Below are 55906 nucleotides of genomic sequence, written 5' to 3'. Positions count from 1 at the left end.
CGTTCTGGCAGAATCAGCGGATCGTCGTCACGCCGCATATCGGCGGCGTAACCCAGGAGGCGAACGTTCGCGTCGGCGTCGATGCCGTCGAGGGCATTCTTGCGATCGTGGAAGGTCGTGAGCTTGGCCGCGAGAGGATCGTGAACCATCGCGCGCTGGCAAAGACACCTGCCTGAAAAAGACAATCAAGATCATCGAGGAGAATACGTTGACTATAGGATTTAGGGTTCGCAACAGGGACAGGATCGTCGAACAGGAATGGATCGACAAGTTCAGGGAGCTTCCCGTCGCCAACATCAGCGATAGCATGCACCGCATGTACGCGGGCGGCGCTCAGCTTCGCCCGATGCACCGCCACGGCAAACTTGTCGGCCGCGCACTGACCGTCAAAGCGCCTCCGGGCGACAACCTTATGCTCCACAAGGCGATGGACATGGCCGTGGACGGCGACGTCATCGTCATGGATGCCGGCGGCGACGTGACCCACGCCCTGATGGGGGAGATGATGCTCGACTACGCTCATCGCCGCGGTGTTGTGGGCTTCGTTCTCAACGGTGCGATCCGCGATGCGGATGCGTTTCTCGAAATGAACGTCCCCTCCTACGCGGTCGGCGTGACCCACCGTGGCCCCTACAAGAACGGCCCAGGCGAAATCAATACGCCCATTGCCATTGGAGGAATGGTTGTGATGCCGGGCGACCTGATCGTAGGCGACGCGGACGGGGTCGTCGTTGTTCCGATCGACGATGTGGCGGAGGTTTACGAACGGACGGTTGCCAAGCACGCCGCCGAGCAAAAGCAGATCGAGAATATCAAAGCTGGCACGCACAAGCCGACTTGGTTCAACGACGCCCTCGTCAAGGCCGGATGTGAGCTACCGCCGACTAACTGAACGAAGCTGGCCGATGTTCCGGAGGGGAAACGTCGGCCGGTCACCGAGACCTTGGACGGTACCGTCCAAATACAAACTATCCTGGGAGGATAAGATGAAGCATTTGATTAGAAATACCGCACTGGCAACGACGCTGCTTCTCGCCATAGGCGTAGCCCACGCTGACTGGCCAACGGATCGCCCGATCGAATTTATCGTGGCGTTTGCTCCGGGCGGCGGCACTGATGTGATGAACCGTACGCTTGCTCCTTATGTGGAAAAGGAACTGGACGCGAAGATAACCGTCCTAAACCGTCCAGGTGCGTCCGGTGAAATCGCCTATACTGCGATGACCCAGGCTCGCCCCGATGGCTACACCGTTTCCTCGCTAAACACGCCTGGCTATCTGACGATGCAAATGGATCGCAAGGTGCGGTTCGACCCGAAAAAGCTCTGCCTCGTCGCGCGCATTGTCGAAGATCCCGGTTCGTTCATTGTCCAAACCAATTCCAAGTTCAATACGCTCAAAGACCTCGTCGCCTATGCGAAGGAGAACCCCGGGGCTGTTACCGTCGGCACAACTGGCCTCGGAACCGACGAGCATCTTGCCATGCTTCAGTTGGAGAAGTCTGCAGGTATCGATCTGACTGCGGTCACCTTCAATGGGGCGAACGAGGCTCGCACCGCGCTTCTCGGCGGGCACGTGGACACGATCGGCATCAACGTCGGGGAGTTCGTGGGCAGCGATCACTCCGCGTTCAAGAATCTCGGCCAGTTTGCCGAAGAGCGCGCCTCCATCGCTCCCGATCTCCCAACCGCAAAAGAACAGGGTTTTGAAGTCCTGATGAGTTCTGAGCGCGGAATCGCAATGAGCTGTGACGTGCCGGAGGAAATTCGGACGAAGTTCTCCGCCGCGGTGAAGAAAGCTCTCGACGATCCAGAGTTCAAGGCAAAGGCGAAGCAGATGTCGCTGGCCATTTCCTATCGCTCGTCCCAAGATTGGGACAAGGAGCTTCCCGTGCGCGCTGAGCGCCTGGGCGCGATCTGGAAACTGGCCAAGGAACAGAAGTAATGGCCGCTCCCCGCAAGGCTGGAGGCACCGGTGACCGGCCTGACCTCTTCACCGCAGCGTTATTCATGGGATTCGGCGCGCTTGGCCTATGGGCCGGGCGCGACCTGACCATGGGCACGGCATCCGCCATGGGCCCAGGTTACCTGCCTCGAATAGTGTGCTGGCTTCTTATCATCATTGGCGCCACGATCGGCGGGTTGGGCGCGGTCCGGGCACGGGTCGACATCGACAAACCGAAGATCTGGCCGCTTATGGTCATCCTTGCAGCAGTTGTTGGCTTCGCCTTCATCGCGGAGTTCTTTGGTTTCGTTGCGGCGTCCGTATGGTTGCTTCTGGTCGGCAGCATCGCTGACCGCGATTCACGGCTTCGCGAGGTCATCCTGCTGACCGCTGGGCTGACAGCGTTTGGCGTTTTGGTCTTCATTGTCGGCCTTGGCGTGCAAATGCCTATCTGGCCGTTCTGAGGGAGGTATAATTGAATTTCGTTGACCTTCTCATGCTGGGCTTCAGCGAGGCCCTGACGCCGACGAACCTGGGCTTCTGTCTGCTTGGCGCTCTGCTTGGCACGCTGATCGGGGTGTTACCAGGTATCGGGCCGACGGCGACGATCGCGGTTTTGCTGCCGATTACGTTCTACCTTCCGCCTCTGGCGGGCCTCATCATGCTCGCCGGCATCTATTACGGCGCGCAGTACGGTGGATCGACGACGGCTATCCTCGTCAATCTTCCCGGAGAGGCGTCGTCGGTCGTGACCGCTGTCGACGGTTACAAGATGGCTCAGAAGGGAAGGGCCGGGTCGGCGCTTGCCGTCGCGGCGCTCGGTTCCTTCTTCGCCGGAACGGTCGCGACGTTCGGTATTGCTATCGCTGGTCCGACGCTATCGTCTTTCGCCCTTTCCTTTGGCCCGGCAGAATACGTGTCGCTGATGCTGTTCGGCCTTCTGGCGGCCACTATCCTCGCCCGCGGACCAGTCCTGAAGGCGATCGGCATGATCCTTCTCGGTCTGCTGCTCGGTATGGTCGGGATCGACGCCAGTTCCGGGGAGGAACGCCTTACATTCACTGCAGTCGAACTCTTCGACGGCATCGACTTCGTGGTCATCGCCATAGGTCTGTTCGGTTTCGCGGAGATCATCGAAAATCTTGAGAACGTCGAAGCTCGTGGTGTGCTTGTCAGCAAGCTCAGCCGCCTGTGGCCGACCAAAGAGGACTTCAAACGGGCCTGGCCGGCTGTCCTTCGCGGCACGGGTGTCGGGACGTTTCTCGGCGTACTTCCGGGCGGCGGAGCCACTCTAGCCTCATTCTGCGCCTATTCGGTAGAGAAAAAAGTATCCAAGCGTCCCCAGGAGTTCGGCGAGGGTGCCGTTGAGGGTGTCGCCGGACCGGAGGCTGCCAACAATGCCGGCGCACAGTCCTCGTTTATCCCGCTTCTCACCCTGGGCATCCCATCGAACAACATGATGGCGATGATGCTGAGTGCGTTCATCATACACGGCATCACCCCGGGACCGACGGTACTGGCAACCCAGCCGGAAATCTTCTGGGGACTCGTTGCCAGCATGTGGATCGGCAACCTGATGCTCGTCGTGATCAACCTGCCACTGATCGGCGTGTGGGTGAAGCTCCTGACGGTCCCGTATCGTCTGCTGTATCCGGCAATCCTTCTCTTTTGCTGCGTCGGTGTCTACAGCATCAACAACCGCATATTCGACGTGGTACTGGCTGCCGGGTTCGGCCTGCTGGGGTATGCCTTCCGCAAGGCCAAGTGCGAGCCGGGTCCGCTACTTCTGGGGTTCGTCCTGGGACCGTTGTTGGAAACCAACATCCGTCGCGCCCTGACAATTTCGCACGGAAACCCCAGTGTCTTCGTGGAGCGGCCGATCAGTCTGGTCCTGCTGATCGCGACAGCCGGCGTGCTTCTGCTGATGATCCTGCCGTCATTCCGCAAAACACGCGAAGAAGCGTTTCAGGAAGAAGAAGCCTGAGGCTGATCTTAAATTGAGCGGCCGCTTGAAAGCGGCCGCTGTTCTCCCTCTGAACCTGGTGTCCCCCAATGCCTCATGCTTCCAGCAAGCCTCTTCGGATCGTCCTTCTCGATCGGAAGACCTTACCCGACGATATTTACTTTCGTGCGTTCTCCTTCGCTCACGAGCTCGTTCAGTTTGACCAGACGGCTCCCGACGAGGTGCCGGAGCGCATCAAGGATGCCGACATCGTCATTACCAACAAGGCCCCTGTGCGCGGCTCAGCGGTCGCGTCCGCTCCCAGACTTAAACTGGTCGCCGTAGCGGCGACGGGCACCGACGTCGTAGACGTCGCAGCATGCGCGCAGCATGGAGTCATCGTCTCAAACATCCGCAACTACGCCGTCAACACCGTACCCGAGCACACTTTCGCTCTGATCCTTGCGCTTCGCCGCAGCCTGCTCGCCTATCGCAATTCGGTGCAGGCCGGACGCTGGCAGGAAGCAAACCAGTTCTGCTATTTCGACTTCCCGATTAACGATCTCGCCGGTTCGACGCTCGGCATCATCGGTGACGGTGCCCTCGGGCGCTCGGTGGCCGATCTTGGTCGTGCTTTCGGGATGAAGGTTCTTTTTTCGGACTACAAGGGCACCAGCGGAATGGGGCCGCTCTATACGCCGTTCGAGAAGGTCCTCGCGCTCAGCGACATCATCACCTTGCACTCTCCCTTGATGCCTTCGACCCGCAACATGATCTCGACCGCGGAGTTCGCACGGATGGCTAGGCGGCCTCTTTTGATCAACACCGCACGCGGCGGACTCGTCGATGAGGCCGCGCTGGAACACGCCTTGAGAAGCGGCCAGATCAGCGGCGCCGGCTTCGACGTCGTCACCACCGAGCCGCCTGCACACGATCATCCGCTGATGCGGCTGCTCGATCTGCCGAACTTCATCCTGACGCCGCATGTGGCGTGGGCGAGCCGAGAGGCTGTGCAGTCGCTGGTCGACCAACTGATTGATAATGTCGAGGCGTTCGAGCGCGGCGCCCCCACGAACACCGTGGCCGCTTGATCATGGCGGCAGTCGCGGACAAACGCGCGCAGCCTTCGGGAATATCTCTGCCTCGATGATTTCGCGGAAGGTATCCGCCCATTTTATTGAGGCGAAGTAAACCTCTCGACAAGGGACTTTTGAACTTTAGCTGTGTCCCAGCAGTCAACCGGTTCAAATAGCTTCAAGAGTTTAAGAACGCCCAGCGTTCACTGGCATCGAACATCTGCATGCCGGTCATTCTCTTGCAAATTCGCGAGCAGCCTGAATAAATGCGGTGAACGCTGCAGGGGGGGTCTTCCTACCAGGGTAATACAACGCCAGCGGGGCCAACGAGGGCGTCCAGTCCTCAAGAACGCGCACCAGTCGCCCAGCCTCAATATCCTCTCGAACATCCGCTTCCATGAGATAACCAAGCCCAACCCCATTTTGGGCTGCTATCGTAACGAGGCTTGGCTCGTCCAGAGTGATCGCGCCTTGCACGTCGATCTGGAGTGCATTTCCGTCTTTCTCGAATTTCCACCGGAAAAGCGCATTGTTCGGAAGGCGCGCGCGAATGCAGCGAAACCTGTAGAGGTCAGTTGGTACAATTGGCTTGCCATGTCTGCGCAGGAATTCCGGTGATGCGACGACCGCATTGCTGCGCTTCAAGCCCAAAGGCACGGCGATCATGTCGGCAGGAACGAGATCGGCCGGTCTCAGACCCAGATCAAAACCCGCCGCGACAATATCGACAATCCGTCCCTCCGTGACAAGGTCGATATGCACTTGCGGATACTTCTCCAGAAATGACAGGACGAGCGGCGCCATTACTTCTCGTGCTGCCGTGGCGAAGGCGTTGATGCGCAATGTTCCGCTCGGGGTCTCCTGAAGCGACTGGGCCGCGAGCATTGCGTCGCGGATGTCGGTCACCGCTGGTCCGACCCGTTCTACAAACGTCTTCCCCGCATCGGTCAGGGACACGCTTCGCGTCGTCCTGTTGAACAGCCGGATACCGAGGCGCTGCTCCAGCTTCGCGATGGAGTTGCTCAAGGCCGTTGTTGACATTCCAAGGTCGAGAGCCGCTGCGCGGAAGGTTCCAAGGCGGGCGATGCTGAGGACGGCATCAAGGTCAGCAAGGACGGAACGGGTCATTTATCCCTCTTTTCGCAATACCTCATCCTTGTTTATCCTGCTTATCCCGTCAATAAGCTTCATCTATCTTCCAGCCAGTGGATATCGCGAAGGCGGAGCCACAGCCCAAGATACCAAAACGACGGGAGATACTACGATGATCGAACTACCCAGCGCTATCGAAGCCTATTTCGAAGCCGACAGGTCAGGCTGTCCGGACGCCATCGCTGCCACCTTCACCGAAAACGGGGTCGTCAAGGACAAGGGGAAGATTCACATCGGGCAGAAGGCCATTCGGGCGTGGATGACCGATGAGGCCCAGCAGTACAGCTACACGGTCAGGCCTTTCCTGATCGCCGTCGAGAATGGAAAGACCCAGGTGATGGCCCACGCAGCCGGCACCTTCCCCGGAAGTCCGATCGACCTTCGCTTTATCTTCGTCCTTTCGGGCGACAGGATTGCTGAGCTGGAGATCACCCTATGACGCCGTTTCTGACACTGGAGGGCCGTCGAACTCTCATCACCGGCGGGACGTCGGGCGCTGGCGCTGCGACTGTGGCTCAGTTCAAGGAGCTCGGCGCCCGCGTGCTGACAACCGCACGCAGAAAGCCGGAGGACTTTTCCGGCGCGGCCTTCGTCGAGGCCGACCTGACCACGATGGATGGCGTTCAGACAGTTGTTGACGCAGTCCACCGGGAGCTCGGCGGACTCGATATCCTCGTCAACGTGTTGGGCGGATCCTCAGCACCTTCTGGCGGCTTTGCGGCGTTGACCGAAGAGGAATGGGAAAAGGAATTCAACCTTAATTTCTTCCCTGCGGTGAGGCTGGACCGCGCCCTTATCCCCGGAATGATCGCGCAAGGAAGCGGCGTCGTCATTCACGTGACGTCGATCCAGCGCGTCCTTCCGCTGCACCAGGCGACGACCGGATACGCCTCCGCAAAGGGCGCGCTCAACACCTACAGCAAGAGCATCTCCAAGGAGGTTTCTCCCAAAGGTGTACGGGTGGTTCGGGTTTCTCCCGGCTGGATTGCAGATCCGGGCTCCAGCGGTCTTGCGCTTCGTATCGCGGAGGAAGCCGGCATCAGCTACGACGAAGCTGTGCAGACGATCATGGACTCGCTTGGTGGTATACCGCTTGGCCGGCCGGCCAGGCCTGGAGAAGTCGCCGACCTGATCGCGTTCCTTGCGTCGGATCGAGCGTCGTCAATTACGGGTACAGAGCATGTGATCGACGGTGGGACCGTACCGACCGCCTGAGCGGTGAGGCGATTTACCACTATCGAAGGTCAGGCGGGTGCGTCCCATCCGCCGACCTGGGAATAGATCGCGTTACGGAGATACCGGACATCGCGGTTAAGAGCAGCGAGTTCCTTTGGCGTCTGTGTAGAGGCCGCGAGCAAAGTGTCGCTGAGGCAGCCGGCCTTGTGCTGCAAGGCACGGCCGTCGTCGGTCAAGGCGATGACAACCTGCCGCTCGTTGCTAAGGTTGCGCGTCCTGCGCAGCAAGCCGGCAGTCTCGAGTCGCTTCAGCAGCGGTGTCAGCGTGCTTGATTCCAGAGCAAGGGTCTGGGCGATGGCGCCAACCGTCTGTCCGTCCTGGCTCCATAACACGTTGAGTACGAGATATTGCGGATAGGTCAGGCCCAGTTCATCGAGAAGAGGCTTGTATGCACGCTGGATCGCAATGCCGGCGGTGTAGATCGCATAGCATAGCTGGTCGTGCAGAGGCGGTGGATCGTTATGGCGTTTTGTCACTGTGAACTCCTGTTGCGTCAAATGTAACGAACGAAAGTACGAAAAACAATATCGCGATAATAATTATGTTGACGCGCAACTCCAAATCTGACAGCCTGAATATATCGCGATAAATGTTATCGCGAGTAAAAAGAGGAAAAAGTCATGACGCGCAAGATCCCGCCCACCGTCGCAGCAATTGCAGCCGTAGCCACATTAACTGCCGCATTGCCGGCAAACGCAGCCGATACCATCCCCAGGGAGCAGTCCGTCAGAAACGTTGTCCTCGTTCATGGAGCCTTCGCGGACGGCTCCGGCTGGAAAGGGGTTTACGATAATCTGACCAAGCGTGGTTACCGCGTGACCATCGTCCAGAATCCACTGACGTCTCTCGCTGATGACGTTGCCGCGACTGCCCGCGCGCTTGAGCGCCAGGATGGTCCGGTCATTCTTGTCGGACATTCCTGGGGCGGCACTGTCATCACGGAAGCCGGTATCGATCAAAAGGTTGCCGGCCTCGTCTACGTCTCCGCACTTTCTCCGGATGTCGGCGAAACGACGGCTCAGCAATACGACGGTTTTGCTCCTGCATCGGAGTTCGTCATCGAAACCACGAAGGATGGATTTGGCTATGTCAGCCCGGACAAGTTCAAGGCTGGGTTTGCCCATGACGTCAGTGACGCCGATGTTGCGTTCATGAAAGATGCCCAGGTCCCGATCAATATGTCGGCGTTCAGCACGAAGCTTGAACATGCTGCCTGGCACATGAAGCCCAGCTGGGCTGTTATCGCAACCGAAGACAAGGCGTTCGATCAGGCAATGCTGATCCATATGGCCGAGCGCATCAAGGCAAAAATCACAAAGGTCTCAGCAAGTCACGCACTGTTCATGACCCAGCCGGAGGTCGTGGCCGATACCATTGATCAGGCCGCCAAGGCCGTCTCCGCGAAGAAGTAATGCCAGGCACGGCGTCATCGCAACAGCCAAATTCCCTGGTCGAAACAGGTCTGGAAACACCGGAATATGGCTGGACGATGTTCAACGGACTTGCCCATCCGAAGAGTCGGGGCCGGTTGCTACTCTCCGGCTCCGACGCAACTGATCCGATCCTGATCGAATCGAATTCACTCAGTGAGCCGGAAGACATGGCTGCCGCCTTGGCCGCCGGGGAATTGTGCCGCATGCTCGGGAATAGTGACAGTTTCGCACCTCCGGTGAAAGGCGAAACTGCTCCGGGCGCGCGCGACCGATCGGGCATGATCAATTTTATTCAGCGCTCTGCCGTCACCTACTGGCATCAGTCCTGTACTGCAAAGATGGGTCGTGACAGCATGTCTGTTGTCGATAACAAGCTGAAAGTCTACGGGATCGGCGGCCTCCGTATTGCGGACGCCTCCGTCATGCGGGCATCTCAGGTCTTCATGTGTCGGCGTTGAAGTGGGTCTGGCTAGAATCTCGGACGCCGAACAGTTCGTCTCCTTCCAGATTGCACAGAGTATTTTGCATCCTCACCGAGCTCGAAGAGCAAAACCTTCGGAATGCTGATGTGATTACGGACGAGATCACAACGACTGGAGAGGGGCGGCATTGTGCGACCGATTGTTCTGCACGGTTTCGACACGTCGTTTAGCATCTTGTTTCTGCTGCGAGTGTGCGCCATGGCGGCGAGGAGGTGGGGACTTCCGATGTATAGCCCAGGTCGTCTCGCCTTTCATGGCTTTCTCAAACAACGTGTGGTGAGCGTTTTTCCTGGTAGGTTCACACGCCCGTAAGCAAGTCTCGGATACTCACTCGGCAATCCTAGTTGTGTATTCCGGGTTTCGCGCCTTGTAGACGACAGCCTCCAAAGCGGGATCTGCGTAGGCATTCACATTGGTCAGGTGACCATTATATCCGCCGACTTTCGTAAGCGTCGCACCGTTTCGCCAAACCATCATGAGGCCACGTTCGACATCCCAGCCGCACTCAGCCTGCATCACGACGTACCAGTTTTCATCCTCCTTTCGCCCTTTCTTGACGGTAACAGGTCCGGGAGTGACATGATCCCATATATCGGCGGGTGATTGTGGAACGCCCATTTCCGCGTCCAGCCATTCTGGTTTCCCGGCCTCTTCGTAATAGTCCTTGTAGAAGGCAAAAACGTGCCGCGTGTCCAAGAGCCTGTCCGCCTCCGTCAGCGCAAGAAACGAGGCCAGAGCAGCAGCGGACTCAGGAGCGTCAGGATCAGGCTCTTCGTCCAGTTCAACTTCAGCGCCATCAAAATAAGAAACGACGATCGTAGTCATAAATCTGCACCTTCAATCCTGCCGCAAGCCGATTTTCAATGCGCCTCCACGGGAGCGTCGGAGGCGCACTGTATCATGATGTTTCGCTGCCGGAAGGGATAGAGGGCGCAGGCAGCGCAGGCCGCGACGGGCGGCCTAGAGGCAAGACGCCTCTATCAGGTCCTCTGTATCTCCTTAACGGCCAATGTAACGAACATGGTCTAACTGCAGTAACTGAAAGTTCGGGGCAACTTCAAGCGCGGTGATGGGGTTGGTTTTTAGAAGACCGGTTCGATTTTGCTCAATGCTGCCAGTCAAGTTAAACCGGCCTCTGCGTGCACCAGTTTTCATCTAGGTGCTGTGGTCGAAACAGATGATTTTGGCGATGGATTAAAGGCTCGACAAGTTTTTTACCCGCCGTTCACGGGTTTCGCCGTACTGGTCACGACTTCTGAGAATGGGACATCAAATGCCCGACTTTTATACGCTCTTTCTCGTTGTCTTGCTGCTCGGTCTTTCTCAATGCCTTATTTGGGGTCTGGTGGTCTATCGCTACGGCGAACTGAAGGCGGCACGTTATTGGTTCTCAGGCAGCGTTGCCAGTGTGCTCGGAGGAGCTATTCTGGCCCTCCAGGGAAATGATGGTCTGCTCATCCAGACTGTACTCGGTAACAGTTTCATAGTTCTGGGATTTTATCTGAACTGCGTGGGCGCCCGCTGTTTCCACGGCGCTCGATTAAAGTTGCTTTCTGTCGCTTGTCTTTTCGTGATCAGCGTAGTGCTGATGCTGGCAACTTTTTGTCCCTGGTACGCGCGCAATCCTGTTTACACGGTGGCGCAGTTGTTGCCGCTAGCAATCACCGCAGTCTTTCTCTTGCGACACCATGGCGGCGAACTCGGCGCAATTGTCAGCAGCGGTGCAATGATCGTGGCCGTTTCCTCGCATGCGATAATTGCTTGCGGCAACATCTTGATCGTCACCCGCCTAACGCCAGAACTGGACCTCAAAGCGGCAGCCGCTGTTGATCTCTTGGCATTCCTTTTTGCCGCAGTGGTCTGGAATTTCGGGTTCCTGTTGTCGGCTGTCGATCGGCTTCGAGGTGAAGTCGAACGCCTCGCCAATGAAGACGAACTGACGGGTCTCGCCAATCGTCGAATGCTGATGAACAAGCTTGCAGATATGTGTGGTCCGTCCCATACCAAACGTGTTTTTAGCGTCATGCTTTTCGATCTCGACCGCTTTAAGGCGATCAATGACAAGTATGGGCATGCTGCCGGGGATGCTGCGCTCCGGCATGCCGCTGCCGTTGTTTCCGAGAAATTATCTGCCAACGATGTTTTTGCTCGGCTTGGCGGGGACGAGTTTTGTCTGCTTCTACCCGGCGTGTCACCCGTCGATGCCGCCGCCAGGGCGAGGACGATGATCAAGGCGCTCACGGCAACACCGATGATATGGAATGACTGTCCCTTGGTGATAAAGACAAGCATTGGCATTGCCTGCTGCACGACCCTGGATAAAATCGATCCCGAGGAACTTCTCGACCAGGCGGACCGTGCATTATACGAGACCAAAAAACGTAGTCGAAACGGATACTCTGTCTATAGAGGTTCGTCTGGCGCTGCGATCAGCGGTAACGTGATACAGCTTAATGATTTCGTCGCAGCAGAGGCAAAATCCAAGTCTTGAAAGTGGAAGCCGAGGGAACTCCCACGACTTGCGTCGCTCCCTCGACCGAAAACCCGCTTTTAATCTGCAAGCGAAGTTTCCGATCCAAGGCACTCGTGATGATGATCAACGGCCGGGCGGTTGGTCTGTCGCGCCGCGGCCGTAGATTTTTAGAACTCCTCCCAGCTGTCTTGCGCAACCGCGGCAGCCGAACCACCCCCGAACGCGTTCGCAATCTTGCGGCCAAGGGCTCTAGCCGGTGATGCTGCAGGTCGTGAAGCTGGCGATGCCGAGCGAACGGCCGCAGGGGCTACAGACGAACGACTTGTGCTTGCGCCATCGGCTAGATTGAAACGCGATAGCAGCTGGTTGAGGGATGCCGCCTCCTTGGCGAGGCTGTGGCTTGCGGCTGTCGACTGTTCGACCATGGCGGCATTCTGCTGTGTGCCCTGGTCCATGGTGTTGACGGCCGTGTTGATTTCCTGAAGGCCAACCGACTGTTCGCGCGAGGATTCGACAATCGCGGCGATATGACGGTTAATCTCTTGCACTTCCGTGACGATCACTTCGAGTGCCCTGCCGGTTTCACCCACCAGTGTCACGCCGGAGCGAACGTGTTCACCGGATGTCGTGATCAATGCCTTGATCTCTTTCGCAGCCTTTGCAGACCGCTGGGCAAGTTCGCGGACTTCCTGTGCGACGACCGCAAAGCCCTTGCCGGCCTCGCCGGCGCGGGCGGCCTCAACGCCTGCATTCAAAGCCAGAAGATTGGTCTGGAAGGCAATTTCATCAATAACGCTGATGATGTTGGTAATTTCACCGGATGAACGTTCGATTTCGTTCATGGCGGTAACGGCCTGACGTACGACTGCTCCGGACTTTTCCGCACCCTCACGGGCCCTCGCGACCAGATGGCCGACTTCTTCGGCACGGTTGCTGCTGTCCTTCACGGTCGTGGTGATTTCCTCCAGAGCGGCGGCTGTTTCTTCGACTGAGGCAGCCTGCTGCTCAGTGCGCTTGGACAGGTCGTCGGCGGCAGAGCGAATTTCGTTGGCACCGGCATCGATGCCGCGAGCGTTCTCGCCGACGGCGCGCAACGCGTCATTCAGATTCGCGACCGAGCCATTGAAGTTGTTCCGCAGAGTATCGAGATGGGCAACAAACGGTGTCTCGATGCGATACGCGATATCACCATCGGCGAGACGGTCGAGCCCCTTGGCCAGTTGGTCAACGGCAAATTGGGTGTCGGCAGCGTCCTTCGCCTTTTGGGCCTCGCGTTCCAATCGTTCCTGTTCGGAAAGGCTGCGATTGGCATCAGCTTCTTTTTCCAGACGGATTTTCTCAAGAGCATTGTCGCGAAAAATGGAGACCGCCTTTGCCATCTGACCTACTTCGTCCTTGCGATCCTGACCATCGACGAGTGCAGTGGTCTCCCCCTGCGCCAGAGTGATCATGCGCTCGCGCAAAGAGGCGATAGGCGTCGTGATCCCCTTGGCGGCAACAACGAGTGACGCGATGATGCCGAGTGTGAATGTGATGCCGACAACCATCAGCGAGGTAAAGATGGTGGAGTTTGTTTGGTCGGTCAGTTCGTCACTTCTCGCAGCCACGGATTTCAAGACCTGGTCCAGAAACGCTGCGTTGTCGGTCGTCAGGGGAAGAATCAAAGAGTCCGCTTTTGCCAGGGTCGCCCTTGCCGGTTCGTCCTGATCAGCTTTACCCAGTTGAACGGCCTGGTCAGTCAAGACGATGACTTCTTTCGTTCTCTCAATGATTTTGTCTATCGCAGCGCTCTCACGTGGGAGAAGTTCTTTCGTGTGCTGGAGACGCTCAAGAAGCTTGCCTTTGCTATCGCTGTAAAAGTCGATAGCTGTTTTCATGGCCGGATCGTCTTGGCGGTAGGTCAGGATTTGATAGGCGGCGTAAGCAGTTGCGACGACATTTCGGTTTACGCGCGACATCTCGACACTGGCGCCAGCATCATTGGAAATGAAATCGGAGTAGCTCGTATCTGCTGCTTTGTATCGGGTTGCGATAAACGCCGTGGCACACAGGCCCACCACGCACAGAGGGATGATCAGGGATAGAATTTTCGTGCGAATGCTCGCATTTTTAAGAAACGACATATTTCCTCGCGGTTCTGTTTTGAAATCGCGAACACGAAGCAGGGAGCATTGCGACCGGGAACTGGTCGAATGAAAAAAGAACTCTGCTGCAGGGGATTCGGCATGGATATGAAGAATTACAGAAGGTGCATGCCGTCATGGCAACCTGATTTTGCTCTGTCTGCTGTTATGGTAAATTAGTTATCGTTTAAATGTAATTAAAGAAACGGCGGCGCTCATAACAAAAGCCGAGGAGACAGGACTTCGCTTTTCGAGCCGAAGGGACCTGTATCCACGAAGTGCAATTTGGCACGTCACCGGATCATCTCTTCAAGATCGAGGACGCCGAAACGGCATTTTCTTGCGCGGTATGCCGACCGCCAGTTGCGACCGTTTTGCGCCTTCATGCCGGCCAAAGAAACCAGCTTGGCCGCTGACCGAAAGCAGACGTCACCAGCGATGCGCGCCTTGACATCCGACAACCGTCGGAGCCCGGCGCGCTGCTGTCACCGGATTCCGTTGCTTGGGGAGTGTCACAATGTGCCCATGCCACCGTCGATCATGATCTCGCTGCCGACCGTGTAGGCGGCTTCGTCCGATGCCAGGAACACTACCGCCTTTGCAATCTCGGACGGTTCGCCAAAGCGGCCGGCCGGGACCAGATTTTGTATGCTCTCAGCGACATTCTTCAGGTCAGTCTCGGTGAAACCCAGCTTGCCATAGAGCGGTGTAGAAATGGGACCTGGGCTCACCGCATTCAGCCGGATACCGCGTGTGATCAGTTCGCCGGATAACGTGCGGATGAATGACTGTAGTGCCGCTTTCGAGGCGGCGTAGACACTCGAGTTAGGCATGCCGATGTGGGCATTGACCGAGGTGTTCAGTACGATCGAAGCCGGATTGGCCAGTATCGGCAGTAGTGCCTGCAGCAAAAAATACGGGCCTTTCACATTGATGTCGAAGACCCTGTCAAAACCTTCTTCGTCCCATGCTTCCAAAGGCTTGAGAAGGGCGACGCCTGCATTGATGAAGACGATGTCCAGGCTCCCGAATGCCTCCCTGATCGTTTCAGCGACGACCTTCTGGCCCTTCACGTCGGCAGCGTCTGCCTTGATGACCAGTACACTGGAACCAAGCTCCCGCCGTGCAGCTTCCAGCGTCTCGGGATTGGTTCCCGTGACTGCTACCCGCGCAGCCTCACTGATGAATTGACGTGCTGTCTCAAGTCCGATGCCGCTGGTGCCACCGGTGATGAGCGCCCGCTTGCTTTTGAGCCTACCCATAATCCGAATTCCTTCTCGTTGTGTGGGTTTTCGTAAGTGCGAATGTGGCGCAAGCATGCTGTTCGTACTACTGTGCCAATGGCGGACGTACCTTTCGGAAAGGCCGAACAATGAAGCTGGATGGCATTTCGAGTTTCGTGGCTGTCGCCGAAGAGGGCTCGATCAGCGGGGCGGCACGCACGCTCAGGCTGTCAAAATCGGTCGTGAGCGAACGTCTGGCGGAATTGGAACGCAGCCTCGGCGCTACTTTACTCCACCGTACGACACGTCGCGTTTCGGTGACGGAAGATGGCGCTGCCTTTCTCGAACGCGCCAAGCGCATCCTGCGAGAGGTCTCTGAGGCAGCGGCGGATTTGTCCGAGCGGCGTGGAACGCTGGGCGGTCCAATCCGCATTGCTGCGCCTGTTACCTTCGGGCGGATGCACCTGGGACCGGCTCTGTATCCGTTTCTGGCTGCCAATCCCGAAATTGAGATGTCGCTCGAACTCGACGATCGGCGAGTCGATATTGCATCAGACGTTTACGATGGCGTTGTGCGCCATGGGGCGATTGACGATTCGAGACTGATGGTCTGGCGTTTGGCGCCAAGCCGCCGTGTCCTGGTGGCCTCCGAGGCCTATCTGTCGGTCAACGGGATGCCTGCAACAACTACCGAACTCGCTGCCCATAAGGGTTTGTTCTACACGAACCGGGGTGTTGCGGATTGGCGTTTCCTTACGCCTGGAGGCATTGAAATCGTTCGTGCACGCATTGGATTCAGAGTGAACAACGGCGACATGCTGCGAGATGCGGCAATCGCCGGTCTCGGTATTGCACTCCTTCCGCTCTTCATCGCAGGACCGGACATTCGCGATGGGAAGCTCAAGATCGTCGATGTCGGCGTTCGGCCGGATGCGGAATTCGTCTTTCTTGCGCACCCCGAGGGTCGCCGTCCTTCGGCAAAACTGCGCGCACTGGCGGCTCACTTGAAAGCGTCGTTCGGGGACCCGCCCTATTGGGAGGATGGCGTGGGTTAAGGGACGCATCATAACGGCCCCGCGCGCCTGCGCCTCGTCAGAGAGTTATATATACTAACCCGATGAAAAGTTACGTATTGATCGTCGCGGTGGCATAGGGTGGATTAGATCAAATATCTTCATCGATCGGCCGGTGTAACGTAAGTACGGTTGCCGGCCGGGCGCAGACAAGCTGGGTCAACATAGCTCGCCGCTGAATTGTCGATGGTGATCCAAATTCCGAATGTTGAGCTGGAGTGGATCTGGTCGCTTTCACGGATTTGTCAGGCCCTGAACACGCACATTATAGATTCGTACGGTGCCACGCTGATTTTCAGCGTATGCACGTAGCGAGCCTGCAATTCCGGTTTTGATGAAGGCTTCGAACATCGTCTTCGCATCTTCAAGGACCGAAACCTGCGTCGAGAGGTAAGCCTGGTCGAACTCACTTTGTGAAGCGGTTTCTAAAGCTCTCATCTTCTCGGCATATTCGGCGCTCAGGTCCGTCGGGACCGAGGTACCGTCCTTTTTAGCAGCATCGGCGAGATCGACGAGCGCTTTCTCATGGTCGCGCATGATGTCATTAGCGAACATTTTCGTCGCGTCATCCTGCGCGCTTTTAAGCGCCAGCCTGCTCGCCTCCACCTCAAACTGATTGAAGGAAGCCGCCTCGGCAGTGAAGTCCGCGGGTGATTGCGCGTTCGAGAAAGCGGGCATTAACATCGAAAGACACAGAGCGGCGCAGCAGGCACGGAATGGCTTCATGTTAAACTCTCCCTCAATGACTATTGTGGTCAGGGCGTCGTGTTCTGGCTGCCCGGCAGCGCATTCCTGTCAGCAGGCCCCGCAGGTGCTTGGTCTTCCGTCTGCCCCCTGTCTGGTGAATTTGACGGTGCTGTATCCGGAGTCGTCCTGACGAAGTAGACGGCCACGATCATCGCGAGAGCCACAGCCGCAGCCCCTACCAAGGGCCATATGGTTCTATAGTTCATATCAGTCTCCGCTTCCGGTTACTTTCCGTCGTAAAGCTTATGAACCTTGCGAGCTTGTTCTTGTTGCTCCTTGGCGGATAACCTGCGCTGACGCAGCAGGACATAAACGACCACGGCACCCAGCAGCAATGGGCCTCCAGCGACAACAACCAGCCAAAATACATCCGCCATAATCCGTCCTGTCAGTTCAAGAGGTTGGTGCCACGACGAACCACAGACGAGGGCCAATGTTCCTGGAAATTTGGAAAGCAAGCAGATGGGACAAAAATCGCCTGTCGGATGAGGCGCTGAAGCAACGCTCAGACGGTGGATTTCATCGCGGAAATTTCGCCAGCCCTTTGGCCAAGATCGGTCCGGTCGGTCTGCCTGTCGGCGATCCTCCCGCTTGTTCGAGCGTGATCTCGTATAGCTGGTTGTCACGCGGGGTGGGCAATGCGGGTCCATCAAGGCGAGCCGAGCGAACGCCTTTCAGCAATCCGAGCGAAACAGGCCCAATTTCTCGAGACGGAAGCGTCCATACCTCTATCGTCTTATCGTTCGGCACCGCAAAGTCGGCCAGTATACGGATCATCGCCCGTTCATCGCCAAAGTCCTCGACAACCGCCTGAATATCTCCAGCCTCATTGATCAAAACGGCGACGACAAGCGGCTCCGCCTTGTGAATGAGGCTGTATCCAAGACCGATGGCAAGCAACAATGCGGCGGCAATTGACGAAAGCGCAGCGATCTTCCAGCCTTTGCTGTTATTGTCATTCGCGAGCGTGGAAACAGACATGTAGCGGGTCACAGGCTGCGAAGTCAGCCCAGATTCAATGCGATGCCACAGGCTCTCGTTGACGGTTGCCGGTGTGATAGCGGTGTCGAGCGGCAGGAAACGCTCACGGCTTGCAGCAATCGCGGCCTTGAGTTCGGAATCTCGTTCCATGGCGTCCTCGATTTCCGCGGCGGCGGTGCTTTCGGTCAAGCCCAACACATACTCGTCAGCGAGGTTCGGTATATCCTTGCGGTCGTAGATCATCCCATGCACTCCCGAAGCGTCAGAAGCCCGCGCCTGATCCAGGATTTCGCTGTGCCAAGTGGAACGCGCAGCCTTCCGGCGATCTCGCCGTGAGAATAGCCTCCAACATAGGCCATCAGAATACCGTGCCGCTTTGTCTCATCGAGCGATCCCAGGCATTCGCGCAGGCGCGATTGTGTGTCCAGACGGTGCCACGCACCCATGATCGCGTCTGCCTGTTCGGCTTCCTGAAGCGCTTCTACCTCTTCGACCGAATGTTCAAGTTTGCCATCCCGCAGGAGATTGAGCGCTCTGTTTCGAACAATGGCATAAATCCATCCGCGCGCGGAGCCACGGTCCGCACTGTATTGATAAGCGTGGGTCCATATTCGGATAAAGGCTTCCTGCACGACCTCTTCGGCAAGTTCGCGACGTCCAACGATGCGTTGCGCCACGGCGACCAACCGCCCGGCCTCCTGATCGAAAATTCGGCGTAATGCCGAACGGTCACCCTTAGCGCAGGCAGCAAGCGCCTTATCCAGATCGTCCGGCCCGGAACCCATTAATATCCTTCCATGATCCAGCGGTGAAAATCGTCAGCTTTCACGAACTATACCCATCCGGCGATCAAATGGATGCATCCTGAGAATTATTTTTACGACCTGCATCCATTCGCCTCCCTTGCGGTGTCTTCAATGATGAAGGGTCAAGCGCCGAGTGCCTGACGCCTTCTCGAATGTTAAACGCACGGGAGAAAGACATGAAGACCATCCTTTTCGCACTGACCGCCTCCGCCGCCTTTGCTGCCATGGCATCGACAGCCTTTTCGGCACCCGTTCTCGGGCTGACGAGTGACAAAACACTTGTCATGTTCGATACCGCGAAGCCCGCCGTTACAAAGACCATGGAAGTAACCGGCGTCGATAAGCTCGTCGGCATTGATTACCGCCCCGCCAACAAGACAGTGATCGGTGTTACTGCGGACCATCGTATCGTTACCATCAACCTTGAAAGCGGTGCTGCCACTGATCTCGCAAAAATGGACAAGACGCTGACGGTGACACAGGCTCCGATCGTCGTCGATTTCAATCCGGTGGCTGATCGTCTTCGTTTCATGACTGGCACCACCAACCACCGTGTCCATCCTGACACCGGTGCAGTGACGGTCGACGGTGTCCTGGCCTTCGAAGATGGTGACATGCACAAGGGCGAGACGCCGAACATTGTCGCAGCCGCCTATACCAACTCCATCGGCAAGCCTGAAAAGACCGCAATGTACAATATCGATGCGACGATTGGCGCCTTGATCCAGCAGACCAAGCCGAATGACGGCACTTTGAAAGCAATTGGCAAGCTGGGTTTCAAAGACAAGCCAGCCACCTATGCTTTTGACATTCAGGGCACGGAAGCCGGAAAGAACACTGCCTATCTCGCTGCAAACAAAATGCTTTACACCGTTAATCTCGATACCGGCAACGCTACCGAAGTAGGCGCTATCACCGGCACGGACAACGAAGTCCGCGACATCGCTGTTCTTCCCGAAATGTGACACAGGAAGACGGGCGGAGGCTGATGACCGGCAATCTGCCTCCGTCCGATTTACTCTTCAAGTAATCAGGCCTCAATTGTCCTTGCGAGCTCGACCTGTCAACGGTCGAGCCGAGCCTTGCAGGTTTTTGCCGACCTCAGGACAAGATCCAGGTCTGCGGCACTCGCGATGCAATCCTCAACATGCGAGAAGTGCTGGCCATTTTTGTCGAGAGTAGCCCGAATCATGGCGCAGTTGCGATCGCCGCAATTACCAGCTGTACAAATACTTCGTATCCCCCGTTTGCTAGTTGCGCTGGCTTGCGCGCCTGGAAAGCGACGGAGCTTGGCATTCAGCCAGCGGAATGGGTCGAGACCTCACTGGCGCGAGGCTCGCTTACCGCGGAGCGATATCTCCGCCGCGCGGGCTTCCTGCCGATCTGGAAGCTTTGGGTTTGGGGGTGGTGCGAATGTCACCCGCACCGTGCGAGGATCGGCTTTGAGGAAAAAGGCCTCCTTCCGTTCCGGTCGAATAAGTCCCACCCAAATTTGGGCACTAAGTCCCAATCGATGAACCCCTCCGCATAATGAGTGTTGATTGTTTGGAAGTTGTCGCTCGAGGAACTCCAGCCGGAAACGATCCGGAGAACTCGACACAAGCCAATCATGGGCGCATTTCGCGCCCGGCGTCTCGGATACGCAATCGATCGCACAGCATCTGATTGCAGAACGTAAAGAGGATAAGATGGACCAGAGCTTACGACCCGAGCCTTACACCGTTGAGCAACTTCAACAAAAATACTCTCTGAGCATTTCGAAGGCAGTCGACATTCTGGATCACTGTAACGGAGACAGGGCCCTGATCGACAAAATGTTGAAGAGATGCCACCAGAAGCAGCTCGATGCTCATCCGAAAAGCGATACGGACGGGAGCTGCTGACGCTTACTTTTGAGACGACGTTGCTTTTTTGGTCGCGCTGAGCCAGCGGGAAAGTGCAGGGTTTCTTCACTTTGTTTTACGCGCGGCTCTTGTGCAACCATCACGTCAGTCGCTTTCAGACGGCGATTATTTCAGAACAAGCGGGTTCAAGACTACCCCAGGTCAGTTCTCAACCGAGCCAAACTCTGGCAGCCTGCGCAGAGATAATTGGTTCGCGTCCATTCCGGCAGGACGGCAGATATGGAGAACGGAGTGCGTACAAGAAGAAACATGCTTAAGTACCTCTTCACCTTTCCCATGGTCGGACGGCCCGTGGTTGCGTTGATCGCTGTCCAATTCTTGCAGGCCGCTGGTGTTCGGGTTGCTGTCGCTCAAGGCAATGGCGGCGGCAACGGTAACGGGAATGACGGCGGTAATGGCGGAGGGAACAACGGCGGCGGCAACGGTAACGGGAATAACGGCGGTAATGGCGGAGGAAACAACGGCGGCGGCAATGGAAACGGAAATGGCGGTAACAGCGGCGGAAACGGAAGCGCGAACGGTGGCGGCAACGGCAACGGCGGCAGCAATGATGGCGGACATGGAAATGGAGGTGGCAAAGGGAACGGAAACGAGAGCGGAAGCGGAAGCGGGAAAGCACCAGATCCTGGAGCAGCCGGAAATTCCGGTCAGAACCGGGCTGGCGTTCAGCAGTCTGGCCAGGCTCTCGAAGTGCGCCACGCCAATGGCATCACCGAGACTTTACGAAAAGGCCGGTATTCGATGCGCGACAATAAGGGCCGTGTCATCGTTGATCGGCTTGCGACGGTCAAGGATCGTTCAAGGTTTCAGGGCTCACGCTGAGCAGAGATACGATCTCTCCAAAGAAGTGCCGCCTCCGTGCGATTGCTGACCTTTAACTTGGCAAAAATCCTTGTCACGTGATGCTTCACCGTTTTCTCGTGGAGATCCAGTTTGCGGGCGACAAGCTTGTTGCTCATTCCGATGGCGATGAGGTCCATGACTTGCCGCTCTCTTCTGCTCAGATCCTGACGCTGCTCGATCAGTTCCGATGCGGCCTTTCTTTCAGCCAGCAACTTGGCGCCCAGTTCGGGTGGAATGTAACGCCCGCCGTCTGCGATGGTCCGCAGCATCTGTACCAGCTCACGAGAGCCGACGCCTTTCAAGGCGTATCCCGCCGCGCCCGACTGGATTGCTGTCTGAAGATCATCCACGCTCTCAGATGCTGTGAGAATGAGAATTCGAATGGACGGAGACAGGCTCAATATGGATTTGATCGCCGCTAGGCCGTTGCCGGGCATCGAGATATCCAGAAGGATGATGTCCGGCGCTAATCTGGTCGCAAGGGCTAGTGCGTCGTCGGCGTTTTCTCCTTCGCCCAGGACGTCGAAACCACACTCTTTCAGGCTCTGCGATACACCCGAGCGAAACATCGGGTGATCATCAACGATGACGACCTTTATATTTTCTGTCATGGATCGCTCACATCGACGGTGTTCAGTCTCATGGTGAGGTGCGTTCCGCGTGCCGATGTCTGCACTTCGAAACGGCCTCCCAGACTTTCAATTCGTTCTTTAAGGCCTGACAACCCGATGCAATCGGGTCCAATCTCGTCGAACGAAAAACCACTGCCGCCGTCTGAAACAGTAGCGACGATCTCTGTGCCTTCCTGTCGGAGTGACACGCATTGATTTGTTGATGCTGCGTGGCGCCAACCGTTGTTCAGACCCTCCTGGACGAACCGATAAGCGCAGATTTTAACGGGAACTCCGACTTGCGCGTTCACATCCTCAATTGAGGTCGTTATTCGCGTACCAGCACGGGACTGATGATGTTCAACTGCCCGACCAACAACGTCTTCGATGGGCAGATTTTCTATATCCGGCAAAACAAGGCCGCGGCAGATGTTGCGGATATCCCGGATAGCTTCATCCAGACTGGCCTTGATCGATGTCGTCTCGGATTCTCGTTCATTCCGACTTGTCTGGTCACTGACGAGCTTCTCGCTGTCCACCCGAAGTGCTGCGTAGGCGATGAGCTGTGCAGGCCCATCGTGCAGATCGGCACCGATCTTGCGCAACAGCCGCTCGTTCAAGGCCACCGTGCGCTGCGATCCTTTCTGCACGCGACGCGCCAGGTCCTCGATCTCACGCAGTTGATGCCGGATCATCCTGCTGCCCTTGAGCACAATTGTGGAAAGAACGGCGAAAAATGCAGAGGCAACCGCGATGACGACGATCCAGCTCTTCCAGCGCGCTCGCGCCAGGCTTTTCTCAAGATCCGTTGCCCGCTCATAAAACTCTGCGACGGCAACCACCTCTCCCGACCATGGCTGCAAGACGGGATTATATATCTCCAGGAGGGGTTCCCCGAGCGCTCGCTCCGCGTCGCTCTCTGGGTCTCCTGCCTCTTCGAAATTTGCGACGAGCTCGCCGGCAAACGCTTTTGTCCTGTTTTCGCCAGGTGGCACGACCATGTTCATCAGCCGCTTGTCGTTCGAGTAGATAATGGTTCCGTCTTTCGTCCACAGCCGGAAGGAAACCAGTCGTCTGCCCAGTGCACCCTGTCCCAGAGTTTCATCCAGCGTTCGTTCGATGGAATCGTCGAGTTTTGCCGCGCGGGTAAGATCCGGCAGGATAGGCGCAATGATGCTGTCGACATAAAGCGCGGTTGTCGAGCCTGCATTCCTTGTTACAGTCTCAACAATCTGATCTGTCACCAGCAATCCAATCAAAACCGTCGCACCCAACGTAACAAGACCGCCGGCGAGGAAAAACTGTTGGGCGAGTGACAATGAGCCCAAGGTCTTCGATGAAAGACGAGTGATTGTGCGACCTGACATAGTGACACGCGTGCCTGTGACTTTGCCGCCGAGGGTCAGCCCAGCGAACTTCAGACAACAGTAAATTATGATCTCGAGGACGGAAAGCGAAGCCTGAAGGCATTAAGATTTTTTATTTCTGAAAATACTAATTTATTCCCCCAGGAAAAGGCCTGCCGGGAAGAAAACCCGGCAGGCAATGCCATCAGTTGATAACCTGCACGACTTTGCGCGTGGTCGGTTCAACGATTACTCGCTGCTTGTTGACGATGGCATAAGAATATTTCGGTTCGTCCGGAACCTGATGAATGACCACAGTCGAAGGAAGCGGCTCGCCCACAACGACCTTTTCCTTCACGACAACTGTCTCGGCCGGCATCGGAGCCTCCCGAACATAGGTAACGACGCGCGGGGGCGGCGGATCGATAGCTGTGCCTGCGACGGCGCCCACGACGCCACCAACGGCTGCGCCGACCGGGCCGCCTACGATTGCCCCGGTAATCGCGCCGCCAGCGGCGCCGGTTACAGTCGATTCCTGAGCCTGAGCTCCGCCGGCGACCAGTATTGCGAACGTCAGGAAAGAAAGCTGTTTCATCTGCATGGGTGTTCCTCCTTCAGGCAGAATTTCTACAGCCAAACAATATTTTTCGATCTGCATCAGTTCCGGGCATAGGACTTTGTGCCCTGTCTGGAACACTTTCCGCGCAATTTGCTTGAAATCCCACCTGCAACCGCAGGCAAAAAGCAACACTTGCCAAGGTGGAATGATATGAAAACCCGAGTCCTCGCAATGACGGCTGCAATGATCGTTATGGGCACGTCGAGCGTTCTGCACGCGCAGACCGTCGTGATCAGCCCGGAACAGGAAGTTGTGATCCAGAAATACGTGACTGCGCACACGGTCACCTCAGTGGATGTGCCAAATGTCGATGTCGTGGTTGGCACTGCCCTTCCGGAAACGGTGGAGCTGCACAGGATTGATGCACCGGATGTGACCTACAGCTACGTCGTCGTTAACGGAAAGACCGCGATCGTCGATCCCGGCACCCGCAAGGTCATCAGGATCATGAACTAAGCCGGTAACCCGGGCGATCGATGGAGGCGAGATGTCACGTCGTCGTTCATCGATCCTGCAGGCTGTAAGATCATCGACGTTCTTTCGATCTGACAGCTTTCCCGGCCACTCAGCGTTGGTCGCGGTGGCGCGACCAACAATTTGATCGGCTACCCGTGTGCCGAGCGGCACGAAATTTTCCGTCCTGCTGCTCTGGCGATATTTCGATGCTTTTTAGTGATGCGCCATGCAAAACGTTATCGTCGGCTCCCTACTGTTTCTCTGCTCATTACCCGTTGTTGGCGGTGGAATGAGGATTGCATCCGATCTCAGGTCACAGTCCCAGCCACCTGTCATTCTTGATGTAAATGAGGAGCCGTTGTGGACCACGCAGGTCAAGCGTGTTGATCCAAATGAGCAAGCCTATGAGCGTTTACCGGCTGACGTTGATGACGCGCTCCTCGCTTCCAATGATGTCCCGCGAAGGAAGCCATCCATAGAAGATAGCGGTCTACCGCTTGGAAAAGCGACTGAGATTGATGTCGCGGAGCACAAATCAGATGAATGGTGCTCCCGCAAATACCGGTCGTATGTGAAGGCCGATAAAAGTTACCAACCCTTCAGTGGCGGGCCGCGCAGGCGCTGCGTCCCACCGATAGATCTGGTCGAGACGGAGAAGCGACCGCAAATCGCCTCGCTGAACGACGACCATGTTGCCTGGTGTATGAGCCGGTATCGGTCTTACCAGCCTGAGGACAATTCTTATCAGCCGTTTTCAGGTCCAAGGAGAAAGTGCCAATCTGGTCTAGAAACGCCAGATCAGCGCTACCGGACAACTCTACTCGCCCAACAGGTTCCCAATTAGACAGACGACCTCTGCCGTCCTCGATGGCGGCTCTTTCAGTAGGCCAGCCAGCCAAGAAATTGCCGATACTCCAACATCATTGTCTGAATTCCATTGGTTGTCTCCTTCCCCTCGCCGTTGCGCGCTGTCATGAGGGCGCATAGAGGAAGAGGGAATGCCGATGCGCCGGGCGAAGGCCACGTTCAAAGTGCTTGCTGAGCCATATTGGAGCTGTTCGGCTACATCCTTAACTGCAGGTTCAGCGCTAAACTAGCAGGTATTTCACCGGTGAGCCCTGGTGCTGACAGTTGCAGTCGGCAGCCATGGACGGTCGGTCGAAAACTGGTTTGCCGATCATGGTTGCCCCTCATTATGGCTTCGGCTCGATGTCACTGCTCAAGCTGTGAAACCAGCGCCTGCATGGTCACGCGCAGTCCGTCAGGATCGTAATTGATCTCGACGCCCCCGGTTCCCAGAAGGCCCATGCGGATCAGCTTCGATCCAAACCCTTTTGCCGACGGCAGTTCCACCGGCGGGCCGTCCTGTTCGTTCCACTCCACAACAACCATGCCATCGCCACCGACGGGCTCAACCCTCCAGGTCACGATGACCTTTCCACTGTCGCTCGACCAGGCGCCATATTTCAGGGCGTTGGTGCCGAGTTCGTGCATGAGAAGGCCAAGGCTGAGCGCAGTCCGCGGCCCGATTTCAAGGTCGGAACCTGACAGACGGTAACGATCCGGAAGAGAGAGTTGTCGAAGTGAGGTATCGATCACGGTCATCATACGCGCCGATGACCAGTCGTGAGTGAGCAGTACTTCATGCGCTTTTGAAAGTGCGTGCAGTCTGCTGACAAACGCTTCGACGGGCGCTCTGTCGGTGACGGGCCGAAGGGTCTGGGTCGCAATTGCCTGAACCATCGCCATCGTGTTCTTTAGCCGATGGCTTATCTCATGGTTGAGAACCTGCTGTTCCTGTTCCGCACGTATCCGCGATATTGCTTCGCGGGTGCGATCGGCAATCGTCCGCACGAAATCCCGTTCTTCTGAAGAAAATTCGTGCGGCTTTTCGTAATGCACAAACATGACGCCGACGAAAGCGCCCCGCTCAAGAATAGGGACGTTGACGAGGACGGAGATGCCCAGCGAGTTCAAAAGCTCCGCTGACGCCGAGGTTCTTGGATCGGCCGCAACGTCAGCTATGATGACCAGTTCGCCACGCTTCAGGTCTTCAATATAGGAACCGTAATCGCGAAATTGATGCTGGCCGGCAACGGTGAACATCCCGGGCGCGCGCCAGTCAGGCAGCATCTCCACGGTCTCGGCGATCGGATCGACGATGCCATAACCGGCTCGCGTTGCCCCTTGCAGGTTTCGAGCCATGATTTCCGCTGCTGCGAAAGCGACCTCGGCGACCGAGTCGAGTTCGCGGATCTTTTCGCCCAGCTCCAGAAAAGCGAGCTGCCGGTCTTCCGACAGCTTTTGGGCTGTCGCGTTTCTCGCAACCTTGATGAAGCCGGAAAGATGGGATGAGGAGTGATTGGGCATCGGGCGTATGGTGCCGTCAAGAAAAACCCGCGTACCATCGGCGGCAAGATGCCATCGGCGATCAAGTGCAACACCGTCGCGGCCCGCCGTTTCGATCTCAAACTGCGGAATATTCGCCGCCCGATCTTCCTGTGTAAAAATTTCTTCGAACGGTCTGCCGAGCATCTGCGCTTCCGACCAGCCGAAAGTCTCCTCCGCGCCGCCGAACCAGCTGGTGATGCGTTGGTTTTCATCAAGCGTCAGGATGATGTAATCCTTGGCGCCTTCGACGATCAGTCGCAGCTTCGTCTCGCTGTTGCGTAGCGCCTCCACCGCCCGCATCCGATCGGTGACGTCAACGAAGATGATGACGAATTTATCGTTGCCAGTCGCCTGGACATAGCCGTCGAACCAGCGATCCAGGGAGCGAATCTTGCGAGTGAAACGCTTGCTTTGCCTGGTCTCCATCGCTTCGGCGACATCGGAAATCCATTCTTCCTCGAAGTCGGGGAAGACATCCCGCATTGTTCGGCCCGGGACACCATCTCCGGGCAAGCCAAGGAGAACACTCCAGGCCGGGTTGATTGTATCAAACCGCCAGTCGATGATCGATCCTTCAAGATCGCGGATCACGGAGCCGACGACGATGCCTTCTTCCAGCTGTTGAAAGAGTGTTCCCCATCGACGCTCGGAGAGGAAGGTCGCAATCTGATTGGAGACGACGCGCCCGATCCGGCTCAGCAACTCCAGCTCGCTTTCGGTCCAGTTTCGCGGCTCTCCGTCGATTGCCGCGAGCGCACCGATTACCAGGCCATCCGGCATGGTGACCGGAACACCCATGTATGAAATCACGCCGAGATCGGCGATGGCCAGATTGTCCCTGACGAGGTCGTGGAGCGTAGCATCCCCGATAATGAGGGGTATCTTGTCGCGAACCACGTGCTGGCAGAAGGAATGCGTCAGCGGCGTTTCTGCCGCCTCGGCCCATTTTTCCGGAAGGCCGAGATGGGCGATGAAGACCTGCCGGTGCTCATCAAGAATGGAAATCAGTGCCACCGGAGATTTCAGCCCGGCTTTGACAACCTCGATAATATCCTGGAATTCGGATTGGCCCTGAACATCAAGCAAACCAGAATTGCGAACGGCTTCAATGCGTTCAGATGGTGAGTTCAAGGTCAATCCCTAATCACGGGTGCGTTTCACGCCGACAGAGCGGCGAGCAAACGGGGTGACAAAACGAGGCTAGGAGGCGCGGTGACGGACTGGTGCTCACCGTTCACAATGGTGTCGATGAATTCCAGCGCATTTTGCAGTCCGTTCATGGTGTAAGGTTTTTCGATCGCACCAAGGGCGCCCGCAAAATCCTCAGGAATCCGCTTCAGATTTCCGGAAACGAAGACATAGGGAATCGAACGGGACGCAAGATGACGGCCGACGTCGATACCCGTGGGACCGTCCAGCAACTGAATATCCACAAAGGCGAACTGTGGCGAGGACTTTTCGATCAAGGATAGAGCCTGCTTGCTTTCGGCGGCGACGCCGACGATCTCGTGCCCGGCCTCTTCGACCTCGCTCTCAAGCTCCATAGCCAGCAAAGCCTCGTCTTCAACAATCAAGATTTTCACGCGATATCCTTTCAGTCTTTTACAGAGAGCGTGACCCGCACGTCAGTACGGCGACCATCGACGGTCCTTACGATCGTTGCACGCAACTGCTTTAGTGACGCTTCCAGCATCTTCTTGCTGAAGGCGGCTTGTTCGCTATCCACTTCCACCGGGACAACGGTGTCAACGACCCGAATGAGGAAGTGACCGTTGAGTCGCTTCACTTCCAGATGCAGTTCACCACCGCCTTCTTTCAGTCCCCGGCCAATCGCGTCTCCAATGAGTTCGTTGATGATCAAGGCCAGAGGAGATGCCTTGGTTGCTGGAACCACGACCTCGTGAAGGTCTGTCGTGAGACTGATATCGGTCCGTTTCAAGGCACCGATTTTGTCCAGCATCAGGGTGTTGGCGAAATCCGCCACGTCGAAATGGCCAACATCCTCATCGTTCAGAAGTTTGCGTTGAACGGTGCTCAGTGCTTCGACGCGGTTCAGCACGGACATCAGTGTCCGCTCGACGACCTCGTTATCTGTCATTCGTGCCTGGAGCTTGACGATGGAAGCGATCGTCAGAAGATTGTTTTTCACGCGGTGGTCGACCTCATGGACGAGCGCCGTTTTTGCGCGCAAGGCCTCGGTCAGATCGGCCGTTCTAAGCGCTACTTCTTCCTCGGCAATGTGCCGGGCGCGGGCGAGTTCGGCTTCCTTACTCTTGATATTGGTGAAGTCGAGCTGCGAGGCGAAAAAGTAGATCACGGCTCCGGACACGTCGCGCACCGGGCTTACGAAAAGTGCATTCCAAAATTTGGATCCATCTTTCCTGTAGTTGAGGATATCGACGGCAATGTCTTTTTGCGATGCAACGGCGTCACGAAGTTTGGTGACTGCGTCCGGATCGGTCTGTGGTCCCTGCAGGAGTCGGCAGTTGCGTCCAATTAGCTCGCCAACCTCGTAGCCGGTGAGGGTGCAGAACGCTTTGTTGCAGAAAATGATGGGATTGTCTGGCTGCCGTGGGTCCGTAATCAGCATCGGCATGCGGGTGGCCTTGAATGCGGCCGCAAACGGATCTTCTGATGCATGGGCTGACACAAGACGCTCACCGGCGTCTTTGGCGTCCTGCCGGGAGTTCTGGTTGTCGATCATTCAGCGCCCTGAGAATTGTACGCCGATGAAATGGGCCACTTCCGATTTTGTTCCAATGTCGCGGAAAAAAGAGCTTCGGCCCTTCTTGGATGCTCCAACGGACTCGCTTCTTATGACGCCTGCGACAAGCTGCCAGTACACGGGACCAATTGGAGGGGCGTTCCCCTGGCGGGATTTGTCGCTCCAGGCCAAGACGCCTGGTTTCCAAGCCAGGTTAGGGAGGCCGTCACGCCATCTCAGGATGCGGGGATGCCGTCCCCTGAGCGACGAGCGGCGCAGAAGACTCAGAATGCAGGTGGGAAGCGTTAAGTCGCCGGGCAACAATATCGTGATTGAGCCAGAGGACGGGACCCGCGGGTTCAGACGATTCGCTAAAGATCAGTTGCCCTGTTGCAGTCACAACGAGACTGCTCAGGAGATCACTAATCATCGTCTTGCCATCCCGATGCATCCGGGTGATCTCGTTTGACGTGCCGATGGTCAAATCGGCCTGTGCCTGGCTGTTTGCCATTGGCCATGCCGAAAAATCATAGAATGGACGCATGACATCGCTGGCCTGCATGTCGGTGATCTTCCGGAAAACATCGTTCATGGTTAAGCCGTCCATGAGTAGCTGCTCGCAGGCCTGCCATTGTTCGTCGGCCCATTCGCTCCCGTTTTCCTTCTTCAACGCAAGCAGCAGCGGTATCAGGGGCAGCTCGATACCGGTGAACACGTCGGACGAATTGGTCCGGATTTCAGGGCAGTTGTAGACGGTTGCCTTAATGCCTTTCGCCCAGGCATCCTCGGCGATGCCTTCGAGACGCATCTTCGCATATCCCTGGGTGTAGTTGGTATAGGTTTGCCAACGATAGCTCCCATCGATCAGGACCGCCGATCCGTGATAGCCATAGGCCGTATATCGCACTTGTCCGCCCGAGGCTTCGATGCGCTCGCGGATCGCTGTGCTGAAGTCGATGAGATGGCGAAAGGTGTTCGCAGAAACATCGTCAAAATTCTGCAGAATGAGCTTTCCCATATCGCTGTCGAGCAGCGTCTGAGAAGACATGTGGCGGGGGCCGGTTCCCTTGTAGATTCGATTGGCGACGACCAGGAATGTCTTCGCCTTCGGAATGCCGCCGGCCATTGTGTGGGCGAAGAAAACATTGCGGCCATTAGCGATCATTCCGTCCAGAGCGGTCATGACCTTTGACAGCGATGCCTTGAAACGCGCAGTGGCAATGTCACGGCAGTGCTCCAGATAGTCCCAGTCGAGCCTGTCGTGTTCCCAGCTCTCAAGCGTCATCTTTGCCAGAAGGTCGGTTGGAGTCGGGCCACCTGCTGGCGCATCGAGTTCGAAACCCGCCATAAGCGGTATGTTGATGATCCTACCGCCCAACTGGGCCTCCGCAGAAGACAGTTCCTCGGCGTCGAGCGGCCGCAGGGCGTTATTCTCGTCCCGCCGTCCGACGGTGATCCCCACAATCTCCATTTCAGCCCGTCTGGCTTCGTCTAGCAGGCCGGTGGCATACCCGCGACCGAACAATTCGCCGAAGAGTACGAAAACATCGCCCTTACGGAAGATCGTGTTTTCGGAAAGACGATTCAACGCAACCGGATTTTCCATATTGTCAACTCTTTGCTTCGCGTTTCGTCGAGCAGGTGCCCATACGATCTGAGCAAGACATGACCGCATAGTTCGCCGATGGGAACTCATTTTCGGTGACTGCTCATTTCAAAACGTGAAGAGCCGCGCAATCCGAAAACACCTCGGGATTACATCCGCCTTTCGCCGCGGTTGCTTCAGTACGAATTAGCGACAGCATTGCCGGCGAAGAGTTGGGAATGATACCCATATTGCCGGTTTTCTATACGCAGACAGATTTTCGCTAAGCGGTTTCAGCGCGTTATTTCTCGGCGGCCGCCAACCTGCTCTTTTCACGAGTACTCGGAAGCGCCGTTGACCTTGCCCCCAAGTTTTATCCAGTTTTGAGTTCGCTCCAGCGGTTTTGGGTTGCTGTATTCGGGGCGGTAGCGGCGGGGTGTGGTGCGGAGCCATTTCGGCTGCGCAGCACCGCATCACGTCGCGGGTTGATTATCTGAGCGAACTCGGCGGGTGTCAGCCAGCCGAGGCCAGAGTGTGGGCGGTGATCGTTGTAATCGTAGCGCCAGTTTGAAAGCGCTGATCGAGCATGAGCTAGCGACGAGAAGAGAGTCTCATTCAGGAACTCGTCTCGCAACCGCCCATTGAAGCTTTCGATGAAGGCGTTCTGGATCGGCTTGCCCGGTGCGATATAGTGCCATTCCACCTTGGTCCGATCCGTCCATTGCAAGATCGCGTTGCTGGTGAACTCGCTACCATTGTCGCTGACGATCATCTTCGGCTTGCCTCGTCCCTCGATGATCCGGTCCAGCTCACGGGCAACCCGCAGACCGGAAAGCGACGTATCGGCGACGAGAGCCAAGCACTCCCTGGTGCAATCGTCGACCACCGTAAGCACCCGGAACCTGCGACCATCGGTGAGCTGATCCGACACGAAGTCCAGTGACCAGCGATCATTGGCGGCAAGCGGGATCAGCATCGGTGCTCGTGTGCCTATCGCTCGTTTCCGACCGCCGCGCTTGCGCACCGTCAGTTTCTCTTCCCGATAGAGCCGGAAGAGCCGCTTGTGGTTCACAAGGTGACCCTCACGCCTGAGCAGCACGTGAAGGCGTCGATATCCAAAGCGGCGACGTTCATGCGCCAGCGCCTTCATCCGCTCACGAAGGTCATAGTCATCGCTGCGCCTGGTTTCGTAACGGATCGTCATCCGGCAAAAGCCGATGGCTTTACACGCCCGCCGTTCGCTCATCTGGTGGTGATCCATCAGATGAGCGACAGCTTTTCGCCTTGCTGCGGGCGTCACCACTTCTTTCCCAAAAGGTCTTTCAAAGCCGCATTGTCCAGCATCGCATCTGCCAGGAGCCGTTTCAGCTTCGTGTTCTCGTCTTCCAGCGTCTTCAAGCGCTTGGCTTCGGATACGTCCATGCCGCCGAACTTGGCTTTCCACTTATAGATGCTGGCATCGCTGACGCTGTGCTTGCGGCAAAGCTCCGAGACCGGCGTGCCAACCTCGTGCTCCTTCAGAATGCCGATGATCTGTTCTTCTGTAAAACGATTGCGCTTCATTCCCTGGTCCTCTCATTGGGCCAGACCTTACTTCAAAATGGATTATTTCAACGGGGCAAGGTCAATCCGCACAAGCTGGCCGAGTTCGAAGATTACGCCAGGCTCTGGATTCCCATCGTCAATCGCATGGGCGGCACGCACCACGGATATTTTCTGCCAAGCGAAGGTGCCAACAATATTGCGCTCGCGCTTTTCAGCTTCCCGAGCCTTGCTGCCTACGAAGATTATCGCGCACGAATGGCCGTCGATCCGGAATGCATCGCCGCCTATGAGCTGGACAAGCGCAACCGCAGCATCATCAGCTTCGAGCGCAGCTTCATGAGGCCGATGCTCGGTTGAGCGCAAGCAGCCTCGTGGAACTGACCGGCTAGTTCTCGAACGAAAACACCTTCTTCCAGTCATTCTTCATATCCACCACGAGCCAGTTGCGGCGCTCGGCTTCGTTCAGCGCCCTGTCGAGCTTTCCGAAGGCTGATTGCCGATCATAGGCGTATTCCCTGTCGGCATCGGTGTGATGTACGAGCATGGCAAAGCCGGGTCCTTTTGCTGCGGTCACCCAGCGCATCATTTCGTAGTCGCCGTCGGAATTTCCCGCGACAAAGATCGGTTTCTTGCCGATAAACTTGTTTATTCCTGCCGGCTTGCCCGGACCGTCATCGATGAAGTCGATTTTGGGTAGCCGCTTCAATACCGGAACATCGCCTACGATCGCGTATTGCGTTGTTATGGTGCTACCGATCACCTGTTGCGGAGGTATGCCGTAAAGCTCTCCGGTGACAGGACGCATGAATTCAACGCCGCCGCCGGAGACGATGTAGGTGGTGAAACCGTTCGAGCGCAAAAAGTCGAGAAGTTCCCGCATCGGCAGGTAGGTCATTTCCGTGTAAGGCTTGCCGGTCTTCGGGTGCTTTGCCTGCGCAAACCAGTCCGTCACGATCTTGTTGAACTGATCTGTCGTCATCCCCGCATGTGTGGCCATGCCGAGTTCAACGATACCTTTCTCCCCGGCTTTCGCGATGCCCTTGAGATCGCCTGACAGGATACTTGCAAACGGTTCTTTGGTTTTCCACTCCGGGTGCTGGGGCGCGAGTGTCTTCACCCGGTCGAGAGTAAAGCCAAGCTGCGTGTAAAAAGGCTGCTCCGTCCAGAGCGTGCCGTCATTGTCGAACACGGCAATCCGGTCTTGAGGGGCGACATAACCTTCACCGCCTTCGGTTGTCGTCGCTTTGACGAAGTCAACGATACGCTGTTTTGATGCCGTTTCATTCCATGAGGGGAGCACTTCCTGCGCGAACGCCGGGAATGACAGGGTGCCCGCCGCAAGCATCCCGCAGAGGACGGTTGCGGTAAAGGCTCTGCGCGAAAGTTTGGCGTGTCTCGTCATTTTCCGTCTCCTGAAGAAGCAATCCGTTTCACGCAACGAAAGCCGACATGGCTTGTCGATGTGTCCTCCGGCTCTGCGTGTCGCGCAGCCGGCCTGTACCTGCGGCAATAGTTCGGAGCGCAAAGATGCGAGCCGCCTTTCAGCACGCGGCGAGCAATCCTTATCTGTGGCTGCCGCGGATCATAGCTCTGTTCCATTCCACCGCCGCGAGGATTGGCGGGTATGCAACAGGAGTGCTTTGCCGGTTCGGGATGCCGTGTTGTCCAGTAGTCAGCCGTCCATTCCCATACATTGCCGATCATGTCATAGAGGCCGTAGGCGTTTGGGGGAAATGAGCAAACGGCGGATGTCCGCTCTTGCCCCTTTGGCTTTGTCGTATGCGTCGGGAATGTGCCTTGCCAGGTGTTGGCCATGGCTTTGCCGCCCGGCATCAGTTCGTCACCCCAGACATATTCCGCCTCGGATCCGCCTCTGGCGGCAAACTCCCACTCGGCTTCTGTCGGCAGTTCGAGCCCGGCCCAATCCGCGTAAGCCCTGGCGTCGGACCATGCGACATGGACGACGGGATGATCGAGCTTCCCGCGAAGATCGCTGAGCCCACCGAGTGGACGCCGCCAGTTCGCGCCGAATTTGAAATTCCACCATTGCGATATGTCGGAACCGCTTACCGATTTCGGTTGAACAAAAAGAAGGGAACCGGCACGCAGCATTTCAGGGAGCGCGCCGGGATAATTTGCGGGATCCGGCGCTTTTTCAGCCACGGTGACATGGCCGGTCGCCTTGACGAATGCCATGAATTTTCTGTTTGTCACCGGGGTCTCGTCAATCCAGAAGCCATCGACGCTGACGGGATGGGCGGGGGCTTCTTCGGGATAATGCGCATCGGAGCCCATGATGAAGGTGCCGCCCGTAACCCACTGCATCCCATCGGGTATGGTTTCTGTCACGTCTTCGAATGCAAGAACCATAAGAGCCTCCGTTCACCCTCCGACCATCACGTCTGAAGCGGGTGAGCGGAAGTACGCAACTGTAAATGCAACGTTGTTTACGCGGCAGGCGCGTAAAACAGCTAGCTGGACGGATTGAGTTCAGGAAGCGGAGAGTTGTTCATCTGCTTTCTTGGGCGCGCCCTGGCGGATAGCGAGTTAGCCGCAATCCTCCGGTCGAAATATCCATGATGCGTAGAAAAGAGCATACGCTCGAGTTCATGAACTTCGTTCGAAAGCTCCGGAATATCCGCAACGCGATCCCGAAGGGTGCGAAAACCGTCTGAAACTGCCCACGCGTGAAGGGCGGAATAGACGGCCGGTAATTCGCCGCCAAGCACTGTTTGGCGCAGCACGTACAGCCGGTACCTTTCCGACCGCAAGATGGTTTTCCTGATGTCTTCAAGCCGGTTCAGTATTAGTTTGGGTAGACCACGCAACATCCAGACGAGACATGCCAGCCCAAGCGTAATCAAAATCCGGAGAGCGATCTGCCGTCGATGTTCTGGGAGAGAACGGTGTTCGGCGACCGGCTCCGGCGCAATAGCTGCACGAAGCTTTGCTTCGGCCACAACGATGTGGACAGCTGGAAGCGCGGCGTTGGCCTTGCCGGGCCGGTCGAGATCGTACCATTCATATCGGATCTCAGGCAGCGTGAACTCGCCCTTTTTTTGGGTCGTATAGACGACTGTTTCCGTCCGCCTGCTGAGGGTTTCGCCCCGCCCCGCCGCGACGCCATCTGCAAGCTGCGCGGGCTTGGTATATTGTTTCAGTCCGGTCACCGCACCGGTATCCACTGGGGGCATGAGCATTGCCTGCGTCTGTTTTGCGGTGACAATGATCGTTCGGACGAAGGCATCACCTTCCCTGAGTTCAGCAAGGCTCTTGTCGAAAGACTGGGAGATTTCGACATCTTTCGCCGAAAATAGAGAGGGTGTGGTGTTCGCGTCGGAGACTTCGAAGCCGGTCATCGCAGTTGTCACCGTCCCCCTGGTGGGTGCGCCATCGGCTGAGTAGGCAAACTTGATGCTGATCGGTGGAATTGAGAACGGTCCGGCGCGCTCGGGAACAATTGCATACTGGCGACGGATGCCCGCATATTGAACACCATCAATCGTCTCAACGAGGTTCTGTGCTCGCTCCTCGGGAAGCGTGACAAGCGCATCCTCCATTTCGAACAAGGGGAGATCGGGAGGTGAGGTGAAAAAACCGGGCGCGAAGACATCCACCGTCAGCCGCAATTGCTGGCCGGGAACGATGGTGTCGGTTTTCTCGATGGCGCTCCGCGCGAACGGTTCCGCTGCAATGGCGGGCAGGGCGCTCAACGCCAGCAGGAGCGCAATGACCTTCCTCACGGGCTTTTCTCCGCGGCTTCGATGGCGAATTTCCGCGCCATCAGATCGGCCGGGTTCGCCTGGATGTTCTTCATCCACATCTCGGAGGTTTCCTCGGCCATATCGAGTGTTGCAGCCTTGCCCTTCTTTCCCTTGTCATCGAACTGCACGCCATCGGGTTTCTCGTTCGGCTGATCGGGCTCCTCATTGTCCTGCTGTTGCTTCAGCAGCCGTTTGGCGAGCGCCAGATTGGCATCAGCCTCCGGCCAGCCCTTTCGCTTTTCCAGGGCATTTTCGTAGGCAGCGATCGCCTCCTCGAAACTGCCCAGATGCAGAAGTGCGTTACCCTGATTGAACCATGCCTGCGCAGTGTTGGATAAGGCGAAAGCGTTGGCAGCTTCCTTGAACTGTCCGGCACGGTAATAGGCCGTTCCTTTCCACATGGGGTCCTTGAACACCGCAGCCGCAGTTGCATAGTCACCGCGCTCATAGGCAAGACGTCCCTGCTGGTCCGGTGTCAGCCAGATATCCTCGAAAGTTGCAGATTGTGCCGGGTCCGGAAGCACGACCCGGACTGCAACCAGCAGGACAGCAACGCGCGTCACCCAGCCCCGACGGAAGGACAGGGCGTAGAAAAAGGCGGTGGGAAGCAGAAGCCACCAACCAAGGTCGCGCCACCGCTGCCCCTCCGAAGCAGACTGCTGGCTGAAATTTGTCGCAACACGCTGAACGATCCAGCGAATGTCGGCATCGTCGTCGGTCATGGTTGCGACCGAGGCTCCGGTGTCGCTGCCGAACCTCTTCAATCCTTCAATGTCGAGTTTCGAAACGCCGCCCCCGGCAATTGCGCCACCCTCCTGTGTGCCAACCCCCAGGATAATTAGATTACTCGCGATTTCTCTGGCAGGGGAGGCGGCGGCATCCTCGATCCCGTCGGTCAAAAGGAGGATGGTTCCCGAGCCCCCGTCCTCCCGGAGCAGGCGATCGGCAAGCTGAAATGCCGCTCCCGTATCCTTGCCGGGTTTGGGCATCAGTCGTGTCGCCAGGGCATCGGTGTAGGATTCGACGAGTGCCGCGTCCTCCGTGAGCGGGACGACGAGGTGGGCCGTACCCGAATAGGCAATCACGGCGGTTCGTGCACCCGCCCGTGCAGCCAGCACATCCCGGATCTTGAGTTTCACACGTTCGATCCTGCTTGGGCTGATGTCCGTGGCGTCCATTGTCGGCGAGAGATCAACGGCGATGACCAGTGACGCGGTGTCGGAAACGAATGGCGGTGGCTCCCGCTGCCATGTGGGTCCTGCGACACCCAGCACCACCAGCATCATCACCATGCCGAGCAGCCAGACGGGGCGAAGCCGGTTTTTATGATCCGGTTCGACGATGAGGCTTTCAAGCAGGTGCGGGGCTATCATGCCTTTCCATCTGTCACGTATGTCACCGGAGCGCGATGCCATCCAGATGAGCAGAGGTGGCAGCAGAAGCGCAATCAGCCACCAGGGGCGCAGGAAGTGAAAGTCTGCGATCATGTCGCAACCCTCCGGCGTCGAAACATTCCCCTGATGCCATCGAAAGCGTACCAGCCACCAAGCAGCGTCAGCGCGGCCGCCAACGGCCAGTGAAAGAGCTCAATCCGTGGTCTCCAGGAGAGCTTTTTCTGGTCTTCGGGTGTAATCGCGTCAAGCACGCCGTAGATCGTCGCAAGATCTTGTCGGCTACCGCCAAAGAAATAGCGACCGCCTGTTTCAGACGCGATCTTTTCCAGCGTGGTGGTGTCGAGTTTATCTTCGCCCGTTGCTGCGGGGTCTCCTATCCCAATGGTATGGATGACGATCTGCTTGTTTTTCACAATCTCCGCGGCCTTGAGCGGCGGCATGCGGCTAGCGGTGTCGTTACCGTCGGTCAGCACGATCAGAACTTTTTCCGGAACAGTCGTATTCTCGAACATCCGGATCGCCAGGCCGAGAGAATCACCGAGGGCCGTTCGCGGCCCCGCGATACCCGGCAGCAGCCCGTCGATCATGGCGCGGACAAGGGCGTGATCCATGGTGAAAGGTGCAAGCGGATAGGGGGCATCACCGAAGGCGATCAGGCCGATCCTGTCACCGGTACGTTTTGCGACAAAATCGGATACGACGCTGCGGACGGCATCGACCCTCGCTTGTGAGCTGCCATCCGGTCCACGGAAATCCTTCAGGTCCATCGATTGGGACAGATCAAGCGCAAGCAGAATGTCGCGCTGCGGTTCGGATTTCTCGACAGGAGGTTCCAGATATTGGGGCCGCGCGAGCGCCAATACGATCAGGCACCACGATATGGCTTCGATTACCGTCTGCACTCGGCCACGTTTGGGAATGACAGATCCTTCCGATGGATTTACGCCCGCGGCCTCGGCCACATTGTCGAAAAACGGCAACCGTATCGATGCGGAAGTCTCCCTTCGGGCGGGCAGAATCCACCACACCAGAAGGGGGACCGGCAGCAGAACAAGAAACCAGGGCAAATCAAGTTGATACATGATGCCTCTCGATCCATCCGCGGGCTTCCTTGAACACCCTGTCGCAATCCTCGGACGAGGCAGCCACTTGAGACGGCGCATTCCGGTATTCGGCATCATTGAGCAGATTGGCCAGATGATTTACCTGCGGGCCTTTCGCACTGCCGTTCAGAAAGCCGACAAACGAGCCGCTGCAAAGCGCGGCCACGCGATCTCGCGGCCATGCTGCCAACGCCGTTCGTTTCAACAGGCTGGCAAGCAGAAGCAGGGCACCATCGCGCCTTGTCTCATCCCGAGCGGCAAGGGCTGCTGTTTCGAGTTCGTGCAATGCTTGCCTTCGATAGGCGTTGTGCCGGTAACGCCGTGCCGCAAACGACGCCCAGCTGCACAGGAACAACAGCAGAATTGTCAGGATCGCAGCCCAGCCCCAGGTTTGTGGAAGCCAGGAGACTGCGGGCGGGACAACGATGTCGTGCATCGTGCGCAAGGCCGTTTCAACAGCCGGATCGAGTTTCGGCGTCTCCATCAGCGTCTCCGTTGCTGCCAGGCGGATTGCTCCAGAAGCCGGCGAAGCTGGGGCGCCGTTTCCTCGGCCGCAGATATTGGCAGCATCGGCAGACCGAGTTCCCGCTGCCAGGCACGCAGTTCACGCCCGCGATCCTTTGCGAAACCTTCAAGCGCCTGACGGACAGGCCTCTGGCCGAAAGTAAGCTCCGCCTGCAGTTTTCCGCCGCTGACGACAAGATCTCCCTGGGTAGGCAAATCGAGAAGGAAAGGATCGAAGATCAGAAGGCAGATGACATCGTTGCTCGCCGAGAGCCTAAGGAGTATGTCCCGCGTGACGTTATCGTGGCCGTTCAGATCGCTGACCAGAATGATCAGATGATCGTGATGTGCAACTGCAGCAACACGGTGAAGAACCTCGTTCAGAATATCGGGTGAGGGGGGACGGGCGTATCTGGCCGAAAGGGCCAGGTTCTTCTCGGCAATCCGGTCGGCAAGCGCGATGACCGCATTGCGGCTGCGATGCGGTTTGATTTCCTCGATAGCGTCATCGGAAAAGACAAAGCCGCCGACGCGGTCACCCGATCCAAGAACACGCCAGGCGCAGAGCATCGCCGTTTCCGCCGCTGTCACCGACTTCATCGAGCGGCGGCTGCCAAAGAACATGTTGATGCGCTGATCGACGAGGAGGAGCGTTGGGCGTTCCTTTTCCTCACCATAAATGCGGACAACGGGTTGGCCTGTCCGCGCCGTCACGCGCCAGTCGATGGAGCGAATGTCGTCGCCGGGCAGATATTCTCGTAATTCCTCGAAAATCAGGCCGCGACCGCGCAGCGCCGACTGCATGCGACCCGCAAGCCGCTGGTGGCTTCTGGCTTTTTGGACGAAGGAAAGATCACGTGCAAGGCTTTCGAGAGCGACGAGCTCAGCTGTCGCGACGTGAACGCCGCTTGTGGCCTTGCCGTGCGCCTTCATGAAACGGCGACCAGTTCTGTAATCCGGCCGATCACCTGGTCGGCGCTCGTATTGGAGGCGTGCGCATCGTAGGAGAGGATTATCCTGTGCCGGAAGACATCTTTGACGACGGCTTTCACATCGTCGGGAGTGACATAGTCGCGGCCGTCGAGCCAGGCATATGAGCGCGACACCTTGTCGAGTCCGATCACGCCCCGCGGGCTCACGCCCACCTGCAGCAACTTTGCAAGGTCCTTGTCGTATCGATCAGGATATCGCGTCGCGAAAACCAGTGCGACGATGTATTTTTCCACCGGATCGGACACCGTGACGGTGCCGATCTCCTTGCGGGCCTCGAAAACGATCTCAGGCTCAAGCCGCACCGGCGTCGCACGTTGAGCGTTTCCTTGCGCCGCGTTTTCCTCTTCACGATTGAGCCGCATGATCGCGCCTTCGGCAGCCTCATCGGGGTATCCGACTTCAACATGCATCAAAAAGCGGTCGAGCTGCGCTTCCGGAAGCGGGTAAGTTCCTTCCTGCTCGATCGGGTTCTGCGTCGCCATGACCATGAAGAGGTCAGGGAGCGGGTAGGTCTTGCCGCCGACCGTCACCTGTCGTTCCTCCATCGCCTCCAGTAGTGCCGATTGCACTTTTGCCGGTGCGCGGTTGATTTCATCGGCGAGCATGAGATTGGCGAAGATAGGGCCCTGCTGGAATTTGAACTCGCCCTTTCCGCCTTCCGAGAAATAGATCTCCGATCCGGTGATGTCTGCCGGCAGCAGATCGGGAGTAAACTGCACGCGTGACAGTTCCGAATTCAGGTTTTTGGCAAGGCTCTTGATCGCGCGCGTTTTTGCCAGGCCGGGAAGCCCTTCCACCAGCAGATGGCCGTTGGCGAGGAGGCCAAGCAGCAACCGCTCCACCATTGTCTTCTGGCCAATGATGGACTGACCGATGCGCTCGCCGAGGGCGAGAATGTCGTCACGTGCCGTCATATGAGATGTTCCATCGCGAAAAGAGAATGGCCATTGGCAGGGCGCGAAAGGCGGCCCATCGTGAAAATGGACCGCCACTCTGGTTTATTTTTCGATGCCGCGTTCCTTGAAGGACTGATCGATCGCCTTGTCGACCTGCGCGCGAACACCTTCGATGTTGAAGCTCGCTCCACGCTGGCTCGGCGGGTACTTCACAAAGGTCTCGAGGAACGCAACCGCCTTCAACTGGGCTTTCACCAGCAGAAAGTCGTTGCGAGCAAGCCAGTCGTTGTACTGGTCAGACACGACATCGGCGCGCTCGTAGGGGTCCATGCGCAGGTTAAAGAGCTTCGGTACACGCCATGTCACGAGCGGCGTCTGCCAGACTGCAAAACCGCCGGGAGCGGGTTGCTCCTTGAACACGACTTTCCATTCGTCGAAACGTGTGGCCACAAGTTCACCGTCATCGTCGAAATAGAAGAATTCCTTACGAGCGCTTTTGTCAGATTTGCCAGTCAGGAAGTCTATCTGATTATAGCCGTCCAGATGGTTTTTGAAGGTCGTTGTACTTCCCTCGGGGCGCCATCCCTCAAGCAGCCTGTTTTTGACGTCGGCATCGCCGGCCGCAGCCAGCAGCGTCGGAAACCAGTCCAGGCCGGAGAACATTTCATTTGTGACCTGATCGGGCTTGATTTTGCCCGGCCAGCGAACCATGGCTGGCACGCGGAATGCCCCTTCCCAGTTGGTATCCTTTTCGGAACGGAAAGGCGTCGTCGCCGCATCTGGCCATGACCACTGGTTAGGACCATTGTCGGTCGTATAGACGACGATGGTATTTTCCGTGATGCCGAGGTCGTCGAGCTTCTTCAGAAGTTTGCCCACGTCGCCGTCGTGTTCGATCATGCCGTCGGCATATTCGTTGTAGGCCATGCCGCTCTGGCCGCGCATGGATTCACGAACGTGCGTAAACGCGTGCATCCGGGTCGTGTTCATCCAAGTGAAGAACGGTTTTCCGGCCTTGACCTGCCTGTCTATGAAGTCGATAGCGGCAGCGGTCGTCTCGTCGTCAATCGTTTCCATACGTCTTTTTGTCAATGGCCCGGTATCCTCGACCTTGCCATCTGCGGAAGCCTTCACGACGCCGCGGGGTGAATATGCCTTGAGGAATTCCGGATCGTCTTTCGGCCAGGCAGCCTGTTCGGGCTCTTCCTCCGCGTTCAGATGATAGAGATTGCCGAAAAACTCATCGAAACCGTGCTGTGTCGGCAGGTATTCGTCTTTGTCACCAAGGTGGTTCTTACCGAATTGCCCGGTCGCATAACCGAGCGGTTTAAGCGCCTGCGCGATTGTAATGTCGCCAGCCTGAATCCCGACCGGCGCGCCCGGTGCACCAACCTTGCAGAGACCGGTTCGAAGGCACGCCTGGCCAGTGATGAAAGTCGAGCGACCCGCGGTGCATGAGTTTTCGGCATAATAGTCCGTGAACTTCAAACCCTCCTTGGCGATGCGGTCAATGTTCGGGGTGCGATAACCGACAAGGCCTTCGCTGTAAGCGCTGATGTTGGTCTGCCCGACGTCGTCGCCAAAGATTACGAGAATGTTTGGTTTCGCGGTTTGCGGGGCTGTCGCCTGTTGCGCCTGTGCCGGAGACAGGAACGTGGTTGACGTCAGCGTCATGGCGACGGCGAGGGTCGCCGAAAAGAGCTTTCTGGAAACAAAGGTCGTCATAGCGCCCTCCGAGTGATGTAGTCGTACGACATTGCGGTCTCCCTTGGTTCGCGCAGGTACGCCCTGCCGATGTGGACGGTCGTCTATCGACGCCGGGAGAGACTTGTTCTTTCGAGGGGCCTTCGGAAGTACGCAACAGTAAACGTCCGCGTAAATAGCAGTAAACAAAGGTTATTGAGTAAGCAGTTCGGCTTTTGCGTTGCTCCGCAACGTGCTTTCGATGTCCGTTGACGCCCTGGTTTTTTGCGACTGTTCCATTACAGTCAAAGGAGCGGCGACAGCGGCTCCTGCGACATTGCCGACCGTCCGGACGGTGCCGCCGATGACGGTCGCGACGCCTTCGCCAAGGGTGATGTTGCTGTCCGTCAACGTCTGCCCCGTCATCAACCTTTGGCCGATAAGCTGGACGATCTCGGGACTTTCGGCAAACTTGCCATGGTGCAGGCCATCCCCCGCATCGACTTTCGTCAGGTCGATCGCCGTAATTCCGGCTTGCTCGAGTTTGGTTCGGTAGGGTTCGCTGGAGGGATCGATCGCTCCCAACCGCGAGACATTTCCGGTTATGAAACTGGAGGCGGCAAGAGCCCTGTCGTCCTGTGAGACAAACACGGTGAATTTCGGTCTTGGCGAACCCATTTCAACAAACTGTTTGGCAAAAACCTGCGTATCGATATCCGGTGAGGCGAGAATGACGTTGCGGATCTTTGCGTTCACCCGACCGTCACGGATGCCCATCTGCCGCAGAGATTCCATCGCCAGCCACGTCCCCATCGAATGAGCAAGGATTGTGATTTCCCGGACGTTCGGGTCCGCGGCAAGAACCCGGAGCGATTGCTCGAGCGCAGTCCTTGAATAGTTCGTGCTTTCCCTATCGTATTCATAGGCCGTCAGCTGGGCGCGCGATGGCCAGGTGAAGAGCACAGGTGTCGCCTTCATGCCGCTGTCATGGACGATTTGAGCAAACCGGAAGACCGAATCCTCATATCGATTATTGAAGCCGTGGATGAAAACGAGGGCATGTCCGCCTTCGATGTGCTGCCGGAACCAAGCCCGTCCCTGCGGTATGGTTTCGATCTGCCTGACCCTTGTCACCGCAAAATCGGTCGCGGGATTTGCCGGCAGCCGGCGCGGCCATTGTACGTCGCCGGCCTTGCGGTTCGGCGGTATCGAAACGGCGACATCGGTCAAATAAGGTTTCGGGCTGCGCTCGCCGCTAAAGAGCGTTGCCGGATCGCCGGATGGCTGCCGCGTCGTGGCAACAAGCATGTCAACCTGTGAGGTCTTCGGGGAGGTGCCTTTTACCTCGACGGGCGCCATTACGCCATGTGGGTGGCCGCAGGACGAGAGGAGCAGCACTGCTGCAAACGCGATGATCGTCTTCATTGAGGCTCCTTGGATGCGCGGCAAGAACACTACGGATCGACACGCGGCGCGGTAGTACGCAACCGTAAACGACGGATGATTTACGGTTGCGGAAAAGCCGTTTACCGTTGCGTACTTATTCGCGCATGACGGATGTGGTCGTCTCTCATCGACATTGAGGGGCGACCATATGCACGTCAAAGATACAGTGATCCGCGGTACGGCACAGACAGCTCCTGCGTGTCTTGCAATCCTGCTGAGTGCCGCCACCCTATTCGCCGCCGACTACAGGATGACGACGCCCCGCACACTGTTTTATTATGCGGCGACGATAAACACACCCGCCATGGCGGTTGCAATGCCGGGGGTCGGCTCTCAATACGCGGCAGCCAATCTCGACAGCGAGGGTAACCCCTTTAACGGCGGCAAGACATACGTGCTGCATGTGCCGGCAAACGTTCCCGCAAAAGATTTCTGGTCGGTCGTCATTTACGACACGCAGACGAGATCAATGCTGCAGACTGACCAACCGTTCCCGAGCCTCTCCAGCGAGAAAGACCTGAAGAGAAATCCCGACGGCTCCACCGATATCGTATTTGCTCCCGAAAGGCCCGCTGACAGTCCAAACTGGATTCAGACCATTCCGGGCAAATCCTGGTTCACCATTTTCCGCCTCTACGGTCCGCTTACGCCATGGTTCGACAAGACGTGGAAACTCGAGGACATCGCCGCAGCAAGGTAGCGATCGGTAGACGGCCTATTTCACCGGAGGAAAATCCTTATGAAAGCTCAGATTATTGCGGCCTTGCTGCTGTCTTCGTCCTTTATCTCGCCTGCGCTTGCCCAACAGGCAGCAACGTACACCTTCGAAAAAGGCTATCCGGCCGCAGAAACCTCGAAAAAGGCGCGGGATGACGCAGACCTTCAGCGAGCTCTCGTCGCCTATCGCTTCTGGTATCCGACCGTTTCAGTCGAAGGAATCTTCAATGGCAACCGGGCCGTCGGCATCAACGATAATGAAGCCTATGGCGGGGCTGCGGCGGGGCCGCGTCAGGTTGGTTTCACGCTCAATTCGGACACACCCTATGGTTCCGCAACCCTCGATGTTTCGAAAGGGCCAATGGTGGTTGAATTGCCGCCCGGGGCCTATATCGGCCTCGTCAATGACCACAATCAGGGCTGGGTGCTCGACATGGGCATTCCCGGACCGGACGCGGGCAAGGGCGGCAAACATCTGATCGTCGGGCCGGACTACAAAGGCAAGATCCCCAAAGGCTATCTGGTCGGTAAAACCCCCACTTACAAGAACCTGCTCGCAGTTCGCGCGCTTCCCGTTGGCGGCGATCAGGAGAAGGCGCTGAAGGCACTGCAAGCAATCAAGATTTATCCGCTTGCCAGTCCGAAACAGCGCCTGAAATTTGTCGACACGACCAATATGGACATCGACAGCACGTCGCTGAAATGGGAGGACAATTTACAGTTCTGGCAAAAGCTGAATGAGATCATTCAGCTGGAACCGATCGTGGCGAAGTTCGAGCCGATGTATGGGCTGCTTCAAACGCTCGGCATCGAGAAGGGCAAGCCTTTCAGCCCCGACGACAGAATGAAAGCCATCCTCGAGAAGGCCGCCCGCGATGGTCGCGATCAGTTGCTAGTATCGGCATTCGATAGTGCCAGGACCGACAAGCTCGCCTGGCCTGACCGCCAATGGGAATGGGTTGGCCTCGTGCCGGGAAGCGCGCAATTTGAGACGGCCGCTGGCATTGATCTTGAAGCCCGAGACCGCTGGTTTGCTCAGGCAATCGTGACATCCCCTGCCATGTTCCGTCGAACAGCAGGAGCAGGGTCACTTTACTGGCTGGGTTCCCGCGATGCGTCGGGTGCCTGGCTGGATGGCGGAAAGACCTACAGGCTTTCGATCCCACAACCGGTGCCGGGTAAGCTTTTCTGGTCCGTCACGGCATATGATGCCCAGACACGATCTGAAGTGCAGACCGATCAAGCCAAAGCGGCGCTTCGTTCCCTGTTTGAATTGAAGGATGCGGACAAGGCTCGGGCGACCGAGCTCTACTTTGGCCCCACTGCACCGCAGGGCCACGAAGATCGCTGGATAAAGACCGTGCCCGGTCGCGGGTGGTTCGCATATATCCGCATCTATGGACCCGATGCACCCGCCTTCGATGGCAGCTGGAAACCGGCTGATTTCGAGGAGGTCAAGTGAGGGCCTTTGCCGCGACCGGCGGAAACTGCTGAACGTCCGGGTGGAATCTATAGGATTTCCACCCGTGCCGTCGTTGAATGCGGCCCTCTTCCCCCAAAGGCCTGGGCCAGAGACTGTCACAGGTGATGAAGGGAGCGCTAAACATCATGTTTCTGGACTATCTGGCTCTGGCGATACTGGTGTTCATCGTGCTCGTGTTCATCTATGGCATCATCGCGATTCACGACATCCCCTACGAGATCGCAAAACGTCGCGACCATCCGCATCAGGATGCAATCATGGCGGCTGGATGGGTCAGCCTCTTCACGCTGCATGCCATCTGGCCGTTCCTCTGGATCTGGGCGATGGCATACCGGCCCGGACGCGGCTGGGGCGGCGGGGTCGATCCAAAGCTGGCCGAACGTGTCGCCAAATTGGAACAGCGCTTGGTCACGAGGGGGCCAAGCGAATGACGACGCTCCTCTGTTTGATTTACGTGGCAATCTGCATCGTCACTTTTCGGTTCGTAAGGGTTCCGCTGACGAAATGGACGGTAACCACGGCGGTCGTCGCGGGCGTTATCCTCGTTGGTGGCATCGTTGTCGTTATGAACTACAATCACCCGTTTTCAAGGGACGGGCGGATTTACTTCTACGCAACGCCCATAAGCCCCGCCGTGAATGGTCAGGTCGTCGAGGTTCCGGTAACACCAAACTCCCCGGTCAGGAAAGGTGACGTTCTCTTCCGTCTTGATCCCCGGCCTTTTGAATATGGCGTAGCGCGCCGCAAGGCGGCCCTTGCTGCCGCAAAACAGACCGTTTCGGAGCAGCAGGCGGCGCTGAAGGCCGCCGATGCGTCAGTCAAGTCCGCGACAGCCAACCGCGACCAGGCAAAAGACGATTATGAGCGGCACAGAGATGCCAACAAGAATCCGCGCATGTCACCGTTTTCCACGGAGCAGGTCGATGACCTCCGAAATGCCTATCTCGCTTCGGAGGCCGCGCTGGCGACAGCGGAAGCCCAGGCTGAACAGGCGAGGCTGGCCGCCAATAACCAGATAAACGGTGTCGATACGAACGTCGTCCAGTTGGAAGCCGAACTGGCGCGAGCGGAGTTTGAACTCGAGCAGAGCGTCTACCGCGCGCCAACGGACGGGTATGCGACACAGGTATTTCTGCATCCCGGGATGATGGCAGTCTCGCTGCCACTGAAACCCGTGATGACCTTCGTTCATACGGACAGGAAGGTTTTTGCATCTTCGTTCGACCAGATTGCGTTGCAGCGTGTCAAGGAGGGTGACGAGGCCGAGATTTCCTTTGCCGGGGTACCGGGAAGGGTCTTCAGTGCGAAGGTTCAGACGGTGCTGAAGTTCATGGCGGAAGGTCAGCTCGAACCCTCGGGCACGCTCCTGACCCCCAAAGCGCCCTTCGGTTCAGGACGCGTGATAGCTGTGCTCGAACCGACCGATGACCTCTCGGCGTTCGAACTTCCGGGCGGGGCGACGGCGGAGGTCGCCATCTACACCGGCCACTGGACCGAGTTCGCGCTGATCAGAAGAATTCTGCTGAGGATCCGCGCATGGGAGAATTTCCTGGTCTTTGAGCGATAACGCCAAGCTTCTTCCTCATCGCAAAGTAGCTTCGGTGGCACGCTCGCTCATTGCATGGCGGTTTTCTGCGGGAAAAGGAACGTCACGCCCGCCTTGATGCCCCATTGAGGCCCATCGTCAGGGCCTTCTATATAGTACTTGGCACCGAGCGAAAGGCTGAGGGTCTGCTCGCCGACCTTGACGATCTGGGAGAATGACAACGACACCGGCAGGGTGTAATCGCTTTCCACCCAGTCGTAATTGAAGTCCAGATTGGCGGAAATGGTCTTACCACCGCCAATGTGCCACGCGATGAATGGCTGCAGTTCGGTCTGGCTGACGCGTGGTCTGTCGCCCGCACCGGCGACCGACCAGAGATGGCTTGCCGATAAACCCAGGCTCATTGATTTTGTCTGAAGAAGTAACAGCCCTGAAGGACCTATCGACAATTTTCCGGTTCCGAAACGGTCGTCCGTGGCCGTCGGAAGGGAGAATTCCGGTCCAAAGGCCCATATAAGCGGTCCATGCCGCGCGGGTGTGAAGGAGAGGTTCTGACTGATATCCCCGAGCCCCAGTTTTCCCCCCGGCGTACCGATTGGATCATTGTAGACAATCGGGAAATCTGTGTGAGAAATCATGTTCCAGTCGTCGTTCAGCGCGAAGGGTATGACCGGCTCAATGTCCAGGGTTGCCGAATATGTGTCGCTACCGCCCCAGCGACCGATGTCGAAATCCGAATGGACAGGGACGCTTATCATGAATGATGCAGGGTTGGAGACCTTGCGGGCCAACTCGTCGACGTCATCTTCCGCTGCCGATACCCCTGACATGGCACTCAAAAGGAAAAGCAAGGACAGACCTGCGTGCACTACCTGACCCCCGTTGACGCTTACATCCTGCTTGAGATGAAAAGGAAGGATAAGTACGCAACAGTAAACAGGGCTCTGTTTACGCTGCAAATGCTGGGAATCGCGGTCCGTCTCAGAGGGTCACCCTCGTCGAAATAGTCGTCGGGAACCGGATGCCATGTCTGGTTACCCGTCCGGGAGGCGTGACGGGCCGATCAACCCGTCCTGATGTTGAGTACACGAAGGGCATTGAGAATGACGACCACGTCAATGACCTGCTGCAATAATGCGCCTTCAACGGCTGTGAGGTAACCAAATGCAGCAGCAAGCATGCCGAGCGTCGACAATCCCATGCCGGCGACGACGCTCTGTGTGGCAATCTGCCGACACCGTCTCGAAATTCTGATGCCTTGAACCACCAGGTCAAGGCGGTCCACAAGGAGGACGGCATCCGCGGCCTCGGTTGCTGCGGCTGAGCCATGGACCCCCATTGCAAGGCCGATATCCGCTGCGGCGAGGGCTGGCGCGTCATTGACGCCGTCGCCAATCATCAGAACGGGCTGTTTCCTTTTTTCTGCGTTTACGATCTCGATCTTTTGTGCCGGAGAAAGTTCCGCACGGACCTCGTCCAGAGGCAGATCCGCACTGATCATTTTTGCGACATCCTGCCGGTCGCCGGTCGCAAGGATAATGCGGTTTACGCCAATCTCCTTGAAGTTTCTGAGAACGGCATCGCTTCCGTCTCGGAGCCTGTCCGAAAAGAGCAGAATGCCACCGAAGTTGCCATCGATTGCGACCGCAGCTGCCATGGTTCCGGGGCGATCGGCGTGTGGTATGTCGATGCCAAGCTTATCGGCGATATAGGCTATTCCCCCAATCGCCACGTTTCGACCGTCAACGATGCCGGAGACACCTTCGCCAGGATTTTCGGCGACGTTCGTCGGTTGTGAGAGTTCCATGGTGCGGGCCTGGGCTGCCTGCACCAGGGCTTTTGCCGCCACATGGTTCGATGCCTGATCCAGGGATGCGGATAATCTCAGAAGCTCTGCCTCAGGGATTGCTGCATCGATCCCCGAAAGTGTTGGTGAACCTTCCGTCAGTGTTCCAGTCTTGTCGATAACGAGGATACGGATCGTTCCAAGGCCTTCCAGCACACGGGCGCCTTTTACGAGAAGCCCCAGACGCGCCACCCTAGATACGCCGGCCGTCCAGGCGATTGGAACGGCCAATATCAGCGGGCATGGGGTAGCGATGACGAGAACTGCAACCGCGCGAACGGGATCTCCGGACAGCATCCACGCTAGCGAGGCAAGCCCAATCGTCACCACCAGGAATAAAAGTGCGTAACGGTCAGCCATTCGCGCCATGGGTGCCTTGCTGCGTTGGGCGGTTTCCACCAGGCGCAAAATTCCGGCATATGTGCTGTCCGCGGCGCGTGTCGTCGCGGTCATTTCGAAGAGGTCGCCGGCGTTGGCAGCGCCACTCAGAACTGTTTCACCCCTGTTCCGCTTGACTGGCAGCGGTTCGCCCGTCAGGGCAGATTCATCGAGCGTTGCGATGTCATCGCCAATTATCCCATCGACGGGGACAAGGTCGCCACGGCGTACGACGAGGACATCGCCCATGTCGATTTCCTCAATTGAAACTTCCTCGATGTGATTGCCGTTTCGCCGGTTGGCTTTCCTGGGGGCTCGCGACAGGAGGGCGGTCATCTCGCGTCTGGCGCGTCCTTCAGCTGCATGCTCAAGATATTGCCCGCCGGAATACATGAGCGCCACGACGGCCCCCGCCATGTATTCGCCAAAAACAAGCGCGCCAGTCATCGATATCATGGCGATCAGGTCGAGCCCGAGTTCACCCGCGCGGAGACTTTTCAGGATTTGAAAAACCAGAGTGAGGAGAACCGGAATTGTCCCGGCGATCAGCGCGAATTTTGAGAGTCCGATAAGATTGCCGTATTGTGCCCCGACGCCTACCGCGAGCCCGAGGATTGGGAAGATTGGCAATAGCATCCGGATTATTCTTGTCGTTTCATACGGAAGCATATGCGACCTTCTGACGATTGCTCGACATTGAACAGGTATTTTACATATATTAAAAATTGCATTCGAAAAAGATATCCACCTTAAGACTTGATATGTAGGAGTTGTCGAAAGAGCGGTTGAGCAGGATGCCAGGGGCGGAGGGCGGCAGTGACAGACCTAGCTATTTTACACGTATGCAGTCCCAATATTGGCGAAGCCCAAATATTGTCCGTGGTAAACGCCACGAAGGCCCTCTGCGGATATCTTTCCGTTTTTGTTATTGGCACATCCGCCGTTCCTCCCATCGGTGCACACGTCAGCAATGTCTCTGTTCCCTGGATGAAGGAAAGGCAAAGGGACCAAGCGCAGATTGATAAGACGGTGCGGGAACTCGAAGGTTTCCTGGCTGGCACGGGTATCCCCTACAATGTGGAAAGTGCCTATACGGAAGTGTTCAGCGTTGATAACGAGGTTGATCGGAGGGCGAGACTAGCCGATCTTGTCATGATCGGTGCCGATCTTCTCGGCGATCAAAACACCTTGGAGGCCGTTCTTGACGGTGCCTGGTTTCATGCCGACGTGCCTGTGCTGTTCGACCCCGCAGCATCGCTGGTTTTCGACAATCCGACTGTAATGATTGCCTGGCAGGAAACCGCGGAGGCGTCTTCTGCGGTGAGGGCCAGCGTGCCCCTTCTGAAGCTCGCCGGGTCGGTCCACATTGTCATCGTTGACGATAACCGCGATCTACGCGATCCGGCGGCAGGCTTATTATCCTATCTTTCTTCTCGCGGCGTCGAAAACGTGTCAGCAGAAGTCGTGCCGCGCAATGATCGCCTGGTGTCTCACGTTTTGGATGATCACGCCGAGAGAGTAGGTGCGAATCTTGTGGTGATGGGAGCCTATGGCCACGCAAGACTTCGGGAATGGGTGTTCGGCGGGGTTACGCGTTCCGTTGTCCAGCATCTGACAAGGCCGACATTTATGGCCCGCTAACCGGCGCAGGCATCGCTGGAGCCTGCCCCGCTCGGTTCATGCCCGGCGGAACAGCGGGATGGCGGAAACCTCTAGCCAGCTTTCTGCCCGTTGACATGAGCTGCAGCCCTTTCCGGTACGAAAAGATTATCAGCCATGAAGTCAACGAACACGCGGATTTTTGGCGATAGATAACGGCTTGTCGGCCAAAGGACGCGGAAAACACCCGCTTCTGCTGTGAAGTCTTGGAGTATCGAGACCAGCGTGCCTTGTTCGATCTGTTGAGCCACGGCGAAGTGTGGCAGGCAGGTTATGCCAAAGCCGTTTTCTGCAAGGTGGATAAGCGGTTCAAGCGTGCTGGCAACCGTCGTCGTCGGCAGCGCGATGCGCAGATCTTTGCCGCTTCTGGCCAGCGGCCATGGCTCCAGTTTGCCCGAGTTGGCAAATCGGTGATGCATGCAGCGATGACTTGACAGGTCCTCGGGAACGAGCGGGATGCCTTCTCTCTCCAGATAGGCAGGCGAGGCGACTATCCGGTGTCGGAAAGAACCAAGTTTGCGGCTCATCAGCCGCGTGTCGCGCACCTCGCCAGTGCGGACAACGGCATCGAAACCTTCTTCTATCACGTCAACCAGTCGGTCGGTAAAATCGAGATCCAGCGTGATGTCGGGATATGCTTTCATGAATGCGCATATTGCCGGCATAAGCAGCATTCCCGTCAGCGGAAAACTCACGCGCAACAGGCCATGAGGTTCGCTGTGGGACCTTGAAAGCTGCGCCTGCGCCCTGTCCAGCTCAGACAGAACGCGCCGACAGGTATCGAGAAAAAAGCTCCCTTCCTCCGTCAGCGTCATGCTGCGGGTCGAGCGATGGAAAAGCCGTACTCCCATCTCCTGCTCAAGCCGCGCAATGGCCTTGCCAACGGCGGAGCTGAAGAGCCCCAGCCTTTGAGAGGCTGCAACGAAGCTGCCGCCTTCCGCCGCCTGAACGAAAATACTCAGCGTCCCAAGCTTATCCATATCGTTCCCATTAAGGAATATTATTCCGCTCTGATTGGAATACGCGACTGTTTATCGCTTATCGCTCGGCCGATATCCAGTGGGACCCGACAATGGGTACCGATTTTCACGAAAGGAAAACATATGGACAGCACATTCACCGCCGGATTTGCCATCGCCCCGGAGCCGACAACTTTCATCGTCAATGTCATTCATGCCCATCCGGGCAAGCAGGATGAAGCGTTTCAAATCATTCAGGACGTGGTCCACTACGTGGCAGAACGAAAGCCCGGGTTTCTGTGGAGCAATCTTGCGAAGAGCACTGACGGGCTGACCGTGGTCAATATCGAAGCAATTCAGGGGGCGGGCAACGTAGACGAATTCTTTTCAGATCCGGTTTTCGTTGAAAAATTCCGTAAGCTCGACACCGTCTCCACCAGCGAATTCCATACATACACTGTCGGTGATGTCGTTTTGCCCAAATTGGGCAAGACGGGCTGACACCATGTCACATTCGTTCCCGGACAACCGCAAAACGGCCGCAGGATCAGATGGCAATCGATTGCCGATGGCGGCGCTGCTTGCCCTTGCCACGGCTGGCTTCATAACCATTTTGACGGAGGCCCTGCCAGCAGGGCTTCTTCCACAAATGAGCACGGACCTTGGCGTCAGCCCCGCTGTTGTCGGCCAACTCGTCACGGTTTACGCCATAGGGTCTCTGGTGGCGGCAATTCCGCTCACCGCAGCCACCCAGCGGTTTCGCCGCAAACCACTTCTCCTCTGCGCCATTGCCGGTTTTGCCGTTGCCAATACGATAACATCCGTCACGGACAGTTTTGGCATCCTGCTGATGGCGCGATTTTTTGCCGGCGTATCCTCAGGCCTGCTTTGGGCGATGGTTGCCGGTTACGCGGCGCGCATGGTTCCGGATGAGCTGAAGGGGCGCGCCATCGCTGTCGCGATGGTCGGTACGCCGCTGGCCCTGTCATTGGGTATTCCCGCCGGGACGCTGATAGGGTCTGAGATCGGTTGGCGAAGTACATTTTCGGCCATGACCGCGCTCACTGTGGTTTTGATCGGCTGGGTGTTGGTGAAGGTGCCCGATTATCCGGGCACCACGATCAACGAACGGATCACGATCAGCGGAGCGTTGGCAACAGGTGGGATCAAGTCTGTCTTGATGGTGACGTTGCTGTTCGTCCTGGCGCACAACATCCTCTATACCTACATCGCCCCGCTCGTGGCTCCCGCGGAATTAACTCAGAAGCTCGACGTTGTTCTGCTGTTGTTCGGGGTAACGGCCATCGCAGGGATTGGTATAGTCGGCTATCTGATTGGGCGCTGGCTGCGCGAACTTGTGCTGGCAAGCATCATGCTCTTCGCTGGCGCCGCCTTGACCTTCGGCCTCGGAGGAAACGTGCCTGAATTCTTCTGGCTGGCAACCGGTGTATGGGGATTGGCTTTCGGTGGCGCAGCCACACTGTTTCAGACCGCTGCCGCCAAAACCTCGGGAAAGGCGTCGGAGGTAGCGCAAGCCATGATCGTGACCGCCTGGAACCTTGCGATTGCGGGCGGCGGCATCATTGGTGGCCTGTTGCTCGAACACTCCGGCATCAACTGGCTCGCCTGGTCGGTTTTGGCGCTGCTGTCTCTCGCTTTTGTTATTGCTTACCTGGAAAAGGAGAGGGCATTTCCGTCGAAGCAGTCTACTTGATGACAGACGTGAGCCGAATGCAAACATGATTTCCGCAAACGGCTCACATCGTTCATAAAAGCCGTCATCGCGGGCGCCTCGGACCAACTTCAAGGCGCCGCGCCTGGTGTCTGTCGCCATCGTTGCAGCTCAGCAAGTGTAAAGCGCGGCGTTATGTGCTGGGGGCAGTTCCAGTCGAAAGCCTCTACGCCGATGAGGACAAGACGTTCCACCCGAGCGGAATAGTCTGGCATGGTCAGCCTCTCCGCCAGCGACGGGTCATCTGCTGCGTCGATGATCCGGATGCGTCCAAAGATTTTCAGGCGTTGCCGGTGCGCGTAGTCCATCAGGAACAGTGACACACGGTCATTTGCCGTCACATTACCTGTCGTAATGTATTGCCGGTTGCCGCGAAAATCTCCAAAGCCCAGGAGTGCCGGCTCGAGAACGGTGAGAAAACCGGCTGGTCCGCCCCTGTACTGGACGTAAGGCCAGCCCGTTTCCGAGACACTGGCAAGATAAAAACCGTCACGCTCCCCAATGAAGCCTGCCTCTGCGGGGCCAAGGCGCTGGCCCCGGGTCGTTTCATCCACGCCACCGCGCGCGGCAATCCGCGCCCATTGCTCCGCGCTTCCATACTTATCCTGCGCGGCCGCGACGGAAGGAGTCGTGGCAATATCGAGATATCTGCTCATTTTCGATCTGCCTTTCCAGAGGCCTGAACCGGCCTCAGTCTTGCAAAGCCCAGTCCGCAACCTGCCAGCGGATTTGTCCCCGATCGGCAACGACGTGGCCCAGCCCCGGGAACGGCATGTGCGTCGCCGCTATGAGTGTGCCTTCCGAAGCGGCGCGGGGAAAGAAGCGGTCGCGCATTGCCTTGGCCGCTGCCCGGTCCTGTTCGAACAGAAAGAACACGTCAGTCGCTGCCGGGTGTACGACCGGGAAGATCATGTCTGAAACCATGATAAGGCTCTTTCCCTCATCTTCCACGCGAACACCGATATGGCCGGGTGTATGTCCGCTCAGGTCGACAATCGAGACGCCCCGCACGATTTCGCGCTCCCCGTCGATCGCCTGAAGTCTGGGGTAGAGACGCACGACCTCTTCCGCCATCTGAAAGCTGGTCTGAAGGTAATCCGGTGCGCCAC

Annotated in this window: 56 protein-coding genes and 2 pseudogenes (2 of these 58 cut by a window edge); 25 read left to right on the top strand and 33 right to left on the bottom strand. The window is 57.2% G+C overall.

Annotated features, from left to right (window positions below):
• From ACZ47E_RS23760 to ACZ47E_RS23735, 6 genes are all read left to right on the top strand, one after another.
• On the top strand, window positions 1-176 hold the final stretch of the coding sequence (locus ACZ47E_RS23760) for a hydroxyacid dehydrogenase (protein ID WP_077985887.1). It extends 874 nt beyond the left edge of the window; the window shows 176 of its 1050 coding nt (coding positions 875-1050); its start codon lies off the left edge, out of view; its stop codon occupies window positions 174-176.
• Window positions 177-208: 32 nt separating this feature from the next.
• Window positions 209-892, top strand: a complete 684-nt coding sequence (locus tag ACZ47E_RS23755) for an RraA family protein (RefSeq protein ID WP_022563226.1) — start codon at window positions 209-211, stop codon at window positions 890-892.
• A 94-nt stretch (window positions 893-986) separates the two neighbouring features.
• Window positions 987-1943, top strand: coding sequence for a tripartite tricarboxylate transporter substrate binding protein (locus ACZ47E_RS23750; RefSeq protein WP_022563225.1), 957 nt, complete (start codon window positions 987-989; stop codon window positions 1941-1943).
• Window positions 1943-2407, top strand: a complete 465-nt coding sequence (locus ACZ47E_RS23745) for a tripartite tricarboxylate transporter TctB family protein (RefSeq protein WP_022563224.1) — start codon at window positions 1943-1945, stop codon at window positions 2405-2407. The genes ACZ47E_RS23750 and ACZ47E_RS23745 overlap by 1 nt, the downstream gene beginning before the upstream one ends.
• An 11-nt stretch (window positions 2408-2418) precedes the next feature.
• Window positions 2419-3927 carry a tripartite tricarboxylate transporter permease gene (locus ACZ47E_RS23740; protein WP_006697897.1) on the top strand — a complete coding sequence of 503 codons (1509 nt, stop codon included), beginning with the start codon at window positions 2419-2421 and terminating at the stop codon, window positions 3925-3927.
• 68 nt (window positions 3928-3995) lie between these two features.
• Window positions 3996-4976 carry a D-2-hydroxyacid dehydrogenase gene (locus ACZ47E_RS23735; RefSeq protein WP_022563223.1) on the top strand — a complete coding sequence of 327 codons (981 nt, stop codon included), beginning with the start codon at window positions 3996-3998 and terminating at the stop codon, window positions 4974-4976.
• Window positions 4977-5192: 216 nt separating this feature from the next.
• Here the strand turns inward: ACZ47E_RS23735 and ACZ47E_RS23730 are convergent, their stop codons facing one another.
• Window positions 5193-6089 carry a LysR family transcriptional regulator gene (locus ACZ47E_RS23730; RefSeq protein ID WP_022563222.1) on the bottom strand — a complete coding sequence of 299 codons (897 nt, stop codon included), beginning with the start codon at window positions 6087-6089 and terminating at the stop codon, window positions 5193-5195.
• A 136-nt stretch (window positions 6090-6225) separates the two neighbouring features.
• On the opposite strand from ACZ47E_RS23730, the gene ACZ47E_RS23725 reads away from it, so the two are divergent.
• Window positions 6226-6552, top strand: coding sequence for a nuclear transport factor 2 family protein (locus tag ACZ47E_RS23725; RefSeq protein ID WP_022563221.1), 327 nt, complete (start codon window positions 6226-6228; stop codon window positions 6550-6552).
• Entirely contained in the window at window positions 6549-7328 is a 780-nt protein-coding gene (locus ACZ47E_RS23720; protein WP_022563220.1) for an SDR family oxidoreductase, read from the top strand. Before ACZ47E_RS23725 ends, ACZ47E_RS23720 begins: the two co-directional genes overlap by 4 nt.
• 29 nt (window positions 7329-7357) lie before the next feature.
• Here ACZ47E_RS23720 and ACZ47E_RS23715 read toward each other — a convergent pair whose 3' ends face one another.
• Window positions 7358-7825: a MarR family winged helix-turn-helix transcriptional regulator gene (locus ACZ47E_RS23715; protein ID WP_022563219.1), complete on the bottom strand. Its 468-nt coding sequence runs from the start codon at window positions 7823-7825 to the stop codon at window positions 7358-7360.
• Between the two features lie 144 nt (window positions 7826-7969).
• Between ACZ47E_RS23715 and ACZ47E_RS23710 the strand changes: the two genes are divergently transcribed.
• Window positions 7970-8761, top strand: coding sequence for an alpha/beta fold hydrolase (locus ACZ47E_RS23710; RefSeq protein WP_022563218.1), 792 nt, complete (start codon window positions 7970-7972; stop codon window positions 8759-8761).
• A gap of 32 nt (window positions 8762-8793) precedes the next feature.
• Window positions 8794-9207: pseudogene (locus ACZ47E_RS23705) on the top strand (GMC oxidoreductase); the annotation flags it as partial.
• A 384-nt stretch (window positions 9208-9591) separates the two neighbouring features.
• On the opposite strand, the gene ACZ47E_RS23700 reads toward ACZ47E_RS23705, so the two are convergent.
• Window positions 9592-10089 (bottom strand): DUF6985 domain-containing protein, encoded by a 498-nt coding sequence (locus ACZ47E_RS23700; RefSeq protein WP_022563216.1) that lies wholly within the window; start codon window positions 10087-10089, stop codon window positions 9592-9594.
• Window positions 10090-10537: 448 nt separating this feature from the next.
• Here ACZ47E_RS23700 and ACZ47E_RS23695 point away from each other — a divergent pair, with 448 nt between their 5' ends.
• A complete protein-coding gene (locus ACZ47E_RS23695) occupies window positions 10538-11755 on the top strand; it encodes a GGDEF domain-containing protein (protein ID WP_022563215.1) in 1218 nt (405 codons plus the stop codon).
• A 149-nt stretch (window positions 11756-11904) separates the two neighbouring features.
• Here the strand turns inward: ACZ47E_RS23695 and ACZ47E_RS23690 are convergent, their stop codons facing one another.
• Both ACZ47E_RS23690 and ACZ47E_RS23685 read right to left on the bottom strand, forming a co-directional pair.
• On the bottom strand, window positions 11905-13860 hold the full coding sequence (locus ACZ47E_RS23690) for a methyl-accepting chemotaxis protein (RefSeq protein WP_022563214.1): 1956 nt from the start codon (window positions 13858-13860) through the stop codon (window positions 11905-11907).
• Between the two features lie 512 nt (window positions 13861-14372).
• On the bottom strand, window positions 14373-15122 hold the full coding sequence (locus ACZ47E_RS23685; RefSeq protein WP_022563213.1) for an SDR family oxidoreductase: 750 nt from the start codon (window positions 15120-15122) through the stop codon (window positions 14373-14375).
• Window positions 15123-15232: 110 nt separating this feature from the next.
• Between ACZ47E_RS23685 and ACZ47E_RS23680 the strand changes: the two genes are divergently transcribed.
• Entirely contained in the window at window positions 15233-16138 is a 906-nt protein-coding gene (locus ACZ47E_RS23680) for a LysR family transcriptional regulator (protein WP_004446094.1), read from the top strand.
• A gap of 252 nt (window positions 16139-16390) precedes the next feature.
• Here ACZ47E_RS23680 and ACZ47E_RS23675 read toward each other — a convergent pair whose 3' ends face one another.
• The 5 genes from ACZ47E_RS23675 to ACZ47E_RS23655 form a co-directional block, all read right to left on the bottom strand.
• Complete coding sequence (locus ACZ47E_RS23675; protein WP_004446092.1) at window positions 16391-16882, bottom strand: DUF4142 domain-containing protein; 492 nt, start codon at window positions 16880-16882, stop codon at window positions 16391-16393.
• 29 nt (window positions 16883-16911) lie between these two features.
• Window positions 16912-17109, bottom strand: coding sequence for a hypothetical protein (locus ACZ47E_RS23670; protein WP_004446090.1), 198 nt, complete (start codon window positions 17107-17109; stop codon window positions 16912-16914).
• Window positions 17110-17127: 18 nt separating this feature from the next.
• A complete protein-coding gene (locus tag ACZ47E_RS23665) occupies window positions 17128-17280 on the bottom strand; it encodes a hypothetical protein (RefSeq protein WP_004446089.1) in 153 nt (50 codons plus the stop codon).
• Window positions 17281-17422: 142 nt separating this feature from the next.
• Entirely contained in the window at window positions 17423-18127 is a 705-nt protein-coding gene (locus tag ACZ47E_RS23660; protein WP_004446087.1) for an anti-sigma factor, read from the bottom strand.
• Entirely contained in the window at window positions 18124-18669 is a 546-nt protein-coding gene (locus ACZ47E_RS23655) for a sigma-70 family RNA polymerase sigma factor (RefSeq protein ID WP_004446085.1), read from the bottom strand. The genes ACZ47E_RS23660 and ACZ47E_RS23655 overlap by 4 nt, the downstream gene beginning before the upstream one ends.
• A gap of 197 nt (window positions 18670-18866) precedes the next feature.
• On the opposite strand from ACZ47E_RS23655, the gene ACZ47E_RS23650 reads away from it, so the two are divergent.
• The 3 genes from ACZ47E_RS23650 (at window position 18867) to ACZ47E_RS23640 (ending at window position 21416) form a co-directional block, all read left to right on the top strand.
• Window positions 18867-19655, top strand: a complete 789-nt coding sequence (locus tag ACZ47E_RS23650) for a DUF4394 domain-containing protein (RefSeq protein ID WP_022563210.1) — start codon at window positions 18867-18869, stop codon at window positions 19653-19655.
• Between the two features lie 95 nt (window positions 19656-19750).
• Window positions 19751-20221 carry an aconitase family protein gene (locus ACZ47E_RS23645; protein WP_309762518.1) on the top strand — a complete coding sequence of 157 codons (471 nt, stop codon included), beginning with the start codon at window positions 19751-19753 and terminating at the stop codon, window positions 20219-20221.
• Window positions 20222-20870: 649 nt separating this feature from the next.
• Window positions 20871-21416: a hypothetical protein gene (locus ACZ47E_RS23640; RefSeq protein WP_081859461.1), complete on the top strand. Its 546-nt coding sequence runs from the start codon at window positions 20871-20873 to the stop codon at window positions 21414-21416.
• Here ACZ47E_RS23640 and ACZ47E_RS23635 read toward each other — a convergent pair.
• From ACZ47E_RS23635 to ACZ47E_RS23625, 3 genes are all read right to left on the bottom strand, one after another.
• Window positions 21401-22048: a response regulator gene (locus ACZ47E_RS23635; RefSeq protein WP_022563207.1), complete on the bottom strand. Its 648-nt coding sequence runs from the start codon at window positions 22046-22048 to the stop codon at window positions 21401-21403. The two genes, ACZ47E_RS23640 and ACZ47E_RS23635, sit on opposite strands and share 16 nt — an antisense overlap.
• Window positions 22045-23415: a sensor histidine kinase gene (locus ACZ47E_RS23630; protein WP_022563206.1), complete on the bottom strand. Its 1371-nt coding sequence runs from the start codon at window positions 23413-23415 to the stop codon at window positions 22045-22047. The genes ACZ47E_RS23635 and ACZ47E_RS23630 overlap by 4 nt, the downstream gene beginning before the upstream one ends.
• Window positions 23416-23599: 184 nt before the next feature.
• On the bottom strand, window positions 23600-23995 hold the full coding sequence (locus ACZ47E_RS23625; RefSeq protein ID WP_004446075.1) for a DUF1236 domain-containing protein: 396 nt from the start codon (window positions 23993-23995) through the stop codon (window positions 23600-23602).
• Window positions 23996-24163: 168 nt separating this feature from the next.
• On the opposite strand from ACZ47E_RS23625, the gene ACZ47E_RS23620 reads away from it, so the two are divergent.
• Both ACZ47E_RS23620 and ACZ47E_RS23615 read left to right on the top strand, forming a co-directional pair.
• Window positions 24164-24469, top strand: a complete 306-nt coding sequence (locus ACZ47E_RS23620; RefSeq protein WP_034497513.1) for a DUF1236 domain-containing protein — start codon at window positions 24164-24166, stop codon at window positions 24467-24469.
• A gap of 226 nt (window positions 24470-24695) precedes the next feature.
• A complete protein-coding gene (locus tag ACZ47E_RS23615; protein WP_022563205.1) occupies window positions 24696-25313 on the top strand; it encodes a BA14K family protein in 618 nt (205 codons plus the stop codon).
• A 368-nt stretch (window positions 25314-25681) separates the two neighbouring features.
• On the opposite strand, the gene ACZ47E_RS23610 is transcribed toward ACZ47E_RS23615, so the two are convergent.
• The 5 genes from ACZ47E_RS23610 to ACZ47E_RS23590 all read right to left on the bottom strand — a co-directional run bounded on the left by ACZ47E_RS23610 (window position 25682) and on the right by ACZ47E_RS23590 (window position 32712).
• The gene (locus ACZ47E_RS23610; RefSeq protein WP_022563204.1) at window positions 25682-27991 is read right to left on the bottom strand and encodes a GAF domain-containing protein; all 2310 of its coding nucleotides are present in this window, start codon (window positions 27989-27991) and stop codon (window positions 25682-25684) included.
• Between the two features lie 26 nt (window positions 27992-28017).
• Window positions 28018-28443, bottom strand: coding sequence for a response regulator (locus ACZ47E_RS23605; RefSeq protein WP_004446066.1), 426 nt, complete (start codon window positions 28441-28443; stop codon window positions 28018-28020).
• A gap of 11 nt (window positions 28444-28454) precedes the next feature.
• Window positions 28455-29564 (bottom strand): PAS domain-containing protein, encoded by a 1110-nt coding sequence (locus ACZ47E_RS23600; RefSeq protein WP_006697873.1) that lies wholly within the window; start codon window positions 29562-29564, stop codon window positions 28455-28457.
• 226 nt (window positions 29565-29790) lie between these two features.
• Window positions 29791-31170, bottom strand: coding sequence for an enoyl ACP reductase FabMG family protein (locus tag ACZ47E_RS23595; RefSeq protein ID WP_034497511.1), 1380 nt, complete (start codon window positions 31168-31170; stop codon window positions 29791-29793).
• Between the two features lie 352 nt (window positions 31171-31522).
• Window positions 31523-32712 (bottom strand): IS3 family transposase gene (locus ACZ47E_RS23590; protein ID WP_092651477.1). Its coding sequence is split into 2 segments (ribosomal slippage): window positions 31523-32463 and window positions 32463-32712, totalling 1191 coding nucleotides; the frame shifts between segments, so codons are not numbered across the junction.
• Between the two features lie 15 nt (window positions 32713-32727).
• Here ACZ47E_RS23590 and ACZ47E_RS23585 point away from each other — a divergent pair.
• Window positions 32728-33051, top strand: coding sequence for an NIPSNAP family protein (locus ACZ47E_RS23585; RefSeq protein ID WP_278067647.1), 324 nt, complete (start codon window positions 32728-32730; stop codon window positions 33049-33051).
• A 28-nt stretch (window positions 33052-33079) separates the two neighbouring features.
• Here the strand turns inward: ACZ47E_RS23585 and ACZ47E_RS23580 are convergent, their stop codons facing one another.
• The 10 genes from ACZ47E_RS23580 to ACZ47E_RS23535 all read right to left on the bottom strand — a co-directional run bounded on the left by ACZ47E_RS23580 (window position 33080) and on the right by ACZ47E_RS23535 (window position 44456).
• Window positions 33080-34039 (bottom strand): HAD family hydrolase, encoded by a 960-nt coding sequence (locus tag ACZ47E_RS23580; RefSeq protein ID WP_064263739.1) that lies wholly within the window; start codon window positions 34037-34039, stop codon window positions 33080-33082.
• A 53-nt stretch (window positions 34040-34092) separates the two neighbouring features.
• Window positions 34093-35064: a formylglycine-generating enzyme family protein gene (locus ACZ47E_RS23575; protein ID WP_064263668.1), complete on the bottom strand. Its 972-nt coding sequence runs from the start codon at window positions 35062-35064 to the stop codon at window positions 34093-34095.
• Between the two features lie 101 nt (window positions 35065-35165).
• Window positions 35166-36437, bottom strand: coding sequence for a BatD family protein (locus ACZ47E_RS23570; RefSeq protein WP_064263665.1), 1272 nt, complete (start codon window positions 36435-36437; stop codon window positions 35166-35168).
• Window positions 36434-37945 (bottom strand): VWA domain-containing protein, encoded by a 1512-nt coding sequence (locus ACZ47E_RS23565; RefSeq protein WP_064263662.1) that lies wholly within the window; start codon window positions 37943-37945, stop codon window positions 36434-36436. The genes ACZ47E_RS23570 and ACZ47E_RS23565 overlap by 4 nt, the downstream gene beginning before the upstream one ends.
• Window positions 37942-38934, bottom strand: a complete 993-nt coding sequence (locus ACZ47E_RS23560; RefSeq protein WP_064263660.1) for a vWA domain-containing protein — start codon at window positions 38932-38934, stop codon at window positions 37942-37944. The genes ACZ47E_RS23565 and ACZ47E_RS23560 overlap by 4 nt, the downstream gene beginning before the upstream one ends.
• Window positions 38921-39439, bottom strand: a complete 519-nt coding sequence (locus tag ACZ47E_RS23555; RefSeq protein WP_064263657.1) for a DUF4381 domain-containing protein — start codon at window positions 39437-39439, stop codon at window positions 38921-38923. Before ACZ47E_RS23555 ends, ACZ47E_RS23560 begins: the two co-directional genes overlap by 14 nt.
• The gene (locus ACZ47E_RS23550) at window positions 39439-40392 is read right to left on the bottom strand and encodes a DUF58 domain-containing protein (protein WP_064263655.1); all 954 of its coding nucleotides are present in this window, start codon (window positions 40390-40392) and stop codon (window positions 39439-39441) included. Before ACZ47E_RS23550 ends, ACZ47E_RS23555 begins: the two co-directional genes overlap by 1 nt.
• Window positions 40389-41366 (bottom strand): AAA family ATPase, encoded by a 978-nt coding sequence (locus ACZ47E_RS23545; RefSeq protein WP_064263652.1) that lies wholly within the window; start codon window positions 41364-41366, stop codon window positions 40389-40391. Before ACZ47E_RS23545 ends, ACZ47E_RS23550 begins: the two co-directional genes overlap by 4 nt.
• A gap of 84 nt (window positions 41367-41450) precedes the next feature.
• Window positions 41451-43073 (bottom strand): arylsulfatase, encoded by a 1623-nt coding sequence (locus tag ACZ47E_RS23540; protein WP_064263649.1) that lies wholly within the window; start codon window positions 43071-43073, stop codon window positions 41451-41453.
• 171 nt (window positions 43074-43244) lie between these two features.
• The gene (locus ACZ47E_RS23535; RefSeq protein ID WP_064263647.1) at window positions 43245-44456 is read right to left on the bottom strand and encodes an alpha/beta hydrolase; all 1212 of its coding nucleotides are present in this window, start codon (window positions 44454-44456) and stop codon (window positions 43245-43247) included.
• A 283-nt stretch (window positions 44457-44739) separates the two neighbouring features.
• On the opposite strand from ACZ47E_RS23535, the pseudogene ACZ47E_RS23530 reads away from it, so the two are divergent.
• From ACZ47E_RS23530 to ACZ47E_RS23515, 4 genes and pseudogenes are all read left to right on the top strand, one after another.
• Window positions 44740-45177: pseudogene (locus ACZ47E_RS23530) on the top strand (DUF1214 domain-containing protein); the annotation flags it as partial.
• 39 nt (window positions 45178-45216) lie between these two features.
• Window positions 45217-46656, top strand: a complete 1440-nt coding sequence (locus ACZ47E_RS23525; protein ID WP_064263644.1) for a DUF1254 domain-containing protein — start codon at window positions 45217-45219, stop codon at window positions 46654-46656.
• Window positions 46657-46802: 146 nt separating this feature from the next.
• Window positions 46803-47108: a DUF3302 domain-containing protein gene (locus ACZ47E_RS23520; RefSeq protein ID WP_064263736.1), complete on the top strand. Its 306-nt coding sequence runs from the start codon at window positions 46803-46805 to the stop codon at window positions 47106-47108.
• Window positions 47105-48244 (top strand): HlyD family secretion protein, encoded by a 1140-nt coding sequence (locus tag ACZ47E_RS23515; protein ID WP_064263642.1) that lies wholly within the window; start codon window positions 47105-47107, stop codon window positions 48242-48244. The genes ACZ47E_RS23520 and ACZ47E_RS23515 overlap by 4 nt, the downstream gene beginning before the upstream one ends.
• A 47-nt stretch (window positions 48245-48291) precedes the next feature.
• Here ACZ47E_RS23515 and ACZ47E_RS23510 read toward each other — a convergent pair whose 3' ends face one another.
• Window positions 48292-49092: a hypothetical protein gene (locus tag ACZ47E_RS23510; RefSeq protein WP_034497492.1), complete on the bottom strand. Its 801-nt coding sequence runs from the start codon at window positions 49090-49092 to the stop codon at window positions 48292-48294.
• A 194-nt stretch (window positions 49093-49286) separates the two neighbouring features.
• Window positions 49287-51083, bottom strand: coding sequence for a heavy metal translocating P-type ATPase (locus ACZ47E_RS23505; RefSeq protein ID WP_081859439.1), 1797 nt, complete (start codon window positions 51081-51083; stop codon window positions 49287-49289).
• Window positions 51084-51263: 180 nt separating this feature from the next.
• On the opposite strand from ACZ47E_RS23505, the gene ACZ47E_RS23500 reads away from it, so the two are divergent.
• Window positions 51264-52088: a universal stress protein gene (locus ACZ47E_RS23500; protein ID WP_131258892.1), complete on the top strand. Its 825-nt coding sequence runs from the start codon at window positions 51264-51266 to the stop codon at window positions 52086-52088.
• Between the two features lie 71 nt (window positions 52089-52159).
• Here the strand turns inward: ACZ47E_RS23500 and ACZ47E_RS23495 are convergent, their stop codons facing one another.
• Window positions 52160-53086, bottom strand: a complete 927-nt coding sequence (locus tag ACZ47E_RS23495) for a LysR family transcriptional regulator (protein ID WP_464017181.1) — start codon at window positions 53084-53086, stop codon at window positions 52160-52162.
• A gap of 123 nt (window positions 53087-53209) precedes the next feature.
• Between ACZ47E_RS23495 and ACZ47E_RS23490 the strand changes: the two genes are divergently transcribed.
• A complete protein-coding gene (locus ACZ47E_RS23490) occupies window positions 53210-53566 on the top strand; it encodes an antibiotic biosynthesis monooxygenase (protein ID WP_022563192.1) in 357 nt (118 codons plus the stop codon).
• 67 nt (window positions 53567-53633) lie between these two features.
• Window positions 53634-54779 carry an MFS transporter gene (locus ACZ47E_RS23485; RefSeq protein WP_172873983.1) on the top strand — a complete coding sequence of 382 codons (1146 nt, stop codon included), beginning with the start codon at window positions 53634-53636 and terminating at the stop codon, window positions 54777-54779.
• 89 nt (window positions 54780-54868) lie between these two features.
• On the opposite strand, the gene ACZ47E_RS23480 is transcribed toward ACZ47E_RS23485, so the two are convergent.
• Together ACZ47E_RS23480 and ACZ47E_RS23475 are read right to left on the bottom strand one after the other, a co-directional pair.
• On the bottom strand, window positions 54869-55453 hold the full coding sequence (locus tag ACZ47E_RS23480) for a pyridoxamine 5'-phosphate oxidase family protein (protein WP_004446044.1): 585 nt from the start codon (window positions 55451-55453) through the stop codon (window positions 54869-54871).
• A gap of 34 nt (window positions 55454-55487) precedes the next feature.
• Window positions 55488-55906 carry the 3' portion of an MBL fold metallo-hydrolase gene (locus ACZ47E_RS23475; protein ID WP_464017180.1) on the bottom strand. 553 nt of this gene lie beyond the right edge of the window, so the window shows 419 of its 972 coding nt (coding positions 554-972); the start codon falls outside the window, past its right edge — the gene reads right to left on this strand; it ends in the stop codon at window positions 55488-55490.

It is taken from the genome of Agrobacterium sp. 5Ca39, from assembly GCF_055382365.1.
Note: the sequence above shows the minus strand (reverse complement) of the source record. Positions and strands in the feature narration are given on the sequence as shown.

What these genes read in the sequence shown, in the direction of transcription:
- ACZ47E_RS23600 (WP_006697873.1), bottom strand. Translation starts at nt 29,564, where the DNA reads ATGATCGACAACCAGAACTCCCGGCAGGACGCCAAAGACGCCGGTGAG.
- ACZ47E_RS23680 (WP_004446094.1), top strand. Translation starts at nt 15,233, where the DNA reads ATGAAGCTGGATGGCATTTCGAGTTTCGTGGCTGTCGCCGAAGAGGGC.
- ACZ47E_RS23480 (WP_004446044.1), bottom strand. Translation starts at nt 55,453, where the DNA reads ATGAGCAGATATCTCGATATTGCCACGACTCCTTCCGTCGCGGCCGCG.
- ACZ47E_RS23685 (WP_022563213.1), bottom strand. Translation starts at nt 15,122, where the DNA reads ATGGGTAGGCTCAAAAGCAAGCGGGCGCTCATCACCGGTGGCACCAGC.
- ACZ47E_RS23595 (WP_034497511.1), bottom strand. Translation starts at nt 31,170, where the DNA reads ATGGAAAATCCGGTTGCGTTGAATCGTCTTTCCGAAAACACGATCTTC.
- ACZ47E_RS23515 (WP_064263642.1), top strand. Translation starts at nt 47,105, where the DNA reads ATGACGACGCTCCTCTGTTTGATTTACGTGGCAATCTGCATCGTCACT.
- ACZ47E_RS23525 (WP_064263644.1), top strand. Translation starts at nt 45,217, where the DNA reads ATGAAAGCTCAGATTATTGCGGCCTTGCTGCTGTCTTCGTCCTTTATC.
- ACZ47E_RS23545 (WP_064263652.1), bottom strand. Translation starts at nt 41,366, where the DNA reads ATGACGGCACGTGACGACATTCTCGCCCTCGGCGAGCGCATCGGTCAG.
- ACZ47E_RS23490 (WP_022563192.1), top strand. Translation starts at nt 53,210, where the DNA reads ATGGACAGCACATTCACCGCCGGATTTGCCATCGCCCCGGAGCCGACA.
- ACZ47E_RS23745 (WP_022563224.1), top strand. Translation starts at nt 1,943, where the DNA reads ATGGCCGCTCCCCGCAAGGCTGGAGGCACCGGTGACCGGCCTGACCTC.
- ACZ47E_RS23655 (WP_004446085.1), bottom strand. Translation starts at nt 18,669, where the DNA reads ATGGGTTCCGGGCCGGACGATCTGGATAAGGCGCTTGCTGCCTGCGCT.
- ACZ47E_RS23555 (WP_064263657.1), bottom strand. Translation starts at nt 39,439, where the DNA reads ATGGAGACGCCGAAACTCGATCCGGCTGTTGAAACGGCCTTGCGCACG.
- ACZ47E_RS23675 (WP_004446092.1), bottom strand. Translation starts at nt 16,882, where the DNA reads ATGAAGCCATTCCGTGCCTGCTGCGCCGCTCTGTGTCTTTCGATGTTA.
- ACZ47E_RS23565 (WP_064263662.1), bottom strand. Translation starts at nt 37,945, where the DNA reads ATGATCGCAGACTTTCACTTCCTGCGCCCCTGGTGGCTGATTGCGCTT.
- ACZ47E_RS23540 (WP_064263649.1), bottom strand. Translation starts at nt 43,073, where the DNA reads ATGACGACCTTTGTTTCCAGAAAGCTCTTTTCGGCGACCCTCGCCGTC.
- ACZ47E_RS23495 (WP_464017181.1), bottom strand. Translation starts at nt 53,086, where the DNA reads ATGGATAAGCTTGGGACGCTGAGTATTTTCGTTCAGGCGGCGGAAGGC.
- ACZ47E_RS23535 (WP_064263647.1), bottom strand. Translation starts at nt 44,456, where the DNA reads ATGAAGACGATCATCGCGTTTGCAGCAGTGCTGCTCCTCTCGTCCTGC.
- ACZ47E_RS23625 (WP_004446075.1), bottom strand. Translation starts at nt 23,995, where the DNA reads ATGCAGATGAAACAGCTTTCTTTCCTGACGTTCGCAATACTGGTCGCC.
- ACZ47E_RS23690 (WP_022563214.1), bottom strand. Translation starts at nt 13,860, where the DNA reads ATGTCGTTTCTTAAAAATGCGAGCATTCGCACGAAAATTCTATCCCTG.
- ACZ47E_RS23670 (WP_004446090.1), bottom strand. Translation starts at nt 17,109, where the DNA reads ATGAACTATAGAACCATATGGCCCTTGGTAGGGGCTGCGGCTGTGGCT.
- ACZ47E_RS23520 (WP_064263736.1), top strand. Translation starts at nt 46,803, where the DNA reads ATGTTTCTGGACTATCTGGCTCTGGCGATACTGGTGTTCATCGTGCTC.
- ACZ47E_RS23700 (WP_022563216.1), bottom strand. Translation starts at nt 10,089, where the DNA reads ATGACTACGATCGTCGTTTCTTATTTTGATGGCGCTGAAGTTGAACTG.
- ACZ47E_RS23660 (WP_004446087.1), bottom strand. Translation starts at nt 18,127, where the DNA reads ATGATCTACGACCGCAAGGATATACCGAACCTCGCTGACGAGTATGTG.
- ACZ47E_RS23560 (WP_064263660.1), bottom strand. Translation starts at nt 38,934, where the DNA reads ATGTATCAACTTGATTTGCCCTGGTTTCTTGTTCTGCTGCCGGTCCCC.
- ACZ47E_RS23650 (WP_022563210.1), top strand. Translation starts at nt 18,867, where the DNA reads ATGAAGACCATCCTTTTCGCACTGACCGCCTCCGCCGCCTTTGCTGCC.
- ACZ47E_RS23575 (WP_064263668.1), bottom strand. Translation starts at nt 35,064, where the DNA reads ATGGTTCTTGCATTCGAAGACGTGACAGAAACCATACCCGATGGGATG.
- ACZ47E_RS23695 (WP_022563215.1), top strand. Translation starts at nt 10,538, where the DNA reads ATGCCCGACTTTTATACGCTCTTTCTCGTTGTCTTGCTGCTCGGTCTT.
- ACZ47E_RS23485 (WP_172873983.1), top strand. Translation starts at nt 53,634, where the DNA reads ATGGCGGCGCTGCTTGCCCTTGCCACGGCTGGCTTCATAACCATTTTG.
- ACZ47E_RS23665 (WP_004446089.1), bottom strand. Translation starts at nt 17,280, where the DNA reads ATGGCGGATGTATTTTGGCTGGTTGTTGTCGCTGGAGGCCCATTGCTG.
- ACZ47E_RS23720 (WP_022563220.1), top strand. Translation starts at nt 6,549, where the DNA reads ATGACGCCGTTTCTGACACTGGAGGGCCGTCGAACTCTCATCACCGGC.
- ACZ47E_RS23580 (WP_064263739.1), bottom strand. Translation starts at nt 34,039, where the DNA reads ATGCTTGCGGCGGGCACCCTGTCATTCCCGGCGTTCGCGCAGGAAGTG.
- ACZ47E_RS23730 (WP_022563222.1), bottom strand. Translation starts at nt 6,089, where the DNA reads ATGACCCGTTCCGTCCTTGCTGACCTTGATGCCGTCCTCAGCATCGCC.
- ACZ47E_RS23710 (WP_022563218.1), top strand. Translation starts at nt 7,970, where the DNA reads ATGACGCGCAAGATCCCGCCCACCGTCGCAGCAATTGCAGCCGTAGCC.
- ACZ47E_RS23640 (WP_081859461.1), top strand. Translation starts at nt 20,871, where the DNA reads ATGGTCGGACGGCCCGTGGTTGCGTTGATCGCTGTCCAATTCTTGCAG.
- ACZ47E_RS23615 (WP_022563205.1), top strand. Translation starts at nt 24,696, where the DNA reads ATGCAAAACGTTATCGTCGGCTCCCTACTGTTTCTCTGCTCATTACCC.
- ACZ47E_RS23550 (WP_064263655.1), bottom strand. Translation starts at nt 40,392, where the DNA reads ATGAAGGCGCACGGCAAGGCCACAAGCGGCGTTCACGTCGCGACAGCT.
- ACZ47E_RS23735 (WP_022563223.1), top strand. Translation starts at nt 3,996, where the DNA reads ATGCCTCATGCTTCCAGCAAGCCTCTTCGGATCGTCCTTCTCGATCGG.
- ACZ47E_RS23725 (WP_022563221.1), top strand. Translation starts at nt 6,226, where the DNA reads ATGATCGAACTACCCAGCGCTATCGAAGCCTATTTCGAAGCCGACAGG.
- ACZ47E_RS23505 (WP_081859439.1), bottom strand. Translation starts at nt 51,083, where the DNA reads ATGCTATTGCCAATCTTCCCAATCCTCGGGCTCGCGGTAGGCGTCGGG.
- ACZ47E_RS23620 (WP_034497513.1), top strand. Translation starts at nt 24,164, where the DNA reads ATGAAAACCCGAGTCCTCGCAATGACGGCTGCAATGATCGTTATGGGC.
- ACZ47E_RS23630 (WP_022563206.1), bottom strand. Translation starts at nt 23,415, where the DNA reads ATGTCAGGTCGCACAATCACTCGTCTTTCATCGAAGACCTTGGGCTCA.
- ACZ47E_RS23750 (WP_022563225.1), top strand. Translation starts at nt 987, where the DNA reads ATGAAGCATTTGATTAGAAATACCGCACTGGCAACGACGCTGCTTCTC.
- ACZ47E_RS23635 (WP_022563207.1), bottom strand. Translation starts at nt 22,048, where the DNA reads ATGACAGAAAATATAAAGGTCGTCATCGTTGATGATCACCCGATGTTT.